Origin of the sequence: Sphingomonas sp. GC_Shp_3 (assembly GCF_026540945.1) — a bacterium.
Classification (GTDB): Bacteria; Pseudomonadota; Alphaproteobacteria; order Sphingomonadales; family Sphingomonadaceae; genus Sphingomonas.
The window spans coordinates 1-56820 of record NZ_JALNUT010000004.1 but is presented as its reverse complement, the minus strand read 5'-3'; the positions used below and the strand labels follow the sequence as shown (position 1 = coordinate 56820).

General features: G+C 63.6%; 54 protein-coding genes, 2 tRNA genes and 1 pseudogene (1 of these 57 only partly in view). 24 read left to right on the top strand and 33 right to left on the bottom strand.

Annotation, left to right across the window (positions count from 1 at the left end):
• From OXR00_RS10890 to OXR00_RS10875, 4 genes are all read left to right on the top strand, one after another.
• On the top strand, positions 1–710 hold the 3' portion of the coding sequence (locus OXR00_RS10890; protein WP_267388255.1) for a glycosyltransferase family 2 protein. Its footprint begins 352 nt before the window's first position; the window shows 710 of its 1062 coding nt (coding positions 353–1062); its start codon lies off the left edge, out of view; it ends in the stop codon at positions 708–710.
• A 72-nt stretch (positions 711–782) separates the two neighbouring features.
• Positions 783–1850, top strand: a complete 1068-nt coding sequence (hppD, locus tag OXR00_RS10885; protein ID WP_267388254.1) for a 4-hydroxyphenylpyruvate dioxygenase — start codon at positions 783–785, stop codon at positions 1848–1850.
• A gap of 44 nt (positions 1851–1894) precedes the next feature.
• A complete protein-coding gene (hmgA, locus tag OXR00_RS10880) occupies positions 1895–3178 on the top strand; it encodes a homogentisate 1,2-dioxygenase (protein WP_267388253.1) in 1284 nt (427 codons plus the stop codon).
• Between the two features lie 31 nt (positions 3179–3209).
• On the top strand, positions 3210–3668 hold the full coding sequence (locus tag OXR00_RS10875) for a MarR family transcriptional regulator (protein WP_242150326.1): 459 nt from the start codon (positions 3210–3212) through the stop codon (positions 3666–3668).
• On the opposite strand, the gene OXR00_RS10870 is transcribed toward OXR00_RS10875, so the two are convergent.
• The 4 genes from OXR00_RS10870 to ykgO form a co-directional block, all read right to left on the bottom strand.
• On the bottom strand, positions 3665–4534 hold the full coding sequence (locus tag OXR00_RS10870) for a Brp/Blh family beta-carotene 15,15'-dioxygenase (RefSeq protein WP_267388252.1): 870 nt from the start codon (positions 4532–4534) through the stop codon (positions 3665–3667). The two genes, OXR00_RS10875 and OXR00_RS10870, sit on opposite strands and share 4 nt — an antisense overlap.
• Positions 4531–5244: a bacteriorhodopsin gene (locus OXR00_RS10865; RefSeq protein WP_267388251.1), complete on the bottom strand. Its 714-nt coding sequence runs from the start codon at positions 5242–5244 to the stop codon at positions 4531–4533. The genes OXR00_RS10870 and OXR00_RS10865 overlap by 4 nt, the downstream gene beginning before the upstream one ends.
• A 146-nt stretch (positions 5245–5390) precedes the next feature.
• On the bottom strand, positions 5391–5996 hold the full coding sequence (locus OXR00_RS10860; protein ID WP_267388250.1) for an HAD family phosphatase: 606 nt from the start codon (positions 5994–5996) through the stop codon (positions 5391–5393).
• 11 nt (positions 5997–6007) lie between these two features.
• Entirely contained in the window at positions 6008–6133 is a 126-nt protein-coding gene (gene ykgO / locus OXR00_RS10855) for a type B 50S ribosomal protein L36 (RefSeq protein ID WP_069205031.1), read from the bottom strand.
• 198 nt (positions 6134–6331) lie between these two features.
• On the opposite strand from ykgO, the gene OXR00_RS10850 reads away from it, so the two are divergent.
• Both OXR00_RS10850 and OXR00_RS10845 read left to right on the top strand, forming a co-directional pair.
• On the top strand, positions 6332–6955 hold the full coding sequence (locus OXR00_RS10850) for a DUF4136 domain-containing protein (RefSeq protein WP_242150314.1): 624 nt from the start codon (positions 6332–6334) through the stop codon (positions 6953–6955).
• Complete coding sequence (locus OXR00_RS10845; RefSeq protein ID WP_267388249.1) at positions 6952–8070, top strand: M14-type cytosolic carboxypeptidase; 1119 nt, start codon at positions 6952–6954, stop codon at positions 8068–8070. Before OXR00_RS10850 ends, OXR00_RS10845 begins: the two co-directional genes overlap by 4 nt.
• 9 nt (positions 8071–8079) lie before the next feature.
• Here the strand turns inward: OXR00_RS10845 and thpR are convergent, their stop codons facing one another.
• On the bottom strand, positions 8080–8619 hold the full coding sequence (gene thpR, locus OXR00_RS10840; protein WP_267388248.1) for an RNA 2',3'-cyclic phosphodiesterase: 540 nt from the start codon (positions 8617–8619) through the stop codon (positions 8080–8082).
• A gap of 125 nt (positions 8620–8744) precedes the next feature.
• Between thpR and OXR00_RS10835 the strand changes: the two genes are divergently transcribed.
• From OXR00_RS10835 to OXR00_RS10820, 4 genes are all read left to right on the top strand, one after another.
• On the top strand, positions 8745–9479 hold the full coding sequence (locus OXR00_RS10835) for a Bax inhibitor-1/YccA family protein (RefSeq protein ID WP_267388247.1): 735 nt from the start codon (positions 8745–8747) through the stop codon (positions 9477–9479).
• A gap of 81 nt (positions 9480–9560) precedes the next feature.
• Positions 9561–10343, top strand: a complete 783-nt coding sequence (locus OXR00_RS10830; protein ID WP_267388246.1) for a transglutaminase family protein — start codon at positions 9561–9563, stop codon at positions 10341–10343.
• 61 nt (positions 10344–10404) lie between these two features.
• Entirely contained in the window at positions 10405–10671 is a 267-nt protein-coding gene (locus tag OXR00_RS10825) for a hypothetical protein (protein ID WP_242150299.1), read from the top strand.
• A gap of 217 nt (positions 10672–10888) precedes the next feature.
• Positions 10889–11440, top strand: a complete 552-nt coding sequence (locus tag OXR00_RS10820) for a hypothetical protein (RefSeq protein WP_267388245.1) — start codon at positions 10889–10891, stop codon at positions 11438–11440.
• Between the two features lie 42 nt (positions 11441–11482).
• Here the strand turns inward: OXR00_RS10820 and OXR00_RS10815 are convergent, their stop codons facing one another.
• The 8 genes from OXR00_RS10815 to OXR00_RS10780 form a co-directional block, all read right to left on the bottom strand.
• Positions 11483–12208: an extensin family protein gene (locus OXR00_RS10815; protein ID WP_267388244.1), complete on the bottom strand. Its 726-nt coding sequence runs from the start codon at positions 12206–12208 to the stop codon at positions 11483–11485.
• Positions 12208–12966, bottom strand: a complete 759-nt coding sequence (locus OXR00_RS10810) for an NUDIX domain-containing protein (RefSeq protein ID WP_267388243.1) — start codon at positions 12964–12966, stop codon at positions 12208–12210. Before OXR00_RS10810 ends, OXR00_RS10815 begins: the two co-directional genes overlap by 1 nt.
• A 59-nt stretch (positions 12967–13025) precedes the next feature.
• Positions 13026–13805 (bottom strand): enoyl-CoA hydratase-related protein, encoded by a 780-nt coding sequence (locus OXR00_RS10805; protein WP_267388242.1) that lies wholly within the window; start codon positions 13803–13805, stop codon positions 13026–13028.
• A gap of 11 nt (positions 13806–13816) precedes the next feature.
• Positions 13817–14845 carry an enoyl-CoA hydratase/isomerase family protein gene (locus tag OXR00_RS10800; protein ID WP_267388241.1) on the bottom strand — a complete coding sequence of 343 codons (1029 nt, stop codon included), beginning with the start codon at positions 14843–14845 and terminating at the stop codon, positions 13817–13819.
• Between the two features lie 20 nt (positions 14846–14865).
• Entirely contained in the window at positions 14866–16005 is a 1140-nt protein-coding gene (locus OXR00_RS10795; protein WP_267388240.1) for an acyl-CoA dehydrogenase family protein, read from the bottom strand.
• Positions 16002–16382, bottom strand: a complete 381-nt coding sequence (locus OXR00_RS10790; protein ID WP_267388239.1) for a RidA family protein — start codon at positions 16380–16382, stop codon at positions 16002–16004. Before OXR00_RS10790 ends, OXR00_RS10795 begins: the two co-directional genes overlap by 4 nt.
• An 11-nt stretch (positions 16383–16393) precedes the next feature.
• Positions 16394–17893: a CoA-acylating methylmalonate-semialdehyde dehydrogenase gene (locus tag OXR00_RS10785; protein WP_267388238.1), complete on the bottom strand. Its 1500-nt coding sequence runs from the start codon at positions 17891–17893 to the stop codon at positions 16394–16396.
• 93 nt (positions 17894–17986) lie between these two features.
• Entirely contained in the window at positions 17987–18454 is a 468-nt protein-coding gene (locus OXR00_RS10780; protein ID WP_267388237.1) for a MarR family transcriptional regulator, read from the bottom strand.
• Positions 18455–18564: 110 nt separating this feature from the next.
• Between OXR00_RS10780 and OXR00_RS10775 the strand changes: the two genes are divergently transcribed.
• Positions 18565–18984, top strand: a complete 420-nt coding sequence (locus tag OXR00_RS10775; RefSeq protein WP_267388236.1) for an Ohr family peroxiredoxin — start codon at positions 18565–18567, stop codon at positions 18982–18984.
• A 12-nt stretch (positions 18985–18996) separates the two neighbouring features.
• On the top strand, positions 18997–19575 hold the full coding sequence (locus OXR00_RS10770) for a DUF308 domain-containing protein (RefSeq protein ID WP_267388235.1): 579 nt from the start codon (positions 18997–18999) through the stop codon (positions 19573–19575).
• Positions 19576–19719: 144 nt separating this feature from the next.
• On the opposite strand, the gene OXR00_RS10765 is transcribed toward OXR00_RS10770, so the two are convergent.
• From OXR00_RS10765 to OXR00_RS10740, 6 genes are all read right to left on the bottom strand, one after another.
• Positions 19720–20343 (bottom strand): histidine kinase, encoded by a 624-nt coding sequence (locus OXR00_RS10765; protein WP_267388234.1) that lies wholly within the window; start codon positions 20341–20343, stop codon positions 19720–19722.
• A 119-nt stretch (positions 20344–20462) separates the two neighbouring features.
• Positions 20463–21086: a TadE/TadG family type IV pilus assembly protein gene (locus OXR00_RS10760; RefSeq protein WP_267388233.1), complete on the bottom strand. Its 624-nt coding sequence runs from the start codon at positions 21084–21086 to the stop codon at positions 20463–20465.
• On the bottom strand, positions 21083–23005 hold the full coding sequence (locus OXR00_RS10755; protein WP_267388232.1) for a TadE/TadG family type IV pilus assembly protein: 1923 nt from the start codon (positions 23003–23005) through the stop codon (positions 21083–21085). Before OXR00_RS10755 ends, OXR00_RS10760 begins: the two co-directional genes overlap by 4 nt.
• 206 nt (positions 23006–23211) lie before the next feature.
• The gene (locus OXR00_RS10750) at positions 23212–24195 is read right to left on the bottom strand and encodes a response regulator (RefSeq protein ID WP_267388231.1); all 984 of its coding nucleotides are present in this window, start codon (positions 24193–24195) and stop codon (positions 23212–23214) included.
• A gap of 365 nt (positions 24196–24560) precedes the next feature.
• A tRNA-Val gene (locus OXR00_RS10745) sits at positions 24561–24635 on the bottom strand.
• A 79-nt stretch (positions 24636–24714) separates the two neighbouring features.
• Positions 24715–25089: a response regulator gene (locus tag OXR00_RS10740; RefSeq protein ID WP_242150250.1), complete on the bottom strand. Its 375-nt coding sequence runs from the start codon at positions 25087–25089 to the stop codon at positions 24715–24717.
• 108 nt (positions 25090–25197) lie between these two features.
• Here OXR00_RS10740 and OXR00_RS10735 point away from each other — a divergent pair, with 108 nt between their 5' ends.
• Together OXR00_RS10735 and OXR00_RS10730 are read left to right on the top strand one after the other, a co-directional pair.
• Positions 25198–26049, top strand: coding sequence for an N-formylglutamate amidohydrolase (locus tag OXR00_RS10735; protein ID WP_267388230.1), 852 nt, complete (start codon positions 25198–25200; stop codon positions 26047–26049).
• Between the two features lie 339 nt (positions 26050–26388).
• Positions 26389–27534, top strand: coding sequence for an aspartyl protease family protein (locus OXR00_RS10730; RefSeq protein WP_267388229.1), 1146 nt, complete (start codon positions 26389–26391; stop codon positions 27532–27534).
• Between the two features lie 17 nt (positions 27535–27551).
• On the opposite strand, the gene phaR is transcribed toward OXR00_RS10730, so the two are convergent.
• Entirely contained in the window at positions 27552–28130 is a 579-nt protein-coding gene (gene phaR, locus OXR00_RS10725; RefSeq protein ID WP_242150240.1) for a polyhydroxyalkanoate synthesis repressor PhaR, read from the bottom strand.
• Between the two features lie 226 nt (positions 28131–28356).
• On the opposite strand from phaR, the gene OXR00_RS10720 reads away from it, so the two are divergent.
• From OXR00_RS10720 to OXR00_RS10705, 4 genes are all read left to right on the top strand, one after another.
• A complete protein-coding gene (locus OXR00_RS10720; protein ID WP_346731995.1) occupies positions 28357–29241 on the top strand; it encodes an alpha/beta fold hydrolase in 885 nt (294 codons plus the stop codon).
• A gap of 34 nt (positions 29242–29275) precedes the next feature.
• Positions 29276–30448 carry an acetyl-CoA C-acetyltransferase gene (locus OXR00_RS10715; protein ID WP_267388228.1) on the top strand — a complete coding sequence of 391 codons (1173 nt, stop codon included), beginning with the start codon at positions 29276–29278 and terminating at the stop codon, positions 30446–30448.
• A gap of 399 nt (positions 30449–30847) precedes the next feature.
• Positions 30848–33970 carry a TonB-dependent receptor gene (locus OXR00_RS10710; RefSeq protein WP_267388227.1) on the top strand — a complete coding sequence of 1041 codons (3123 nt, stop codon included), beginning with the start codon at positions 30848–30850 and terminating at the stop codon, positions 33968–33970.
• Positions 33971–34080: 110 nt separating this feature from the next.
• The gene (locus tag OXR00_RS10705) at positions 34081–35892 is read left to right on the top strand and encodes a tetratricopeptide repeat-containing sulfotransferase family protein (protein WP_267388226.1); all 1812 of its coding nucleotides are present in this window, start codon (positions 34081–34083) and stop codon (positions 35890–35892) included.
• Between the two features lies 1 nt (position 35893).
• Here the strand turns inward: OXR00_RS10705 and OXR00_RS10700 are convergent, their stop codons facing one another.
• Together OXR00_RS10700 and OXR00_RS10695 are read right to left on the bottom strand one after the other, a co-directional pair.
• Positions 35894–36922: an alanine racemase gene (locus OXR00_RS10700; protein WP_267388225.1), complete on the bottom strand. Its 1029-nt coding sequence runs from the start codon at positions 36920–36922 to the stop codon at positions 35894–35896.
• 111 nt (positions 36923–37033) lie between these two features.
• A complete protein-coding gene (locus tag OXR00_RS10695) occupies positions 37034–37921 on the bottom strand; it encodes a peptidylprolyl isomerase (RefSeq protein WP_267388224.1) in 888 nt (295 codons plus the stop codon).
• Between the two features lie 110 nt (positions 37922–38031).
• On the opposite strand from OXR00_RS10695, the gene OXR00_RS10690 reads away from it, so the two are divergent.
• Positions 38032–38122 (top strand) — tRNA-Ser (locus tag OXR00_RS10690).
• 795 nt (positions 38123–38917) lie between these two features.
• Here OXR00_RS10690 and OXR00_RS10685 read toward each other — a convergent pair.
• Positions 38918–39477 (bottom strand): annotated as a pseudogene (locus tag OXR00_RS10685) (tyrosine-type recombinase/integrase); the annotation flags it as partial.
• 265 nt (positions 39478–39742) lie between these two features.
• On the opposite strand from OXR00_RS10685, the gene OXR00_RS10680 reads away from it, so the two are divergent.
• The 4 genes from OXR00_RS10680 (at position 39743) to OXR00_RS10665 (ending at position 43816) form a co-directional block, all read left to right on the top strand.
• On the top strand, positions 39743–40693 hold the full coding sequence (locus OXR00_RS10680) for a hypothetical protein (protein WP_267388223.1): 951 nt from the start codon (positions 39743–39745) through the stop codon (positions 40691–40693).
• A 284-nt stretch (positions 40694–40977) separates the two neighbouring features.
• Positions 40978–41673, top strand: coding sequence for a hypothetical protein (locus OXR00_RS10675; RefSeq protein WP_267388222.1), 696 nt, complete (start codon positions 40978–40980; stop codon positions 41671–41673).
• 447 nt (positions 41674–42120) lie between these two features.
• Positions 42121–42891 (top strand): hypothetical protein, encoded by a 771-nt coding sequence (locus OXR00_RS10670; RefSeq protein WP_267388221.1) that lies wholly within the window; start codon positions 42121–42123, stop codon positions 42889–42891.
• Positions 42892–43321: 430 nt separating this feature from the next.
• Positions 43322–43816, top strand: a complete 495-nt coding sequence (locus OXR00_RS10665; RefSeq protein ID WP_267388220.1) for a hypothetical protein — start codon at positions 43322–43324, stop codon at positions 43814–43816.
• A gap of 136 nt (positions 43817–43952) precedes the next feature.
• On the opposite strand, the gene OXR00_RS10660 is transcribed toward OXR00_RS10665, so the two are convergent.
• From OXR00_RS10660 to OXR00_RS10620, 9 genes are all read right to left on the bottom strand, one after another.
• Entirely contained in the window at positions 43953–44186 is a 234-nt protein-coding gene (locus OXR00_RS10660) for a hypothetical protein (protein ID WP_267388219.1), read from the bottom strand.
• Positions 44187–44409: 223 nt separating this feature from the next.
• Entirely contained in the window at positions 44410–45285 is an 876-nt protein-coding gene (locus tag OXR00_RS10655; RefSeq protein WP_267388218.1) for a hypothetical protein, read from the bottom strand.
• Between the two features lie 1170 nt (positions 45286–46455).
• Positions 46456–47136, bottom strand: coding sequence for a cell wall hydrolase (locus tag OXR00_RS10650; RefSeq protein WP_267388217.1), 681 nt, complete (start codon positions 47134–47136; stop codon positions 46456–46458).
• A gap of 368 nt (positions 47137–47504) precedes the next feature.
• Entirely contained in the window at positions 47505–48869 is a 1365-nt protein-coding gene (locus OXR00_RS10645) for an MFS transporter (protein ID WP_267388216.1), read from the bottom strand.
• A 47-nt stretch (positions 48870–48916) separates the two neighbouring features.
• On the bottom strand, positions 48917–49756 hold the full coding sequence (locus OXR00_RS10640; RefSeq protein ID WP_267388215.1) for a fumarylacetoacetate hydrolase family protein: 840 nt from the start codon (positions 49754–49756) through the stop codon (positions 48917–48919).
• 42 nt (positions 49757–49798) lie between these two features.
• A complete protein-coding gene (locus OXR00_RS10635) occupies positions 49799–50245 on the bottom strand; it encodes a heme-binding protein (RefSeq protein ID WP_267388214.1) in 447 nt (148 codons plus the stop codon).
• Positions 50242–51807: a bifunctional 3-(3-hydroxy-phenyl)propionate/3-hydroxycinnamic acid hydroxylase gene (locus tag OXR00_RS10630; RefSeq protein ID WP_267388213.1), complete on the bottom strand. Its 1566-nt coding sequence runs from the start codon at positions 51805–51807 to the stop codon at positions 50242–50244. The genes OXR00_RS10635 and OXR00_RS10630 overlap by 4 nt, the downstream gene beginning before the upstream one ends.
• Before the next feature lie 136 nt (positions 51808–51943).
• Positions 51944–52852 carry a VOC family protein gene (locus OXR00_RS10625; RefSeq protein ID WP_267388212.1) on the bottom strand — a complete coding sequence of 303 codons (909 nt, stop codon included), beginning with the start codon at positions 52850–52852 and terminating at the stop codon, positions 51944–51946.
• Positions 52852–53862: an ABC transporter substrate-binding protein gene (locus OXR00_RS10620; RefSeq protein WP_267388211.1), complete on the bottom strand. Its 1011-nt coding sequence runs from the start codon at positions 53860–53862 to the stop codon at positions 52852–52854. The genes OXR00_RS10625 and OXR00_RS10620 overlap by 1 nt, the downstream gene beginning before the upstream one ends.
• Positions 53863–53958: 96 nt before the next feature.
• Here OXR00_RS10620 and OXR00_RS10615 point away from each other — a divergent pair, with 96 nt between their 5' ends.
• The gene (locus OXR00_RS10615; protein WP_267388210.1) at positions 53959–54894 is read left to right on the top strand and encodes a LysR family transcriptional regulator; all 936 of its coding nucleotides are present in this window, start codon (positions 53959–53961) and stop codon (positions 54892–54894) included.
• Here the strand turns inward: OXR00_RS10615 and OXR00_RS10610 are convergent.
• Positions 54882–56345 carry an alginate export family protein gene (locus OXR00_RS10610; RefSeq protein ID WP_267388209.1) on the bottom strand — a complete coding sequence of 488 codons (1464 nt, stop codon included), beginning with the start codon at positions 56343–56345 and terminating at the stop codon, positions 54882–54884. The two genes, OXR00_RS10615 and OXR00_RS10610, sit on opposite strands and share 13 nt — an antisense overlap.
• Positions 56346–56820 lie beyond the last annotated feature (475 nt).

The following is a 56820-nucleotide window of genomic DNA, read 5'->3' as shown; positions in this document are numbered from 1 at the left end:
TGCTCGGTACCGCCGCCAACATCCTCGACGAAGGCGCGGTGCTGCCGCCGACGCTTGCCCCCATCACCACGCCGAGCGTGATCGAATGGTTGCTCAAGATCGAGAATCCGCTGGTATGGTCCTCGGTGATGATCCGCGCGGACGCGGCGCGGCGGCTCGATATCTTCATGCGGCCGGAGCTGATCTGCGCGGAGGATTACGACCTCTACCACCGCATCGCCCAGTTCGGCACGATTGCCCGGCTCGATGAGGAACTGATGACCTATCGACGCACGCGCGGCAGCCTGTCGCAGCGCCGGGTGGACGAGTTGCGTGCGTGTTCGGTGTCGGTGCTGGCGGATGCGCATCGCGATCACCTCGGCGAGGAGGCGGAGGACGTGGCGTCTTTGCTGGTCCATTACGTCATGGGGCAGCTGCCGGTGCCCGATCGCGCCACGTTGCGCCGGCTGGGCGATGCGCTGGTGCGGTTGCAGGCGCACTTCATCGAGACGCGCCGGCCGGACGCGGCCAGTCGCAAGCTGCTGCGATGGGAGACGGCGCGACGCTGGGCTCGGGTCGGGCGGACAGGGTTGCGCACCGGTTCGCTGGGGCTGATCGCGACGGCGAGCGTGCGGCCGGATCACCTGGGGCTCGGCTATGCGGGACTGGACGAATTGATCCTGTCGCGCATCGTCGGCGGTGCACGCAATGTCTTGCGACGGACCGGCTGAGCTACGACGGAACGAGACGTACGGCAGATCGTTTCATTTGACACCATCTGCCTGCAACCATATTCTCGCGACATGGAACAGGATGCCGCAAATAACCCGCCCCAGAATTCGCAGCAGAACCCGCTAGGCCTCAATGGCTTCGAGTTCGTCGAGTTCACCTCGCCCGATCCGGTCGGCATGGGGCGGCAGCTCGAGCAGATCGGCTTCACGGCCACGCACCGCCATCCGGCCAAGAACATCACCCGCTACAAGCAGGGCCGGATCAATCTGATGATCAACCGCGACGAGGCTGGTCGCGTCGCCGCCTTCCGTGGCGAACATGGCGCATCCGCCAGTGCGATGGCGTTCCGGGTTGCCGATCCCGCCAAGGCGATGGAGTGGGCGCTGGCCAATGGAGCCAAGCCAACGGAGGAAGACGACACCGTCATTCAGGGGATCGGCGGATCGTATCTGTACTTCGTTCAAGACGGCGTGGACCTCTACGCCGATTGGGCAGAGTTCCCGGGATGGCGCGAGCGGGAAGCGGCGAACAGTGTCGGCCTCGATCTGCTCGATCACCTCACCCACAACGTCCGTCGCGGGCAGATGCGGGTGTGGAGCGCGTTTTACCGCACGCTGTTCGGGTTCGAGGAACAGAAGTTTTTCGACATCAAGGGCCAGGCTACCGGTCTGTTCAGCCAGGCTATGATCGCGCCCGACAAGGCGATCCGCATCCCGCTCAACGAGAGCCAGGACGACAAGAGCCAGATCGAGGAATTCATCCGCGAGTATAACGGCGAGGGTATCCAGCACCTCGCGCTGACCACCGACGACATCTTCGCGACGGTCGAGGCGCTGCGTGCGCGGGGCGTGCGGTTGCAGGACACGATCGAGACCTATTACGAACTGGTCGACAAGCGCGTGCCCGGCCACGGCGAGGATCTTGCGCGGCTGAAGCAGAACCGCATCCTGATCGACGGCGATATCGAGACGGAGGGGCTGCTGCTCCAGATCTTCACCGAGAACATGTTCGGGCCGATATTTTTCGAGATCATCCAGCGCAAGGGCAATCAGGGCTTCGGCAACGGAAACTTCCAGGCTCTGTATGAATCGATCGAGCTGGACCAGATCCGGCGCGGGGTGGTGTCGGTGGAGGGCTGAGACATCGCCCTTCCCCGGCGAAGCAGGCATAGGACGTAGGCGCCATGACGAACTATCTCTCCGGCTTCGGCAATCACTTCGCCACAGAGGCTGTAGCCGGCGCGCTGCCGATCGGCCGCAACTCGCCGCAGCGCCCCGCGTTCGGTTTATATGCCGAGCAACTTTCCGGCACCGCCTTTACCGCGCCACGCCATGAGAACCGGCGCAGTTGGCTCTACCGGCTGCGTCCCTCCGCCGAGCATCCACCCTATACCCGCTACCAAGGCGCAGAGCGGTTCGCGCCAGGCACCAGCCCCGAACCGCTCGCGCCCAACCGGCTGCGCTGGTCGCCCGCCCCAGCCCTGGCCGAGCCGACCGATCTGATCGACGGCATCACCACGATGCTCGCCAACCGCGATCCCGCCGATCTGGAGGGTGTGGCGGTCCACCTTTACGCCGCCAACCGCGACATGACGAACCGCGCCTTCGTGGACGCGGACGGCGAGTTGATCTTCCTGCCTCAATCGGGGCGGCTTACGCTGCTGACCGAACTGGGCCGGATCGACGTGGCGCCCGGCGAAATTGCGCTGATCCCACGCGGGGTGCGGTTCCGCGCGCTGCTGCCTGACGGCGCTGCGCGCGGTTACATCGCGGAGAACCACGGCGCGTTGTTCCGCCTGCCCGATCTCGGCCCGATCGGTGCCAATGGTCTTGCCAACCCACGCGATTTCGAGACGCCGGTGGCGTGGTTCGAGGATGTCGACGCACCATGCGAGCTTGTGCAGAAATCGCTGGGCAGCCTGTGGACGACCACGCTCGACCACAGTCCGCTCGACGTGGTGGCGTGGCACGGCAATCTTAGCCCCTGGCGGTACGATCTGGCGCGGTTCAACACGATTGGCAGCGTCAGCTTCGATCATCCTGATCCGTCGATCTTTACGCTGCTGACCTCACCGTCGGATGTGCCGGGGCGCGCTAATGCCGATCTCGTGATCTTCCCGCCGCGCTGGATGGTGGCGGAGGATACGTTCCGGCCGCCGTGGTTTCACCGCAACGTCATGTCGGAGGCGATGGGGCTCATCACCGGCGCCTATGATGCCAAAGCGGACGGCTTCGCGCCGGGTGGGCTGTCGCTGCACAACCTTATGGCGGGCCACGGCCCGGACGTGGCGAGCTGGCGCGCGGCGAGCGAGGCGGACCTGCAACCGCGCAAGATCGATGGGACGATGGCGTTCATGGTCGAAAGCTGCTGGCCATATCGCCCGACCCCGTACGCGCTGGAGCATGCTCAGCCCGACTATGACGCGGCATGGGCGGGCTTTCCCAAGGCACGCCTGCCCGGCGCTTGAACCGCGCCGCTACGCGCCATAGGCTGGCGCGATGACCGACGCTGCGCTGACGCTCGACGACTTTCTGCCGTTTCGGCTGTCCTTCACCTCCAACCTGGTGAGCGACCGGATCGCGCGGGCGTATCAGGCGCTGTTCGGCCTGACGATCCCGGAGTGGCGGCTGGTCGCGGTCATCGCGGAGAGCGACGGCATCACCCAACAGGCGATCGGCGTGAAGACGCGGATGGACAAGGTGACGGTGAGTCGCGCCGCGATTGCCTTGGTCGAACGCTGTCTGGTCGAGCGCATGCCCAACGCCGGCGATCGCCGCTCGCACCTGCTCAGGCTGACTCCGGCGGGACAGGCGCTGTATGAGCAGGTCGCACCCAAGGCGTTGGAACTGGAACGCCGCATCTTCGGCGGCTTCGATGCGGGGCGAGTGGCGGCGTTCGTCACGATGCTCCGCGAGATCGACACCGTCGCGCAGGCAGCGGAAGACAGCGACCTTTAAGGCTGCGGCACTGATCCGATCCGCGCCGAACGCCTCCCCACGGCTTCCCGCCCGTGTTCGACATCGCGCGCCGGTTCGAACAAGGGCGTCACCAGCAGGTGCGGCATCGCCAAGGCGGCGATTCCGGCGAAAAGCGCGCGCACGCCGCTCGGATCATGGCGCAACACCACCAAGGCGACGACCACCACGAGCAGCAACGCCGCCACAAGGATCGGCGCAGTGGCGCAGAGGTACGCGCCGATGGTCGCGCACCCGAGGCGGCGCTGGCGTTCGCTGGTTTGCGGCAACGCGTGCAGCACCAGGAACCCGACTGCGAAGCCAACCAGCGGCGGCAGCAAAAGCAACGCCGCCGTTCCCGTCAGCAGTCGCGCGTCGCGCCGCACGACGGCGGTGGCGAGCAGACCGATCGCACACAGCGTACCGGCCGAGGCGAGCGCCGCGATCAGCACAACCGAAACCTCGGCACCACCGGCATAGTGCAGCAGGCTCTGCAACGCGGTCCGGTGCAGAGCCGCCGGTATCACGACGAGCCCGGCACCACGCGCGATACGCTCGACAGGGGAACCGTTTGGCGCATCCTCCATGCCGAAATGCAGCGCCGACGCGATCAGGAACACCGGCAACGCGACGGCAGGATAGGCAACCCACCAGATCAGGCAGGCGACCGATGTCGCGCCGTAGGCAGCCAGAAATCCCCTGCGTTGTCTTGGTGCGAGAATGGCGAGGTCGCTCGCACCGTGCGCCATGCCCAGTACACCGATCGCCACCACCGCGAACAGCAGCTGAACCATGAGCGGGCCAAGGGCAGCGGCAAGCGCCGCCCCCAGCAGCACGCCCCAGCCGAGGGCCGGAGCGCGAATGGTCACGCGCGACCGGCGTGTACTTCGGCGTCGCTACCAAGCGCCCGATCGACATTGCCGGCGGCGTAGAAGGCGTAGACCACCTTTGCGACGATATCCATGACGAGGATCGCCCAAACCGATGCGGGGTCGGAAATGATCTTCAGGCCTTCCGGGCCGACCGCGAACACGATCGGGTAGAGGAACCAGATCACCGTCAAGAAGGCGACGTTCTTGGTATATGCCGCCCCCAGCGCAGGTCCGCGTTGTGTGGCGATTGCGCGCAGCGGCGCCCACAGCAGGTAAAGCACGCCGACGAACGCCGCGCACGACCAAGCGAACCAGATCCACTTCACGACGGGAGCGTCGATCACCGACGATATCAGTCCGGCAACGATCATCAGCACGTCGAGCACAATGATAGAGGTGAGGTATCCGCCGACTTCACCGGTTCGGCCGCGTTCATGGAATGCGACGAGCACGAGACCGGACAGCAGGATCGGCGTCGTGACCGACCAGTCGAGATACCGAGCGAAATAGGTGGCGGAACCGTCGAATTTGACGAGCGTACCGATACCGAACGCCATTGCCAGATAGGCGGTTGCGGCGATGAACGGCACGCTTGCGTGCAGCAGGGTATGGTGTCGCAGCGGCGCGGTTTTCTTTCCGGTGGCATAGATCGCCAGTGAAGCGAGCGCCATCACCGAGAAACCGATCAGAAAGGGCGTTTGGTTCATTAGCAGGACTCCCCATTCAGGGACGACCCTGTGCCGGCCCGTCGCATGAACGTAGGTCCGAGGCGGATGTATCCGTGGAACAGCATGACAAATCGGTCATGCAACCATACAGTTTTTGGGCTGATAATGTCGCGGGCAGCCGCCGCTTACAGAAGTTCGAGCCGCGACAGATCTGCGCGCAAGACATCCGCATCGGTGAACAGTACGCCGTGAATGCCGAGCGCGTCGGCGGCGGCGACGTTGTCGGCGCGATCGTCGACGAACACCGCATCATCCGCCGCGATACCGAAGCGGTCTAGCGCGAGATGGTAGATGGCGGGATCGGGCTTGGTCAGGTCTTCGTCGCCGGACACGACGATGTCGCGGAACCGGTCGAACAGCGCCGCTTCACGCGCACGGAACGGCGGCCAGAACTCGGCGGAGAAATTGGTGATCGCATAGAGCGGCACGTCGCGCGCGTCGAGATCGTCGACCAGCGCGCGCATGCCCGGCAGCATATCGCCAAGCTGCTCATTGAAGCGCGGCCCCCAGGCGGCGATCAGATCGGCATGCTGCGGGTGCAACGCGGCAAGCTCCGCCGAGGTATCGGCGAAGGGGCGTCCGGCGTCATGCTGGAAATGCCATTCCTTGGTCGCGACGTCGCGCAGGAACGCATCGAGCGCCCGATCGTCGTCGATCAGGCGCTCGTAGAGGAACCGGGGGTTCCAATCGAACAGGACGTTGCCGATGTCGAAGATAACGACGGACGGCACCGCGCTTGCAATCAGCCCTGGCGGGCCTTGAAGCGACGGTTGGTCTTGTTGATGATATACGTGCGGCCACGGCGGCGGATCACGCGGTTGTCGCGATGCCGGTCCTTGAGCGACTTCAGGGAATTGCGGATCTTCATGATCGATTCGCTTCTTGCTTTAGAGGTGCGGAAAAAGAAGGCGCTCGCCTAGAGTTGCGCCGACGCCAAGTCAAGGCGGCGGACCTCTGAAAAATCTCGGGCTACCGACACAATCCTGCGGGAACCTTTGGGATACGATGGCACGCGACAAGCGTTTCACCTAGGTAACGAGCGTTCGCAAGGTAAGGAAGCGAAGACATGAAAGCGTTGTTTGCAGTGGCAATGGCACTCCCCGGGCTGGCGCTGGCCGGCTGCTCGACGACCGCGGGTGGGCCGGTGCAGGTGACGCGCTTCCACCTTGGCGCGCCGATGGTGACGGGCACGCTCGCGGTCGAGCCGGCACCGGGCGGATCGCCCGCCAGCCTTGAGTTCAAGACCTATGCGGCCGCCGTGCAGACCGAACTGATGCGGTATGGCTATGGCGCGCCGGCAGGTAACGACGCCGGTCAGTTCCTCGCGGTGGTCGGCTTCACCCGCACGACCGAAGAGGACGCCTCCGCACGGCGATCGGGCCTTTCGCTGGGCCTTGGCGGAGGCGGCTTCACCGGTGGCGGGCGGCGCGGCGGAGGCGGCGGGATCGGCCTTGGCGGCGGCATCTCGTTCCCGATCGGCAAGGCCAAGCACCATTACATGATCCTCACCGAGCTATCAGTGCAGATCAAGCGCCGCAGCGACGGCAGCGTGATCTGGGAAGGTCGCGCACGCACCGCGGCGCCGGAAACCGCCGCCGCGTCTCAAGCGGACGCCGCCGCGCACAAACTCGCCAGCGCGCTGTTCCGGGACTATCCGGGCGTATCGGGTCGCACTATCACGGTACGATGAGTATCACCGTCAACGCCGCATTCGACAGCGGCAACATCCGTGTCCTCGGCATCGAGGGCGACACCGTCACGCTGGAAATCGTCACCGACGCGGGCAGCGACTTCTACCAGTGGTTTCACTTCCGGGTTGCGGGCGCGCAGGGTCGCGCCCTCACCTACCGGATCGTCAACGCTGCCGGCTCGGCCTATCCGCCGGGCTGGCCAGGCTACAAGGTGCGGATGAGCACCGACCGCGAGACGTGGCGCCTGGCTGAAACGCGTTACGACGACGGCGTGCTGAAGTTCGGCTCGACCGGCGAGGACGAACTCGTCTGGTTCGCCTATTTCGCGCCGTACACGCTGGATCGGCACGACGCGCTGATCGCGCGCATGGCGCGGGAACCGGGGGTGACGCACCGCGAACTCGGACAAAGCCTCGACGGGCGCGCGATCGATTGCCTCAGCGTGGGCGACGGACCGAAGCCGGTGTGGCTTTATGCGCGCCAGCACCCCGGCGAAACGATGGCGGAATGGTGGATGGAAGGTGCGCTCGAGCGGCTGACCGACACTGCCGACCCGGTGACGGCGGCACTGCGGGCGAAGGCGACGTTCCACCTCGTCCCCAACATGAACCCGGATGGCAGCTTTCGCGGTCACCTGCGCACCAACGCGGCGGGTGTGAACCTCAACCGCGAATGGCACGCACCGACCGCCGAGCGCAGCCCGGAAGTGCTGTGCGTGCGCGATGCGATGGATGCGACCGGCGTCGCCTTCGCGATGGACGTGCACGGCGACGAGTCTATCCCGGCCAACTTCATCGCGGGGTTCGAGGGGATTCCCAACTGGACCGACGCGCAGGGCGAGCATTTCTACGCGTTCCAGCGCCGCCTGTCTGCGCACTCGCCCGATTTCCAGATGGAACTCGGCTACGGCAAGTCGGCGCCGGGCAAGGCAAATCTTACCATGTCAACCAATCAGGTCGCGCACCGCTTCGGCGCGGTCGGGATGACGTTGGAAATGCCGTTCAAGGACCATGACGCCAATGCCGACGCCGAATTCGGCTGGTCGCCGGAACGCTGCAAGCGGCTGGCGGGCGCGTGCCTGGAAGTGCTGGCGGAGATGATCGACGGGATGTGACCCGGGCGGTCAGCCCAGCGGCCAGCGCGCGATGGTGTCGTAGCGCGCGCCGTCGTGGCCGAGCGTGCTTTCGTACAGGATGAGGTGCTCCATCTGAAAGGCGACGCTGGTGAGACCGGCCTGTGCCGCGCGCCAGCGTTCGATCTCGACCGGATCGGCGGTGCGCGGCAGGCGGGCGAGCGTGACGTGCGGTAGGTAGGCGCGACCCTCCGGCGGCAGACCAAGCCGGACCAAGGCGTGATCGACCTTGCGATGCAGCCCGGAAAGCGCCTCGTGCGGCGTCACGCCGGCCCACACGGCGTCGATCCGGCCGCGCCGGTCGAACGCGCCCACGCCGGCGATACGCGCCGCTGGCGTGCCGGCATGGACATGGCCGAGTTCGATCGCGATGTCCTCCGCCATGCGGCGATCGACCTCACCAATGTAACGGACGGTGAGATGGAGCTGGCTGTCATCCTGCCAGCGCGCATCGGCGATACTGTGCATCGTCCCGGCCAGCAGTGACCGGATCGCGCGCGGCGGGCGCAGAGCAACAAAAAGTCGGTGCATGGCAACACCTCATTAACACAAGACAACGACATCGGCTGCAGGCGGATTTGCTTGAAAACACGCACGCAAAGGCCGATATTCGTAGGAGTAGTCCGGCATCTGGCCGGTCAAGGAGATGAATTGCAATGGCCAACTGGTCTGATCCCCGTTCGAGCGCCTCCCCCTTCGGGGCGGATTCGGCGGCGCGTGCAGGCGCGTTCGACGCGGGTCTGCGGCGCTATATGCTGTCTGTTTACAACTATATGATGTCGGCGGTGCTGCTGAGCGGCATCGTGGCGCTGGCGTTCGTCGCCAGCGGCATGGCCGCGCAGGTGTTCCTGGGTGGCGGTATCCTGAAGTGGATCATCAGCTTCGCACCGCTCGGCTTCATCTTCGCGATGAGCTTTGGCGGCGGTCGTATGACGGCCGGTACGATGCAGCTGATGTTCTGGGGCTTTGCGGTGGCGATGGGTCTGTCGCTGTCGACGATCTTCCTGGTGTATTCGCCGATCGCGATCGCGCAGTCGTTCTTCGCGGCGGCAGCGGCGTTCGGTGGCCTTAGCCTGTACGGCTACACCACCAAGCGTAATCTGTCGGCGATGGGCACGTTCCTAATGATGGGCCTGGTCGGCCTGATCGTGGCGAGCCTGCTGAACCTGTTCTTCCATTCGGGTCCGCTCGCGATGGTGATCAGCTTCGTCGGCGTGCTGATCTTCGCCGGCCTCACCGCCTACGACACGCAGCGTACCAAGAGCATGTACGCGCAGGTCGCCGGCACCGGTGCCGAGCAGCACATGATCATCATGTCGGCGCTGAACCTGTACCTCGACTTCATCAACATGTTCCTGTTCATCCTGCGCCTATTCGGCAACCGCAACTAAGCCGCACATCGTTTGGAACGCTTCGAGGCCCGGTGGGGAAACCCACCGGGCCTTTTTGCCTGTTTGCGAAAGACCCGCCGAATGCGCCTGAAGATCGACGTCGAACTCGATTATACGATCGACGGCGCTTACAGCATGCTGCTGCTGGTCGAGGCGGCGGCGATGGCGGACCAGCGCATCGCATCCGACAGCCTGATCGTCACCAGCCGCGAGCCGCTGCGCGCGATCGCCGGCGAAGACGGCATCGGCCAGCGGTGCTGGGCCTTGGCGGAAGGCTGGTTCCAGGCGACGTACCGCGCCGTCGTCGAGCTGGACCGCCAGGATGTTTCGATTGCCACCCTGCCGGAGACGCCCCCGCGCCTCCTGCCGGCGGAGGCGGTGCCGTACCTGCTGCCCAGCCGGTATTGCGAGTCCGATCAGTTCGAGGGGTTCATCAATCAGACCTTCGGATCCCTCGGCGGCGGCGCGCTGGCGGCGAAGTTGGTCGACTGGGTTGCGGATCACCTCAGCTATGAACCGGGCAGCAGCAACGGCGCGACGACCGCGCTCACCACCTTTGCCAACCGCAAGGGCGTGTGCCGCGACTATGCGCACCTGCTCGTCGCGCTGGCGCGGGCGGGCGGTATTCCGGCGCGGTGCGTGTCGGCCTATGCGCCCGATGTGTCCCCGCCCGACTTCCACGCGGTGGCGGAACTGTGGCTCGACGGTGCGTGGCGGCTGGTCGACGCGACGGGCATGGCATCCGCAGCGGATCTGGTGCGGATCGCGGTGGGCCGGGATGCGACCGACATCGCGTTCATGACCGTTTTCGGTGCCGCGATGCTCAACTACCAGCAGGTTTCGGTGGTGCGGCTCGACGATTGAGCCGCCGGAACGCAATTCACGTGTCGTCCGTTCTCGTCACGTAACAGCCTGGAGAGCGGCAATGACAGCGGACACCAACGAAGGCGCAAGCCACAGCGGCGAGCATATCGAACACGCACAGGATGCCGGCCGTGACGAGTCGATCGTGGCGCGGCTGAAAGCCGACCCTGCCAACCCTGAGGCGAAGCTCGATCGCGGACTGGACGAATCGATGGACGCCAGCGACCCGCCCTCGACCTCGCAGCCGAGCACCAACAGCGCGCCTCCGGTATCATCCGGATATGACGCGGATGCGGAACGCAAATTGCAGGACGAAAAGTCCGCCTGAACACCCTAGCCGCCCCCGCGACATCGCTCCCGGGGGCGGAATTGCGTCGGTTCCGCTACCGTATGATTACGGTTCGGCCACGGTTCGTCGCAACCTTTGTTGCATCGCAGCAGCTTCTATGATGCGATGTGAATATCGGGCGACGAAGCGTTAAGCGCGGTGTTAACCATGCAGGCGCATCTTACCTCGGTTCAACACGAGTGAGCGGGGTGGGTTTATGGGTGCGCGCATGAAACCGGCGACTGGTGCCGTCACGCTGGCGGAGATGAAGGAATTTGCGGGGTTCTCGTCCGCGACGCAGCGCTATGTGCGTCGCTCGCTGGATATCGGCCTCGACCGGGACGATGCGATGACGCGCTGGTCACGCGACGTCGTCGAGGCGGCAAGCATCCGGGCGCAGGCGCGGCTGTACGCGAGACTACCCGACATTCGCGAGATGATCCCCGACGATAGCGGGCTCGACGCGATCGAACCGTTCCTTGCCCCCTTGATGACGGTGACGGCTTTTGATCTTGGCCAGGGACGTTTAACGACGTTTTCGGCGTATCGCTTCCTGTACGAGCGGTTAATCGGCGCCGAGGTCCGCCCGTGGTTGCCGGCGGCGTTCTGCTCGGCGGCGGCATTGCCGCACTTGCATCCCGAATTGCGCCGCAAGCTGCTTCAGTCGATCAGCGAGGCAGCCGCGACCGCGTCGGGCTGGTCGAACCGGCAACCGGCCTTTTATCCGAAGTGGGTGGAGAAGGTCGAGGCGAGCGCCCTTCGCAACTGAGCCCTCGGACAGCGTTGACGCGGCGCGACGACGCGGCGGCGTTCATCGGCACGCCCGCCACCCGACCGCGCCGCGTGCGGCCTGATCGAGGTGGAGGTGGTTGTGGTGCAGCGCGTTATATTCGGGTGACAGCACCGTGGCGAACAGCTTGCACGCGCCGTTGCGAACCGTGTGGAGGAAGGTCGCGCGGGGACCGTCGCCGCGCCAGTCGTCCGTGATCGTGATACGGGTGCCATCCGCCAGGCGAAAGGCGGAGACATCGATGGCATCGGCACTGGCATGCTCGCTCAGCGTTCGGGTGCTGCCCCGGATCGGACGACAGTTATAGGTGCCAAGTTGCTCGATCGCGACCACCGGAGCGCCGAGGTAACGTTGCGCGGCAGGTTGCACGATGTCCCATTCCCACATCGCCAATCCGGCCGCCACCGGACATGACATGACCGGAGCGGACGGCGAGAGCGTGATCCGGCGCGCGCCTCCGGCGGCGAAGCGCAGCCCGTCGTCATAGCCGCACGCGCCGTCTTTGATCGATGGCGCGGGGGTGAAGCGCACGCCCGCCTCGGTCAGCAGCGCTTCGCATTTGGCGGCTTTGTCGTGCAACGCCACAATCTTGCGCCCGGTGAACAGCCCGACCGGCTGACTGAGGTGAAGCGGCGACCACGGCAGATCCTCCGGTTTGGTGCGCAGACCGGCCACCGCGGCGAGGATCACCACCAGCAACAAAGCCGCGATCAGCACCGCCAGTGCGGCGCTCCGAACCGTCCGCATCAGCCGCGCAACACGTCCGCCAGCACCTCGGCGGTGATCGGGTAGCCGAGATCGTCAGGGATGCAGAGGTGCGGCACGCCGCCGCGATCCTCCACCCAAGGCGAGACGGTGCGGATCGGGAACGCCGCCGCATCGCTGGCGGCATCGGCGAAGCTGGCGTATCCCGCCAGTCGATCGAGAACCCGCCGCGTCGGGAAGATGACATGGCGGCGGCCAGCGACGGCATCGTCGAGGACGCTGCGCGCGCTTGCCCAGACCGCATCGACAGTCTCGGCCGCGTCGACCACCGGATCGGGCGCAGCTTCGGGCAGCCGCGCGAGGTAGAAGCGCGTGTCGAATACGCGCCGCTCGCGGTGGGTGGGCAGCCAGCGCGCGAGCGGCACCAGCGCGGCAAGATCCAGGGTGAAGCCGCCCGCCTCCAGCACCGCGCCGATCGTGGTGCCGCCGTGTAGCGCGGCCCGCATAGCAGCGAGCTGTTCGACGTCCGGCGGCGGCACGATGCCGATCGGCACACCGGCTTCCTCGATCGTCTCGCGGATCGCGGCGATGCGGGCGGCGGTGTCGTCGGGCTCGCCGCCCAAACGTGCCGCGAGCGCCACGTCGCCTGGATCGATACGGCCGCCGGGAAACACCGTCGCCCCGCCGGCGAACGCCATCGCACGGGCACGCTCGACCATCAGCAGCTCCGGCGCTGCGCCTGTGCGGTCGCGCAGGATCACCAGCGTCGCGGCAGGCACCGGAAGGTATGGCTCATCCATCGCGCGGATCTAGGGCGCGGATCGGCACATCGCAATCCGTCGCATCCGCGCCCGAGCGGCTAGCGGCCCTTCCAGACAGCGGGACGCTTTTCGACAAAGGCGGCCATGCCCTCCGCCTTGTCCTCCGTCGCGGCGAGGATCTGGAACAGACGACGTTCGGAGACGATACCCTGCGCCAGCCCGCTTTCGAAGGCGAGGTTGCACATCTCCTTGTTCACCATCGCGGCGAGCGGCGCCATCCCCGCGACCGCCTCCGCCGCCTTCATCGCCTCGTCGATCAGGTCGGCGGCGGGGACGATGCGCGCGACGAGACCCGCGCGTTCCGCTTCGCCTGCATCGATCATGCGGCCGGTGAGCAGCATATCCATCGCCTTGGCCTTTCCGACCGCCCGCGTCAGCCGCTGCGATCCGCCCATGCCCGGCGCGACGCCGAGCTTGATCTCCGGCTGACCGAAGCGCGCGGTATCGGCGGCGATGATGAAGTCGGCCATCATCGCCAGCTCGCACCCACCGCCGAGTGCGAAACCGGCCACGGCGGCAATCCAAGGCTTGCGTGTCTGCACGACGTGGTTCTGCCAGCCGGCGAAGAAGTCGCGTTGGTACATGTCCGCCCCGGTGAGCGCGACCATCTCCTTGATATCGGCACCCGCGGCGAACGCCTTCTCGCTGCCGGTGATGACGAGGCAGCGCTGGCTTTGGTCCGCATCATAAGCGGCGAAGGCGGTGCTGAGATCGGCCAGCACGAACGTGTTGAGCGCGTTCAGCGCCTGCGGGCGGTTGAGCGTGACGAGCGTGACCGCGCCCCGCTGCTCGACCAGGATGGTGTCGTAATCGGCCATATCGGGTTCCTTTACACTGGCGACCACGCGTCGCTGTCGGGTAGCGGCGCAAAAATCTGGTCGATGACGTGGTCGCTTACCCCGTCGAGCGTAGCCGGCTGCCAGCGCGGGGCATTGTCCTTGTCGACGATCAGCGCGCGCACGCCTTCGGTGAAATCGTGGCGCTGCAGGACGCGGGTGGCAACGGCATATTCCTGACGCATCTCGTCCTCGAAGGTCGGCATGGTCGCGCCTTCCAGCACGAGGCGCAGCGAGACTTTCATCGCCTGCGGGGACTTGGTGGCGAGCACGGCAAGCTGCTGCCGCGCCCAGTCACCACCATCCGTCTCCAGCGCGGCGACGATGCCTTCGACGCTATCGGACGCGAACAGACGGTCGATGTCGTCGCGGTGGGCGAGGATCGCCGCTTCGGGCGCGGGGACGGATAGCGCGTCGAGAGTGGCAGCAATCGCACCCGGATCGGCGGCGATACGCCCCTTGGCGTCGTCCAGCGCGACGGCGGGCAGATAGTGCGTGGCGAGGCCGAGCGCATGGACTTCAGCACCGTCGAGGCGGTGACCAGTCACAGCGAGGAACACGCCGATCCGCCCCGGCAGCCGCGACAGATACCAGCCGCCGCCGACATCGGGGAACAGGCCGATGCCGGTTTCGGGCATGGCGAACCGGGTGTTCTCGGTCGCGACGCGGAACCGCGCCGGCTGCGAGATACCGACGCCGCCGCCCATGGTGATACCGTCCATGAACGCAATGACCGGTTTGGCGAAGATGAACAGCCGGTGATTGAGCTGATACTCGGTGCGGAAGAACGCGCGCGCCTCGACGCCGTCGCCCGCGCCGCTCGCCGCGATCATGCGGATATCGCCGCCCGCGCAGAAGCCGCGCCCCTCCGCATGATCGATCAGGACCGCTTCGATCGCCGGATTGTGCTCCGCACCGACCAGCGCGTCGAGCATTGCCGCGCACATGGTGGAGGTGAGCGCGTGGATCGCCTTGGGCCGATTGAGGCGGATGCGCAGGACGCGGCCTTCGATGCTGGTCAAGATGTCGCCTGTATCGAACGTCACTTCAGCAAATCCCGGCCGATAATCATCCGCATTACCTGGTTGGTGCCCTCCAGAATCGAATGGACGCGCAGGTCCCGCCACAGCCGTTCGATCGGATAGTCCATCAGATAGCCGTAGCCGCCGTGCAGTTGCAGCGCGCGATCTACCACCGCCCAGCCGGCATCGGTGGCGAGTCGCTTGGCCATCGCCGCGAAGCGCGTCTTGTCGGGCGCATCCTCGGTCACTTTCACCGCCGCCATGTAGAGCAGCGCGCGCGCGGCCTCCAGGTCGGTCGCCATGTCGGCGAGCGTAAACTGCGTGTTCTGGAAATCGGCGATCGCCTTGCCGAACTGCTTGCGGTCGCGGGTGTACCCGATCGTCTCGTCGAGCGCGCGCTGTGCGCCGCCGAGCGAGCAGGCGCCGATGTTGATACGGCCACCGTCCAGCCCGCTCATCGCGATGCGGAACCCCTCGCCTTCCTGGCCGATCAGGTTCTCCGCCGGCACGCGCACGCCGTCGAGCACCACCTGCGCGGTCGGCTGCGAGTGCCAGCCGAGCTTGCGCTCCTGCGCGCCGAAGCTGACGCCGGGCATGTCCTTCTCCACCACGAAGGCGGAGATGCCGCGCGGCCCGTCCTCGCCGGTGCGCGCCATCACCACGTACACCTCGTTCTCACCGCCGCCGGAGATGAACTGTTTGGTGCCGGTCAGCACGTAATCGTCGCCGTCACGCACCGCGCGCGTTTTTAGCGCCGCCGCGTCCGAGCCGGAGCCGGGTTCGGTCAGGCAATAGCTCGCCAGCCGCTCCATCGTGACGAGATCGGGGAGGTATTTCGCCTTGACCGCCGCACCGCCGAAGCGATCGATCATCCACGCCGCCATGTTGTGGATGCTGATGAACGCGGAGGTCGAAGGGCAGCCATAGGCCATCGCCTCCATGATCAGCGCCGCCTCGAGCCGGCCGAGCGCGATGCCGCCACCCTCTTCCGAAACGTAGATCGCCGCGAAGCCGAGTTCCGCCGCCGCACGAATCGTGTCGCGTGGAAAGATGTGTTTCTCATCCCATTCGGCGGCGAACGGGGTGATGCGATCGGCGGTGAAGCGACGCGCGAGCTCCTGAATCTCGCGCTGGTCGTCGGTCAGGTCGAACTGGGTCATGCGGACAATACCTCGGCTTCAATTTCTACGCGCCATTCGGGCCGGATGAAGCCGGATACGATCAGCGTGGTCGTGGCCGGGCGCGCCTGCCCGAACCAGCGGCCATGCACGGCCGCGACCGCCGGGAAGTCGGCCCGGTCGGTCAGATAGATGCAGGTACGGACCGTATCGGCGATGTCACCGTCGAGATCGGCGATCGCCTTCGCGACGATCGCACAGCACCGCTCCATCTGTGCGGCGGCGTCGCCGGGTGTGGATGATCCGTCCGGCTCGATCGGCGCGGTACCGGCGACCATGATCTGGTTGCCGGTGCGCACCGCGCGCGAAAAGCCGAGGATCGGTTCGAGCGGCGAACCACTGTTGACGCGACGTTTCATGCCTTCCGCCCTCAACCCATCGTCGGGATGATGAACGCGCTGTCGCCGCTCGCACCGCCGTCGGGCCAGCGCTGCGTCACCAGCTTGGTCTTGGTCCAGAAGCGGATGCCCTCCATGCCGTACTGGTTGTGGTCGCCGAACGACGAGCGCTTCCACCCGCCGAAGCTGTGATACGCGACCGGCACCGGGATCGGCACGTTGATGCCGACCATGCCGACCTGCACCCGCTGCGTGAACTCGCGCGCGGCGTGGCCATTGCGGGTGTAGAGCGCGACGCCATTGCCGTATTGATGCTGGCTGGGCAGCGCGAGCGCCTCCTCGAAATCGCGCGCACGCACGATCTGGAGGACGGGGCCGAAGATCTCCTCCTGATACGCCCGCATGTCCGGCGTCACGCGATCGAACAGGCTCGGGCCGATGAAGAAGCCCTGCTCATGCCCCTGCAGGCTGAAGCCGCGCCCGTCGACGACCAGCTCCGCGCCCTCGTCGACGCCGGTCTGGATCCATTGCTCGACCTTGGCCTTGTGCGCCGCCGTCACCACCGGGCCGTATTGCGCATCGCGATCGGTCGAGACGCCGACCCGCAGCGTGCCGATCGCCGCGACCAGTTTCTCGCGCAGGCGCTCGGCGGTTTCTTCGCCGACCGGCACCACCACCGGCAACGCCATGCAACGCTCGCCCGCGGAGCCGTACGCCGCGCCGACCAGATCGCTCACCGCCGCGTCGAGATCGGCGTCGGGCATGATGATGCCGTGGTTCTTGGCGCCGCCCATCGCCTGCACGCGCTTGCCCGCCGCGACGCCGCGTTTGTAGACATAGTGCGCGATGTCGGACGATCCGACGAAGCTGACCGCCGCAATGTCGGGATGGTCGAGGATCGCGTCGACCATCTCCTTGTCACCATGGACGACCTGGAGGATGCCGTCGGGCAGGCCCGCCTCCAGCATCAGCTCGCACAGCCGGTTCGGCACCGATGGGTCGCGCTCGGAGGGTTTCAGGATGAAGGCATTCCCGGTGGCGATGGCGGGCGCGAACATCCACATCGGGATCATCGCCGGGAAGTTGAACGGGGTGATGCCCGCGCCGATGCCGAGGGGCTGGCGCATCGAATAGACGTCTATCCCCGGCCCCGCGCCTTGCGAATATTCGCCCTTCAGCATGTGCGGGATCGAACAGCAGAACTCGACCACCTCCAGCCCGCGCAGCAGGTCGCCCTTGGAATCGTCGATCACCTTGCCATGCTCAGCGCTGAGCAGCTCGGCGAGTGCCTGCATGTTCTGTTCGAGCAGTTCCTTGAAGCGGAACAGCACGCGCGCGCGGCGTTGCGGGTTGATCGCCGCCCAGCCGGGTTGCGCAGCCTTCGCCGTCGCCACCGCCGCATCGAGCGCCGCCTTGTCGCCGAGCCGCAGCGTCGCCTGCACCTGGCCCGTGTTGGGATCGAACACGTCGCCGGTGCGCCCGGACTCTGCGCCGGCAAAGCCGCCGGCGATCAGATGGTCGATGATACGCATGATACTCTCCTCAGGCTGTCGGCCATCACGACCGATCGTTGCCGGCGTCTATCCCACCGCGCCCGTGCCGCCGCAACCCGCCTTCGCCGCCGTTCAGCCCCGCGCCACCTCGAACGCCGTCAATGAATCGCGCAGCGCCTGCACCTCGCGGGTCAGCGCGATCAGCTTCTCGACCGGTTGGCCGGCGGCGGCGAACAGTTCGGCGCCGAGGCAGTGCGTCCGCTCCTGCATCGCGCGGCCCGCGTCGGTCGGAGAAACGACGACCTGGCGCTCGTCGAACGGATTGCGGCGGCGCTCGACCAGCCCGGCCTGTTCGAGTCGCTTCACCAGTGGCGTGATCGTGCTCGATTCCAGCGCCAGCCGCTCAGCGATACCGCCGACCGTCTCCGTCCCGCGCTCCCACAGCACGTTCAGCACGAGATATTGTGGGTAGGTCAGCCCGAGGCCATCCAGCAGCGGCTTGTAGACGCGGTTAATCGCCATGTTCGCCCCGTACAGCGAGAAGCACAGCAGTTGATCGAGCGACGGCGCGGCGCGGCGTGGTTGCGGGTTCGTGTCCATGCAAGTGCATATCGCGATAAATTATCGCTGGACAAGGACCAAACGCATTCCTAAATATCAATTTATATCGCGATAATGTTTGTTGCGATATCTCATTAAGGGATCACACAATGAAAATTCTGTATCAAGCCGAAGCCACTGCAACCGGGGGGCGCACGGGTTCGGTCGCATCGAATGACGGTCGCGTTTCGTTGACGTTGGACACGCCCAAGGAACTCGGCGGCGGCGGCGGTGCGGGCACCAACCCGGAGCAGTTGTTCGCATCGGGCTATGCCGCATGCTTCCTCGGCGCGTTGAAGTTCGTCGCCGGGCAGCGCAAGGTCGCGATCGGCGAACCACGCGTGACCGCGCAGGTCGGCATCGGCAGCCGTGACGATGGGGCCGGCTTCGGACTAGCCATTACGCTTCGCGTCGCCTTCGACGGGATCGACACCGCCACCGCGCAATCGCTGATCGAAGCTGCAGATGTGGTCTGCCCGTATTCGGCGCTCGCCCGCGATGGCGCCGCCGTCGACCTCGCGCTCGCCTGAGGAGACATGGCGATGACTCGGCAACCGCATCCCGCCGCATCCAGCGCATGGCTGACGCGCTATTACTTTCTTCGCGCGGCGGTCGCCGCCGTCTGGGTGGCGATGGCCTTTCTGCTCGGCAAGGACATGCCGGCTTTGGCGGCTATGCTGCTCGTCGCTTATCCGGCGTGGGACGCGGCGGCGAACTTCACCGATGCGCGGCATAGCGGCGGGTTGGCCCGCAACCCGTCGCAGGCGTTCAACGTGGTGGTGAGCATCCTTACCGCGATCGCCGTCGCCGTGGCGCTCGGCCGTGACCAGGCCCAGGCGATGAGCGGGGTGTTCGTCGTGTTCGGCGTATGGGCCGCGTTCGCCGGCATCCTGCAACTCGCGACGGCGGTTCGGCGCTGGCGCGTCGCAGGCGCGCAGTGGGCGATGATCCTCAGCGGCGCGCAATCGGCGCTGGCGGGGACGTTCTTCGTCCAGCGCGCGTTCGGCACCGCGCCCCTCAACATCACCGGCATCGCGCCCTATGCCGCGTTCGGCGCGTTCTACTTCCTGCTGTCGGCGATCCTGCTCACCGTGTCGGCGCGGCGCCGGGCGAGCACATGAAAAAGGGGCTGTCGATCCGATCTGCGTCGGCAGCCCTTTTCATGGCGGGGTCGCAGAGCGCCCCCTATGATGTCAGCGACGCTACGCTCGCAAAAACACCGGTGTGGCTTTTGTCGGATGGGACTCGGTCGAGGCCGCGCGCGATCAGACCGCATATAGGTTGCAGGTTGACAAGCTCGCCGCGGGCGCAGGGTTGTAGAGCTGCGCGTAATCGCGCCGGTCACGCACCACGAATGACGCGATATAGTGTATCAACTGCGGTTGCGAGAGCCAGGAGCCAAACAGCGGCTTAGTTCGATAATTGATCTCAACGTAAATTACGCCCGCACCGCCCGGCGCTTGTATCGGGGTGGTACCGTTGTCGCTGATGCCGCCGGGCAGATCATAGCCCCGGTTGGGATCGCTGGGGCTCGTCGCCGCGACCGATCCGGCGTTGGCCGGTACGTTCGCCTTGAACTGGCTGTCGAAGTCTTTGCCACTCTGCGCGCCGATGCAGCGCTGCCAGTGGATGCGCTGCACGGGGGCGCCATTGTTGGCGGTATCGTAATTTTGCGCGACGTTCTCCAGGCTGGAAATGGTGATGCGCCCGTTCGCGGTCAGGTTGATACCTTTCCCCTGATAGCGCGCTGCTTGAAGAATGTCGTTGATGTCGACCTCGCGCAGTTGCTGCGTCGTAAGGTTGCTATACGCCCCCACGCGCGACGCGTTGTCGGCCAGGTTCAAAGCAATCTGACTGACCCGCATGTTGACCATCGCGAGGTTCGCCATTTCGGTACCATAGCAGCCGATCGCCAGCACGACCGGAGCGGAAAGGGCGAACTCGATCATCGCGAGCCCCGCCCGGTCGCGGCGGAGCCTGTTGGCGAAGCTGTGCAAGCGGCGCGGCATCATGTGCAAATCGTCACGTTGGCGTTGACCGTCTGTGCGGCATAGGGCTGGTTCTTGATCAGGGTGCTGGCCGTAATCGTCTGCATGGTCGGCAGCTTGAGCAGGCCTGCCACGGGAAACACGCGCGGATAGGTAATGCTCATCGTGTAGAGCGTCACCGCGCTGGCACCGCCCTGCCCGTTCAGCCCGGGATCGGCATCCCACGATCCGTTGCCGTTCTCATCCGTGTAACACTCGCCCGGGTCGCGCACGCCGTTACCGTTCGTGTCCGTGAACGGCTCCGGCGCGACTTCGCTAAAGCTGTCGTACGTCTTGCGCGTCGAACACCAGCTCGCCGTCGTTCCGGTTGGCGCGCAATTGTTGGCGAGGTTCTTGATGAGCGGAACCATCAGTTTGACGACCTTGGCATCGATCGCGTCGGTATTGCTGGCGCCGCCTTCGACCGACGAATCCCGCGCCGCCTTCTGTATCGCGCCGTTGAGGACCGCCTGGGAATACGCCTGGTACAGCAGGTCGCCCAGCCCCATCATCATCAACAGCATGACCGGCGCGATCAGCCCGAATTCGAGTGCGGTCGAGCCGCGCCGATCATCGGCAAGCCGCTGATGAGGCCGCCGGATCATTGGGTGATCCGCAGCATGGCGAGATGCTGGGCGATCGAGGTAAACGCAGCGCTCAGCCCGGTGCCGCTGGTCGTGAAAAGCGCCTGGTTCGTCGTCGTCGCGCAGGTTTGCAGCGGTGTCGACGTGCTGCTCGCGATCGCCACTGTCCAGATGTCTACGTTTCGCGCCTTCGCCGCCGCGCAGGCCGCAAGGAACCGGTAGTTGTGGTAACTCGTCAGATTGCTGGTGTTGCCGTTCGCTACGCGCTTGTCGTAATCCTCATAACCATACATCGAATAGGAGTTGCTGTTCGGCGACATCACGCCGTCGGTCAGGAACACGATTACCCGGTTTGGCGGGTTACGCGACGGCCATGCCGCCGTGTCCGCCGCCCAGGCGCCGGAGGGGGAGATCAGGCGACTGCCCCAGATCATGCCGGTATCGTGATACGTGCCGCCCTGCGGCACGAAATCGGTCGCGTACAGATAGTTGTAGACATCCGCCCGCGCCATGACGCCGAGCCGCTTCACGGGCTTGCCGCAAGGTGCGTAACCGCTCTGTTGCAGTGACGACGAGCCGAGGCTTGGGCGATTGTTGTTGTCGTCACCATTGGTGTAATCAAGTGTTTTGGTCCGCCAGTATTCGATATCCTGCATATGCGGCCACCAGCGGGTACTGCCGCTTGGCTTCGCATCCGGGTCGAGCTCGGACGGCAGATTGGCGGTGCTGAAGCTGGTCTGGCCGGGGTTATCAACCGGCGTTTCCACGCAGCCGAGCCACTGCGTCTTCGACCCGTCGACCGCCGTTGGATCAGTTATCGACACGGCACCGTTCAACAGCGGACTAATGTCCCACTGGAGCTTCGTATATTCCCACCTCGGCCCAAGCGTGTCGGTGCGGGTGTAGCAGAAATAGCTGTTCGAGTTCGAGTTGCCCTGCGTGCGCCATACATCGTAGCTGCTAGTCGCTGTGCTGGTTGACGGATTGTAGGTGAGCGGTGTCGATGGCGAGCGGACAGCAGCAGCGGTACAATCCGCCTGTGCTTTGTTGTTGCGGGAGTCTGATGTGGAGATCGTATAGTCGGCGACCACGTGCCGCGACTGGTACCACGGCTGGTCCGCCGACCCGCTCGAACCGACCATGTAGTTGGGTGACATGTCGAGGATTGCCTGACCGACATTAACCGCAGAACTGTACGTGACGAAGCCATAGCGAACGTTGGTCGCCGGATCGGCATTGGCAGCGAATTCATCGTAGAAGCTCAGCACCGCCTTGCGCAGCGCCTCGATGCGCGAGACGTTGTTGCCGCCCGAGGTCAGTTCGCGCACCGCATAGCCGGTGCTGCCCGCGTAACCCGGCACGCCGCCGCTGGCAGATGGGCGTGTATAGGAATAGGTGCCGGTGCCGCATGTATCCGCGCCACCTGGCAGGCATGCCATCGATCCGGTCGTATCGAGCACGAACATCACATCGGTGTCGGCCACATCGTAACGCGCCTGGCACGTCACGTTGATCGTGCTGGCGGGCACGGCGAAGATCTTCATCACCGTCATCGGCACCGTTACCGCTGCCGTCCCGGCAACCTGGCCATCGGCGGTTTTGACGGGTGTGAACACCGTGCCGGTGGTGCCCAACCAGCCGGTCTTGTAATTGTTGCCGAAAAAGTTCTGCGCCTGTGTGACTGCGGTGGGATCAAGCGTGCTGGCGGTGGTGGTCATGAACTTGCGACCGGCAAGCACGCCCGCATCGCACGCCTGCTGAAGACGCGTTTTGGCCACATAGAGCCGCGCTACATCGACAGCGGACCCAGCCAGCCCCAACAACGGAACGAGGAACGCCGCCATCATCGCCAGCGTGTTGCCGCGTCGATCGCGGGCTAGGCGCGTGAGGAACCCTTTGCCGCCGCAATGATCGCCAGACGTTACCGTAAACTGATACACACGCTCTACCTCAGATGATCCTGTGGCGTGTATCCGCGCAGCTTATAAATACGGCTGAAACGACGTGGTTAACGGTGCAGTACCCTTTGAAGCGTGCAGCTGCCGGCCTATACGTTCGCGATAGACCAAGCAGCGCGCACCGCGCCTTGCCTGTCAGCGAACCCGCCGAGCGGTCTGGCGTCGTTTTCGTGCCATTGCCAACTGCGCTAAGCAGCTCTTGCCGTCTGCTGATCGATCATTTCAGCCACGATGGCCGAAAGGCCTGCGAGTTGATCGATAACCCGGCTGGAAACGGTTCGCGCGCGAATATCGATCACGCATAGCGACGCTATTGCCACGCCGATTGCGTTGAAAACGGGGTACCCCACGTAGCTCCTGATGTTGGGCGCACCTGTAACCCAGTCGTTCGAACAAAAACGCTTGTCCGACATCGCATCTGGCACAACGAAGATTTCGCGCTCCGATATAGTGAAGTTGCAGAATGCTTGATTGCGCGGTGTGCTCTGAATCTCGAGGCCGTATGCGGATTTGATCCACTGGGTATCACGATCGATGACGGTGAGGAGACATGCCGGAAAACGCGTGACGGTCGCAACATGCTTCGTAACGAGATCAAAGCGCCGTTCGCGCCGGGCATCGGCCAGGCCATGTCCGATCACAAAATCCACTCGCGCCGCCTCATCCGCAGGAATCGGAAAAGCGGCAATCGGCTCCTCAACTGCAACGTTTGCAGAGGCGCTCAGCGACTCGCGCGACAAATGGTTCGGACCTGAATGCTGCGCTTTCAGACTTGCGATCTGGTGTGCCGCAGTCTTGATCTTTTTGAAGAAGCTCGCCGGATCGGTGACAAGCTCCTGCTTTGCGATGCATGCCGCCGCGCCGGACGCCATCAGCGTGGACGTGAGCCGGATGTTGGACACCGAACTGTCCGAAACGACGATCTTGCACAGAGCAGGAAGGTCGCTCAGCATCTCGAGCAGCGCGGCACCCTCCAGAGACGCCATACACAGGTCGATCGTGACGATATCAGGCTTGAGACGGCGGATCATTTCAACCGCCGACGTTGCATCGCCCGCGAAGCCGACGACGTGGAAGTCCGGTCGCGTGCTGAACGCGTGGTCAAGCATCGCCTGGACCGTGCGGGAATCGTCGACAACAACAACCCGGTGCTGCGTCGTCGATGACAGCAAGGTTCATCCCTTCCGTTACATGCCCCCGAACACAGCAGTCGATGAGCTTGGAAGTCTGATAAACATCATAGTGCTAACGCTTCGTTACACCCGTTCAAACGGAGTCCCCCTGCCAAATCAATACGAAGCGCGACGAGATTTGGACGGGCGTTGAGCGCCCGCAGCCGCGGGTCTGACGCCGCTTGCCTGACACCGCTAACCCCGAACTCTATGACCGACGCTCAACCTCGCAGGGACTGGCCAAGCGGTGGTGGTTAGCCAATCCTCTGGCTGTCTATGCACCGCGCCTTACCGCGCAGGAACTCTTCCCTAACGCTCAAAAGCAAAAAAGCCCCGCTCGGCCATTGGCCTAGCGGGGCTTTTTATGGTGGGCGTGGCAAGGATTGAACTTGCGACCCCTGCGATGTCAACACAGTGCTCTACCACTGAGCTACACGCCCACGGCGCTTGGCGGTTAAGCCTTGCGAGCGGCGGCCAATAGCGAGGGTTCGTCCCCTGCGCAAGCGCCACTTTGATAAATTATCCGCCGCTTGCGCGTTCCATCTCGAACATGCGGTCCACCTCGAGCACGAGGTCGCGCAGATGGAAGGGTTTGGAGAGCACCCGAGCCTGCGGCATGGTCTTGCCCGCCTTCAGCGTAACCGCGGCAAAGCCGGTGATGAACATCACACGCAGATCGGGTGCGATCTCTCCGGCACGCTGCGCCAGTTCGATTCCGTCCATTTCGGGCATGACGATATCCGTCAGCAGCAGGTCAAAATGCTCGGTCTCGATCAGCGGGATCGCCGCCGTGCCACGATCTACCGCGCTGACCGCATATCCCGACCGCTCCAGCGCCCGCGTGAGATATTCACGCATGACGCGGTCGTCCTCCGCCAACAAGATCCTGATCATTACGTCTCGCCCAAACCGTCGAGCCGCATCTATGCGCAAAGCCCTTAATATTTTCCAGCCGCAATGCGCCGATTGCGGCGACCCGAGGCGCGCTCTACGCGTGTCCGAATGGCATCGCAGCAGTTCCCCTTCGATGTGTTCGACGCGACCGCGCCGGCAAGCCCGGTGGTGCTATCCGTACCACACGCCGGGCGCGATTATCCGACGGCGATGCAAACCGCGCTTCGGGTGCCCCTTCACCTGCTCACCGCGCTGGAGGATCGTCACGTCGACACGCTGGCGCTGGCCGCACGGAGGCACGAAGCGACCATCGTGCAGCGCCGCGCGCGTGCCTGGATCGACCTGAACCGTAGCGAGCAGGAACGCGACCCGGCGATCGACGCGGGTGTCTCGGCGAAGACCGCACCTGCGCCATCAGCCAAGCTACGCGGTGGCCTTGGCCTGATCCCGCGTCGCACCGGCGCGATCGGGGAAATCTGGCGTCGCAAGCTTACCGGGGAGGAGGTGGACGCGCGCATCGCACACGATCACCGGCCGTATCACGCCACGCTTGCCGGGATGTTGGCAGCAGCGCAGGCGCGCTTCGGCGTCGCGGTCCTGCTCGATGTGCATTCGATGCCGTCGCTCGGCGTAGGTGGTGCACAAATGGTGATCGGCGACCGGTTCGGCCGTACCGCGCCGGCGCGGATGACCGCGCGGATCGAGACAGAAGCGGCAGCAGCGGGCGTTTCCGTTACGCTCAACACGCCATATCCAGGCGGCTACATCATCGAGAGGCAGGCCGATCCGGCGCGTGGCATCTTTGCGATCCAGCTTGAATTCGACCGCGCGCTGTATCTCGACGATGCGCTGGACCAGCCCGGCGGCGGCCTCGACGCCACGGTTGCGCTACTAAGACGGATCATCGCAGCCCTCGCTGAAGAGGCAGCACCTCGCCAGAGCGCGGTTGCAGCGGAGTAGCTCCTAAGGGCACCGCCATCATCAGGCGATAAAAAAACCACCGCGTGCGATGCACGCGGTGGCCAAGGTTCAGGGAGGAGATACGCTGAAAGCGTATCGCGGTGGCCTCGCGAAAGGGGGGACACAAGGCCACGCAACCGCAATATAGGCAGGGGGTATGGGGGCTTCAAGACTAAAAAACGTACGTGCGACGAAGTGAAAAAAATGGTGGTAAATCTTACAGTTCGATGACAAATCCGCGCGTGCACCCGTCCCCGCCAACGTCTCGCACTGCAAAAAAGCGGGCACGTTTGCGTACCGAAACTGTTCGCCGCCCCAAAAACTTGTTACGGTGGCGACATGATGCTGATCGCAGGATTTCTGTCTTTGGCAGCGGCGCCGTCAATCACCTTGGCAGCTGACGCCGAGGTGCAATGGGTGTCCTTCACGCTTACCGCCGCCAACCAGATTCGCTTCACGGCACAGGTCAACGGCCGACCTGCCGTCGCCATTCTCGATACTGGTGTGACGACCACGACCCTGTCGCGCCGCTTCGCCGATGCGGCCAAGCTGCAACGGCGCGTCGGCCCGAGCGCATTGACCATCAGCGGACCGATCGCAAGCGCCTGGACACAGCCGTACACGCTGACCTTTGGCGCATTCAGACGAAGCGGCGGCCGTTTGGCCATTATCGATCTTCCTACCACGGCGACCGGCGGCGTGTCGGTGGACCTGCTTGTCGGGACCGACATGACCGCCCCCTATGCACTCGACATTGATTACGAGGCACACCGATTTCGCCTGCTATCCTCCGGCCGGCTGCCGTTTCGCGGCTCCATTGCCCCGCTGCGTCTCGGCACGACATGGCCGTTCTACACAACTGACGTTACGATCGCGGGCATGCCGGTAGGACGCATCGCCATAGACACGGGCGATGGGACATCGCTTAGCCTGTCGCACCGCGTTGTGGATGCGTTGCCGCGGCTGCCCGCCGCTGTAACGACCACCCTCGACCATGCGCTTGGCGGGCCGATGGTGGCCGAGCTTGCGATCCTGCCGGAGATACACAGCGGGACGCTCGCCATCCGGAACATCGAGCTGCGTATCGAGCCTCCAAACGGCTTTACCGATGCCACCGGCATGGCGGGCCGGATCGGGTCCGGGCTGTTGCAGCATTATCACGTGCTGCTCGATCCAACGGCCGGGCGCATGGTTCTCGCTGCCGGACATGACGCTGACCGCATACCGCTGCGATCGACGAGTGGGCTGTTACTGGCTACTCGTCCGAACCGGCTCGACGTGTTGCACGTCATGCGCGGCAGCCCTGCCGCGCGTGCCGGTTGGGCCGGCGGCGACACGATCTGTGCGGTCGACGGCGTGGCGATTACCCCCTCCTATGCGAGCAGCGACCGCGCGCGATGGCCCGTCGGCACGACCGGCCGCACGGTGCACCTGACCAACTGCGCCGGTGTGACGCGGCCGATCACGCTAAGCCACTTCTACTGAGGCACCCTGCGAGCGGCCTAGTCGCCGAGCTTGTCGATCTTTTCGACCAATTTGCCGAGCTCTGCCTTCAACGCGGCGATCTCGTCGTCCTTGCTCATCGCCGTCGGCGTGTCCGATTTGGCCGGCGTCGCAGCCGTGCCCGGCGCAACCGCACCCGGCTTGAACGCCGAGGTTGCCGCCTCGAACATGGCCATGTTCTGCTTGGCGAGTTCGGCGAATGGCGAGTTGGCGAAAGCGCCCTCCACCGCCGACTTGAACTGCAGCTGGTTGCGCCGGAAGCTGTCCATTGACGCCTCCAGGTACCCCGGCACCATCGCCTGCATCGAATCGCCGTACATCGAGATCAACTGGCGCAGGAAGTTGACGGGAAGCATCGTCTCGCCCCGCGCCTCCTCCTCCATAATGATCTGCGTGAGGATATTATGTGTGATGTCCTCGTCACTCTTGGCATCGACGACCTTGAAGTCACGGCCCTCGCGCGTCATCGCGGCAAGGTGTTCGAGCGTGATGTAAGACGAGGTTTCGGTATTATAAAGCCGGCGGTTAGCGTACTTCTTGATAATCGCCGGGCCATCGCCCGCAGTGTGTTTTTTCATGGCGAAAGGCTCCGAGCCCCAAGTGGTTGATCTGCGTCTAACACCTTTCGATGCCGCATCGCAACACGGTCCGCGCCCGCTGCCGCTGTTCCTGGAAATGCTGCAAAGCGAGACTGCGGAATCACCAGATCGTCGCGCCGCAGCACTTGCGGGACTACGCGCTTTTCAAGATGCGCCGCGCGGCCGCGTGCGTCGGCCAAAGCCCGCTCGATTTCGAAAAGGTCGCGTGCGGGTCCGGGACTACGGAGCGAAAGGCGCAAGCGGCAGGCCGGTGATCTTCGTGCCGTCGCTCATCAATCCGGCGCACATCCTGGACCTGTCGGCGGAGGCGTCGCTGCTCGGGTGGCTGGCGGCGCGGGGTGTGCGGCCGTTGCTGGTCGACTGGGGCACCCCGGCGCAGCATGAGCGCAGCATGGACCTGACGCAGCATGTCGAGATGTTGCTGCTACCGCTCATCGCCCGGATCACCGACCATTTCGGCGAGCCGCCGGTGCTGGCTGGCTATTGCCTCGGCGGCACGCTCGCGCTTGCGGCCGCTTGCGCGGTGCCGGTGGCGGGCTTGGCGCTGATTGCGACGCCGTGGCATTTCGCCGGATTCGGCCGGGCACGTAGCGAGATCGCAGCCTTGTGGAACGCGGCCAAGCCCGCCTGCGAAGCAATGGGGCTGGTTCCGATCGAGGTTTTGCAGAGCGGCTTCTGGCGGCTCGATCCGGGTAAAACGGTGGCAAAATACGAGGCGTTCGCCCGGATCGAGCCGGGGAGCGCCAAGCAAACTGCCTTCATTGCGCTGGAGGACTGGGCAAACGGCGGCGCTCCGCTTCCCTACGGGGCCGGGCGCCAGCTGATGGAAGAGTTCATCGCCGCCGACCTGCCGGGCAGCGGAGCATGGCAGATCGCGGGTGTGACCGCCGATCCGGCACGGCTGACCTGCCCCGCGATCGATTTCGTGTCTCGGCACGACCGCATCGTCCCCGCCGCCAGCGCCGCCGATCTGGCCGACCGCCACGACGTTGCGGCGGGTCATGTCGGAATGATCGTCGGCAGTCGCCGTCACGCCGAACTGTGGGAGCCGCTTGCAGACTGGCTAACTACCCTGCCCCGCCCTAAATGACCCGACAAGCCTGTTTCATAGACCGGAGAGCCCAATGACCGATATCGTCATCACTGCCGCCAAGCGTACGCCCGTCGGCAGCTTCCTTGGCGCGTTTGCCGCCGTGCCTGCACACGAGCTCGGTCGGCAGGCGATCGTCGCCGCACTCGAACAGGCGGGTGTGGCCGGCGAGGAGGTGTCGGAGGTGATCCTTGGCCAAGTGCTGACCGCGGCGCAGGGCCAGAATCCCGCCCGGCAGGCGTCGATGGCGGCGGGCGTGCCGAAGGAAGTACCGGCTTGGGGCGTCAATCAGGTGTGCGGCTCGGGCCTGCGCGCGGTGGCGCTCGCGGCGCAGGCGATCGCGACCGGCGACGCCACCATCGTCGTCGCCGGTGGTCAGGAGAGCATGTCGATGTCCGCGCACGCGCAGACGCTGCGCGCGGGTCAGAAGATGGGCGATTTGGCGCTGGTCGACACGATGGTGAAGGACGGCCTGACCGACGCCTTCAACCAGTATCACATGGGCATCACCGCAGAGAACCTTGCCGAGCAATATCAGGTCACGCGCGCGGAGCAGGACACGTTCGCGGTGCGCTCGCAGAACCTCGCCGAGGCAGCGCGATCGAGCGGCCGCTTCAAGGACGAGATCGCCCCCGTCACGATCAAGGGCCGCAAGGGTGACACGGTGGTTGCGGATGACGAATACATCCGCGCCGGCGCGACCATCGAGTCCGTCGCGGGTCTGCGCCCGGCTTTCAAGAAGGACGGGACCGTCACCGCCGCCAACGCTTCCGGCCTCAATGACGGCGCGGCCGCGCTCGTACTGATGAGCCGTGAGGAAGCGGAGAAGCGCGGCAGTCCGATCCTCGCCCGCGTCGCCAGTTGGGCGTCGGCTGGCGTTGACCCCTCGGTGATGGGCATCGGACCGGTCCCCGCCACGCGCCGCGCGCTGGAAAAGGCAGGTTGGACGCTCGCCGATCTCGACCTGATCGAGGCGAACGAGGCGTTCGCGGCGCAGGCGCTGTCGGTCGGCAAGGAACTCGGCTGGGATGCGGACAAGGTCAACGTCAACGGCGGCGCGATCGCGATCGGCCACCCGATCGGCGCGAGCGGCGCGCGCGTGCTGACGACGCTGCTGTACGAAATGCAGAAGCGCGATGCGAAGAAGGGCCTTGCGACGCTCTGCATCGGCGGGGGCATGGGTATCGCGATCTGCGTCGAACGCTGAACCGGTACGGCGGGCGGCTTCGTGTCGCCCGCTACACTGCAGCGGCTTGCTGCTATCGACCGCGCCCGCAGCGGGAGCGCGCAGAGCCTGAACTTCTCGTGAATGCCGGCGACGACCGCCTCGGGTGGAACCTGCGCCTGAGATCCCGGTACTAACGACGTCATGTTGTGGGAAATCCTGCGTTTCCGGCGACTTAGCCACGACGCGCAACGTACGCCCTTGGCCAACCTCCGTGTTACCATAGTAACACAGCCTTGTGTTTCTTTTGCAACACAAACCGGCAAAAGCTTCCCGCCGCCTCGTAAGCATCTTGTGACAATCGTCTGAACAGGCGACCAATAACCATCACAAAAAGGTAGCCAATTCGTCATCTTGGCTGCGCTTACCAGGGGGTTCATCATGCAACAGCCGTCCAGGCTCGCCAAAATCCATTTGTCCGTAGCCGTCTCGGCGCTTGCGCTGATCGGCGCGGGCATGCCGATCGCCGCGCACGCGCAGAACGCCGGCGGCACGCCCGATCAGCGTTGCGCGGACGGCTCGGCCGCAACCACCGACGCGCCCTGCCCGACGACGCCGCTGCCCGCCAGCGCCACCCCCGCGCCGGAAGCGGCCGCAGGGGACGACGTCGTCGTCACCGGCTCGCGCATACGTGGCCCGTTCACGACAGACTCGCCCGTCACGTTCATCACCAAGGCCGAGACCAGCCTGGCGGGCTCGCGCAACATCGCCGAAGTGCTGCAGGATTCGGGCGTTACCTCGGGCACCGCGCAGATCAACAACACCTTCCTCGGCTACGTTTCTCAAGGTGGCGCCGGCGCAAACACCGTCGGCCTGCTCGGCCTGGGTGCCCAGCGCACGCTGGTGCTGCTCAACGGGCGTCGCCTGTCACCGGCCGGCGTCGGCCCGCAGCTTGTCGCGGCGGATCTCAACGTGCTGCCGAACGCGGTGCTCGACCATGTCGAAGTGCTGAAGAACGGCGCGTCATCGGTCTACGGGTCGGACGCGGTCGGCGGCGTCATCAATCTCATCACCGACAGCAAGATCAACGGCGTCACTCTGGACGCATACGGTAACGTGCCCCTCGACAGCAGCGGTGCTGGCAGCAACTATCGCCTGTCTGTGACAGCAGGCAAAACGTTCGATCGCGGGCACATCCTCGCATCGTTCGAGTATCGCGATCAGACCGGCATCGCGCTCGGCAACCGCAAGGACATGAGCTGCCCGACCGACCTGCTGACCAGCCCGACCACGGGCCAGCCGATCGGCCAGCTCAACCCCAACGGCGTGGGCCTGCGCTGCTTCCCGTTCGCCAACGGCGCCATCGGCACTGCGCAGAACTACCTGCTGGGGATCAATTACGGCACCGGCGCGATCAACCGTTACGGGTACGTCAACGGCAACATCAACACGATCGCCAACGTCAACAACACCAACGCGCGCGCATCCGCCAGCCAGCGCCAGCTCGATGAGGAGTTCTACTCGCCGATCCGGACCTACACGGGCTATCTGAACGGGTCGTACGAACTCGGCATCCTCGGGGACGCGGAAATCTACGGCGAAGGGCTGTTCACCCGCCGCGAATCGAGCCAGATCGGCACCACGCAGATCAGCATCGATCCGAACCAGCTCGGCTTCGAAATCTACGGCGGCGCTTACCCGAACGAGCCGAGCTCCAGCCCGTTCTTCCCCAACTCACTGGCGGCGGCCGGTAACAGCGCGGCGCGCGTGTTCATCGTGCCGCGCACCGTGCGGGCGCGCCAGACGGTCAATTACTACCGCGGCAACATCGGCCTGCGCGGCAACGTCGGCATCGGCGATATCCGGTACGACGCAAACTATCAGTACAGCCGCACCGAAGGCACCAGCATCACGCAGAACATCGACACGCGCCGCATCACGGCGTCGCTGCTGCCGGTGCTCGCGCCGAACGGCACTCCCGCGCAATATGTCACCACCGCACTTGCCGGTCAGGCCGGCGCGGGCGCCAGTTATACCTGTGCCAGCAACCTGACCAACGGCGCGTATAACGGCGGCACCTGCGTCGCGGCGGACTTCCTCAACCCGTCTGCACTGGCCGGCAACCTGCCGTCCGGCCTCCTCAACTATCTCTATAGCGATCAGGTCAATCGCACGACCTTCACCGAACAGATCGCGCAGATCGTCTTTGATGGCTCGCTGTTCAACCTGCCGGGCGGTCCAGTCGGCTTCGCGGTGGGTGGCGAATGGCGTTCCGATTCGATCGACGATGTTCCATCGGAAGCCTCGCAGAGCGGCAACCTCTACAACTACTCGTCGTCGGGCCGCACCAAGGGCACTTCTGACGTGTACGAAGCATTCGGCGAGGTGAAGCTGCCGCTGCTGAAGGACCTGCCGTTCGCGCACCGGCTCGATATCAGCGGTTCGGCACGCTATACGCATAGCCAGAATTACGGGAACAGCACGACGTACCATGCCAGCGGCAACTGGGCGCCGGCCAAGTTCCTCACCATTCGCGGCAATTACGGCACGTCGTTCCGCGCGCCGAACCTGTATGAGCAGTTCGTCGCCAACCAGTCGGGCTTCTCGACCTCGAACGATCCGTGCCGGGATTTCACCACGATCTATGCGACCGACAGCAACCGCTACAAGAACTGCCTGTCCGACCTGACGGGCGCGATCGGCGCGACCAAGGCGCTGGCGTACATCCCGAGCAGTTCGCCCGAGGTGTTCACCGGCGGCGGCGGCAGGAACCTGAAGGCGGAGAAATCGACTTCGTGGGGCGCAGGCTTCGTGCTCGATCCCAAGGTGCCGTATGGCCGGCTCCAGTTCACCGCCGACTATCTCAACACCACCGTCAACGGCGAAATCGATCAGCTTGGCGACACGATCTTCACACGCTGCTTCGACTCCGCCGATTTCCGTAACGGCAACCCGTATTGCGCCTTGGTCGGCCCGCGTGAAACCAAACAGGGCAATCTGACGACGCTGCAGAACATCTACCTGAACATTGCGCAGCAAAAGATTTCCGAAGTCGATATGAACCTGCGCTATCAGTTCGAAGCCGGCGGCTTTAACAACGTGCTGAACGTCACCGCCACGCGCATCATCCACCAAAAGTATCAGCCCTATGCGGAGGAGCCGGCGGAGGATTATGTCGGCACGCTCGGCCTCGCCGGTTTCGTGGGCGGCCCGAAGTGGGTCGGCAACGCCCGCTTGCAGGTCCAGAAGAACAACGTGACGGTGTTCTACGGCGTCAAGTACGTTGGCCCGATGAAGAACGAGATCGACACGCCGGCAATCGTCAACGGAGTGCAGGCAATCTCCAAGCTTGCCACGACGAAGTACTTCACGCACGATATCTCGGTGCAGGTCGATATCCAGAAGCTCGGCCAGTTCACCTTCGGCATGAAGAACTTCACCGATCGCAAGCCGGAGACGATCAGCTCGACCGACAACATTTATCGTCAGGCGAACTACTTCAACTACAGCGGCTATGATTTTATCGGTCGATCGCTGTTCATGGAGATCGTTCGGAAGTTCTGATCCGAACTGCGTATCGATAGTGTCTCTGAAGACGGGCGGGGCCTATGCCCTGCCCGTTTTTCATTTCGGCGCGACCTGCTAGGATCGCACGGCAACAGGAGTTTTCCAGCGTGGCGGACACGCACATCGTTCCACCCCTCGAGTTCCGTCGCGCCGCGCAGGCGACCTTGCGCACGTGCGAGCAAAATCCGATCGCCGCGCTGCGCAGCGCCCGCGCGCTCGTCAAGGCGTGTCCCGATGTGCCGGCAGCGGTGCGGCTGCTCGCGTTCGTGCTGCGCAAGGCGAACCGCACGCGGGAGGCGGACGAGGCAGATGAGGCTGCGGTGCAGGCGTCGAGCGCCACTCCGGCGATGCTGGCGGTGCACGATGCGCTCGCTGCCGGGCAGCTCGAACAGGCGGAAGTGTTGGTACGCCAGCACCTGCGCGTCGACCCGGAAGACGCCTATGCGGCCAAGCTGCTCGCCGATATCGCGGTGCGCTGCGGCGCGGTCCCTGAGGGCGAAACCTTTTACAAGCGCGCGCTGCTGCTCGCACCCGGCTATCACGAGGCGCGGCTGGCGCTGGCGCTGCTGTTCAGCCGCTCGAACCGCGAGGCCGATGCGTTCGCCGCCGTCGACCACGTGCTTGCGCGGGCGGCGACCCACGCCAAGGCGCTGTCGGTCAAGGCCGGCCTGCTCAGCCATGGCCGCCGTCTCGACGAAGCAGACCGGCTGTTCCGCAAGCTTGTCGCCGCGCACCCGCGTGACCCGGTGGCATGGATTAACTACGCCTATCTGCTGAAGACGCTTAACCGCACGGCGGAGAGTATCGCCGCGTACCGCAAGGCGATCGCGTTCGACAAGGCGAATGGCCTCGCGTGGTTCGGCCTTGCCAATCTCAAGACGGTGCGCTTCGATGCGGCCGACATCGCCGCGATGGAGGACGCGCTCACCCGCCCCGGCGCCACCGACGAACAGCGGCTCCACCTCCATTTCGCGCTCGGCAAAGCGTACGACGATCAGCGCGACTATGACGCCGCGTTCGGGCAGTATCGCACCGGCAACGCGCTGCGCCGCGCGCGTACCCCGTACGACGCAGAGATCGTGTCGGCCGAGGTCAGCACGGTCGAGCGTGTGTTTACGCAACCGCTGATCGCGGCACGGAACGGCGCCGGTGCGCCGGACCCCGACCCGATCTTCATCGTCAGCCTGCCGCGTTCAGGGTCGACGCTGATCGAACAGATCCTCGCCAGCCATCCGCTCGTCGAGGGGACCGAGGAATTGTACGAGATCGAGGCGATCGCGCGCAGCCTGACCAGGAATGTCGCGCCATCAGCGTGGCTGGAGGAGATCGCCAAGCTGCCGCCCGCGACGCTGCACGCACTTGGCCGGCAGTATATCGAGAACACGCGCAAGCACCGCACCACCGATCGCCCGTATTTCACCGACAAGATGCCGAGCAATTGGCGCTTCACCGGGCTGATCCAGTTGATCCTGCCCAACGCGAAGATCGTCGACATCCGCCGCCACCCGCTCGGCTGCGGGTTCGCCAACTTCGCGCAGCATTTCAATTGGGGGATCGATTTCTCCTACGATCTTGCCGACATCGGTCGGTTCTACAGCGACTATGTTCGTCACATGGCGCATTTCGACGCGGTAACCCCCGGGCGCATCCAACGCGTCTTTTACGAAACCCTGGTCGACCGGTTCGAGCCGGAAGTACGTCGCCTGCTCGACTCTCTGGGCCTGCCGTTCGATCCGGCGTGCCTGGCATTTTACGAAAACACACGCCCGGTTCACACACCAAGCGCGGAACAGGTACGCCAGCCGATCTACCGCGCCGGTGTCGAGCGGTGGCAGCATTACGCCGCTTATCTGGGGCCGCTTCGGGATGCGCTCGGGCCGGTGCTCGATCTTTACCCGGACGTGCCGACGCGTTGGTAGGTCACGCCGTCCACACCCGGTCGTAGCGGGCACCCATGCCGGTCAGCAGTTCGTACTGCGACATGCCCGACAGCGCCGACGCCTGCGGCAGCGCATAGTCGATCGCGACCCAGTCGCCCTCCGCCAGATCCGGCGCGGCATCGACGCAGATAGCGGTAAGGTCCATCGACACGCGGCCGAGCACCGGCAACCGCGCGTCTCCGGCATAAGCGCTCCCGCGCTGCGAAAAGCCACGCCAATAGCCGTCGGCGTAGCCGAGGTTGAGAATCGCGACCTCCGTGGGACGCTCGGCGGTAAATAACGCGTTGTAGCCGATCACGTCGCCAGACTGGAGGCGGCGGCGCTGGAGAATCTGCGCCTCGGGCGTGACGACCTGGCGCAGTACGTCGGAGAGTTCCGCGCGCGGCACGCCGCCATAGAGCGCGAGGCCGGGGCGGGTCAGGTCAAAGGCATATGCGCGTCCGATGCCGATTGCGGCGGAATTGGCGAGGCTCATCCGCTCCGCCGGATGGGTGCCGGCGAGCGCGGCGAAGGCGGCGAGCTGGCGCGTGTTGAGCGGTGAATCCTCGTCTGCGCTGGCAAGGTGGCTCATCAACGTGCCGACCTCCAACCCGTCGAGCGTCCCGTCGGAAACGGCTGCGGGCGTGATGCCGAGCCGGTTCATGCCGGTATCGACCATCACGTCGCAGCGCCCGCCGCCGGCATCGCGCCAGCGCGCGACCTGCTGGTCGGTGTTGAGCACCGGCCATGCAAAGCCGCCACGGGCGCGCGCCATATCCTCCGCGCGGACGCCGTGCAGCACCGCCACCGGCAGACCCAGCGGCGCGAGTGCCTCCGCCTCCGCCCAGGTCGCGACGAAGAAGTCGCGGCAGCCCGCCTCCGCCAGTCGCCGCGCGACCTCGGTTGCGCCGAGCCCGTAGCCGTTCGCCTTGATCGCGGCGCCGCAGGCGGTTCCGCTGAGAGCCGCAAGGGCACGCCAGTTGGCGACGAGCGCGGCGCTGTCGAGCCGCAGACGATGGGGTGCGTTCATGGGCGGCGGATTAGCGCCTTGCGTGCGCGGGCGCCAGCGTCGCGGCGGGTGACGCGGCACGCCCCGTCACCTTCCTCGCGCGACGTGGCCGCGCTCCGTGCGCGCGGGCCTTCACTGCTCCGGCGTTTTACGCACTGGCACCGGCAGGTTGCAGAGGTCCGCTGCCCCGGCGGCCACGGTGAAGAACGGCAGCCCACGATTGGCGCGCGCCTCCAGCGTCCTGCCGAACTCCGGCGCGGTTGGCTTGAGATACTGATATGATGGCCGATCACCCACGGGCAGATCGCTTGCGATCGCGACACGGCGGATCGGGATGTATTGGCGCGCATCCTCATACAGGCCAAGCCCGCCGCCCGTACCGCGCGGTCGCGCCGAGAAGGCCGGCATTCCCTCGATCACACGACCGACGAGCGCGATGTTGCGATCCAGATGACGCGGTGCATGGCCGATCACGGTGTAGAGATCGCCGCCGGTGCCAACATCCGGCGCCAGATCACGCGCGACGCCGACCATGCCGTAACAATGCGGCAGCCACTGTTCGCGCCCGTCGCCCGCGACTGCCCAGCCATCGTTGGTAAATCCGGTCACGGGCGCGTAGGCATCCCGGTACGGATTGGCGACGATCCGGTGCGCGGTCGCCGGCCACTCGTACTCGGCCGGCGGATGGAGCGTGATGCCGGCGGCAGGAGGCTTCTTGCTGGTCGCGTCGCCCCACTGCGTGACATAATCGTCCTGTACGCGGTAGATCGTCGCATCACGCCACCATCCGCTCCGCGCGATCGTACGGATGTTGGCGACGTGCGCAGGCGCAAAGTCGGCGGCCAGCCAGATCACCCCGCGTTGGCCATCGACGAAATCCATGACCAGCAGATCCTCGGGCGCGATCGTAGCCCAGGCAGACGCTGGCGCGGTATCTGCGATCTGCGCGGCGGTCGGTTTGGGCGCCGGCGCCTGCGGAGTGGCCAGCAGCGCGAGCAACAGAGGGAGGATTGTAGGCATAGTCGCCAAGGTGACACGGCGCGGCGTAGTAAGGCAATCCCGCTACATGCGACGGGACGACTTGCGCGGCCCGCGTGAACCCTCTAGGGCCCGCCACTCCCAGGGAATGCGGAGCGGTGGCCGAGTGGTCGAAGGCGCTCGCCTGGAAAGTGAGTATACGTCAAAAGCGTATCGAGGGTTCGAATCCCTCCCGCTCCGCCACCTAGTCCGAGAGACTTGAAACACTTCCGACACGGCGAGAAATTCGGCGCGAACCCGCGCCCTCCTCGCTAGCATGCGCACCATGGACAATACGGTGCGGGCAACGAAAGTGACCGGCCTTGATTGAGGAAGTGATACCTATCAGCCGGCGATCCGATTGTTTGGCTGAGAAGTGCGACATGCTCGATCAGGTGCGTCAGGCCGCGCTCTCCCGGTCGTCGTGCGGCCATAAACCCGCCGTCATTGCGTAACAGCAGCCCGACGCCGGCCTCGCGATATTGCCGCGGAAGAATAGCGTAGCGAACACCATTCTTGAGGCGTCCGATCGTTACCGGCTGCCAGCGGCCACAATAAAGCGGTTCATCAATCCGCTTTGCAGCGAAATCGCTCTCATTTCGGATCGGCTCTCTTGCCCAACTGCGTGAGTCAAGGTGGTGATTTGTTCGGACAAAGCGTTGCATATGAGAGCCCAGATGCAGTGAGACTTTTATTCAGTACTTCTGGCGAAAGTAGGGCTGAGACATTAGCGTTGTCCGCTTTGAAAGAGCCGATGACAAAATGCTCGACCGTAGGTTCAGAGCGGATCGCTTTTAAATGCGCGGGTACCTTGCAGAAGGCGCATATCGCAACCGTGTGACACTTGGAGCTGGCTAACCGAGCTGCCTGAGGGACGACCGGCCGCTTCTATAAGTATCGACGTGATCGGAGCGTCCGGAGTTGGGCGACTGCCGTCCGTCTGCTTTTTCGACGTCACAGCAATCCGGCTCCCCGCGGATGCGAGAAGCCGGTGTTGGATCAGACCTCGACGCCCTCTGCTAAAGTGAGAGCATCTTCCACATCGACACCAAGGTAACGAACGGTGTTTTCAATCTTGCCATGCCCTAACAGAATTTGCACCGCTCGCAGGTTCCCCGATGCCTTGTAGATGATCGACGCCTTGGTTCGCCGAAGTGAATGCGTCCCATACTCTTCTCGACGTAGGCCGATACCATTGACCCACTCATCGACAAGTCGGGCGTGCTGAGTGGGCGAGCATGATCCGTTCGGCTCGGGAAGACATAGTCGGTCAGCGTACCGCCGCGCCGTTCCAGCCAGGCAAGCAAGCTCGCCCGGGCGTCCGCCATCAGCTCGAACTGTACCGGCCTGCCCGTCTTTGCCTGAACGACAATGGCTCGAGTGCGCACATGGCCGCCTAGGACAAGATCGCCAATCCTAATCTTCACCACATCGCAACCGCGCAGCTTGCTGTCGATGGCGAGATCGAACAAGGCTCGATCCCGCAAGCGGCGATGCTGATCGAGGAAGAAGCGAATAGCCCAAACCTGTCGCGGCTTGAGCGCGCGCTTGGCTCCGACCTAGTGCGCAAAATTCCAAGGCCGGCGCTCACCGACCAAGGATCGAACTCTGACGTACCCATAAGCTTTCTCCTCGGCCGAAATGGCCAAGGCGGAAACGGGCTTCACATGCTGTGTGTGTCTCGGAGGCCGTTGTGCCCGTTACCAAAAGCAGACCGGCCGCAGTCGCCCAATAGCGGTCGTTCCCGGTGACAGCCATCAACAGTCGAGAAGCATGTACTAAGCCAGGGAGGAAGGTGTATGGCGCGGCAAGGGAGGGTCTCGAATGAAACACCGCTACCTCTATGTGCTTGCAGCGCCGTTGGCTGTCGCGCTCGCAAGTTGTGGTGGATCTCACAACCCGAGTGTTCCCGTCGTTACAGGCCCGACCCCGACTCCTTCTCCAAGCCCGTCGCCGACACCCACACCTACTCCGAGTGCGCCATCGGCTAGTTATGACAAGTCATCTGACTTTGATCGCGATCGAAGCTTCAATGCGATCGGTCTTCGAGTCGTAACGAGTACGCCACCTTCCGGTTTAGAAGCAGCCTTGGACAGCCGCATTGACGCCGAGAGTGTATCTGTGGGATTCGATTTTGCGGCTACGACGCAAACATACCGCGCGAGGTATATCGGTGAAAATCTTTTGGCTGCCACACAGCGCAAAAGCTATTCACCAAGCAATTATACTTATGATGTCTATTCTCAAGGCCAGACCTCTTTTACTCGGTCGCCGTCGTTTATCGGGGCCAGCTATGTGGGATATGTACTTTGGACGGACAGCATCGCAGCTGTGTCAAATAACCCAAGTAGCCAAATAAATCGCTTAATGATCTTCGGCAGCAGAACACTTGTGAATGATTTACCTACTGCGGGGGTGAGGAGTTTCACAGGATTGTCTTCAACCTTCGGAGGTGTGGCTTCCGAGGGGAGAGCAGCGACTATCAACGTGAATTATTCCAGCCATATGGTGACAGTCACGTCTGCGTATCAGCCTCCGGCAGCTGGCTCGGCAGGGTCCGGCTCGAATCAAATCACAGAACCTTTCACAATGAGCGGCACCTTCGATCCCGCGACCGGGCGGATTAGCGGCACCGTTTCTTACCAATCAACGACAGGAAGCGGCAAATTCGAGGGCGCGCTTTACGGACCGCAGTCGGCTGAGGCGGGCATCCTCTTCAGCGGCGCTCGCCCTGACGGCCGCCCGTTCTATGGGTTTATCATCGCGAAGGGTTGAAAGACGACAGTGGAGCCAAGCGTCGCTCCTACTCAGAGTACTCACGCGTTGGTCTTTCACGCACCGGCGCTCGAACGAAGGCGCCTAAACCCGGACGCTCCGGTGATGTTTCGCGCGTCTCAGTTGCGGACGCTTGATCATGCTAGCGACGTCTCAATAATGTGCAACGTTTAGGTGGTTGTGATCCTCGCTACAGCGGCAAAGGCATCCGGCAGCCTCGCCTAGCAATAGGGTGGAGATTACCTTGCACGCGTTGTTAGCTCTCGGCGCCTACGGAGGGGGAAATGAGACGTGCCGCCATCATCTCCGCGTGCTCCGGTTTAATCGCCTTTGCTGTCGCTTTAACACTCGCGGTCCTAAACCGTAATCCAAAGCAAGCCACACCAGTTCCTCGCCCTGACATAGCGGTCTGGTACAACGTTCGGGTGAATTCAGCCCCTTCGGCCGCGCTTCGACCTAAACTGCCACGACTCAATAACCAGTTGACCGAAGTGGTCCTTCAACCGCCAAATCCCTGGAAGTACGCCTTTCTGGAAGTAGACAATGCCGGGCGTGCGAGGGTGTTGGAGTTTCAGCTTCTCGGCGTCGAGCAGCCGCCGCTAACAGTAATTCCACTGCCGCCGGAATCGCCAGCGCCGCACAGGCTCATCAGCGCCGCTGACATGTTGACGCACACGCGGGCAGTTGCCCGGTATGTCGTGGACAGGCTTGGGCGACCGGTTGACGGCAAAGGTGAGTTCGTCGGCACTGGCTTTGAGTTCCATGCCGATTGGGACGTTCCCGCCGGCCGCGCACGGTACGAATGCCGGGATCGGCGGCCTATTTCCCTGCCACCCACTGCCGCAATCTCGCATGTGAGGCTTGAGGGGTCGGATTCGCGCCTCCTTCTCACGATCATCGGTTCTGATGACGGCAGACCGCAGCCAAATAGTCAAAATGATTGCGCGCAATCGCCGACCGTGACTGTCGAAATGCCGTAAGGTTGTAGTGGCCTCGCGCCGTTTGGCATCTCCGACCCAGGCAAATAATCGTTGTGCATTTTAGGAGCGCTTGACGACACTTTGCCGGTCGCAGGCAAGCTGACCGGCACCGCCGTGTGGCGCCCCCGTCGCCGGGCCATCAGCGGCCGCTATGCGCCGCGTTCGTCAACACTGAGCCGGTAGCTGCCAGTCAACTAACCACCAAACTGATCCCTTGTGACCGACAAAAGCATCAGATTTCTACATCGCGGTCAGCGTCGAGATTTTGCCGTTACCCAACCCGATGCGGAAGTCGCGAATTTCGCATCACGAACGGCAAAAGGTGGTGATAGCGGACGTTGCGGCCTTGGAGCGCGGATGGCAGACCTATGCAAATCAGCTCACCCGCCCGTCGCTAAGTCGTACTGAACCGCGTAACGTGATGCTTTAATCCATGCGGCGGATGCGATGTTTCGATCATTCATACTCGGCCTTGGCGCAATCACGTTCACCGTCCTCATCTTGTACGGCCTACAACTTGGCGTTGCACTGTCAGGCTTGAAGTTTGATCTACCTGCCACGTTAGCTCAGGGGGAAATTGTAAATCCTCGAGCAGACAACGCTGAATTGCAAGACTTCGAATATAAAATGGGCCTCGATCAAATAAAATTGTCAAAAAAAATCGCGCAAAGTGACGCAAATCACACTATCGATACCATTATAGCTACTTATCAAAAAGGAACAGGTTGGGGTGGTGATCTGGAATATCTCGGAGCATCAAGGTATTCTGGTTGGCCTGGACTCTGTGAAAGAAAACGGTTCACGATGAGGCCGCCGCGAGAATGGACAGAGTATTTGGTTATCGGGAGTCTTGTTTCTCCGCATCAAAGTTCAGAATACGAACTTTTGAAAAATAAGATGCAAACTTCCTGTGCATCACGCAAAGCGTCGGCAGCTTGGTTCTCTGTCAACAGTGGGAACCCCGGTGAAGGAAGTATAGCGGTCGATGGCGCGATTCTTTTCGATGCCGTCATCGCTGCTGCCCGATCACGGATGCCTTTGCCATTTACCCTAGACTGCTCAGAATATCGTGGTGCTCAAAGCTCGGCTTGCAAAGATCCCCGAGAGTGGCTTTCACAATTGGACCCTGCCATGATTGTTCATTTAACAAAACAAGAACCGTCGATTGCTATGTTATTACATGATGATACCGTCATAAAAACGCCGGAATGGATCTAGGTTACTATCAGAAGATGTTGTCGGTCGGCATTTATCACTAATGTGACGATCCGGGTTATCAACCAACCGATGGAGTAATCTCATTTTTGCTGGATCTTATAAATATATTCTTGCAATACACGTGGTATTTAGGTGTCGGTAGAGCAATGTTCATTGCTCGCATCCTACGTCTGCTTGCAGATGGCTTGGAAAGCGCACTGGAATGGCCGAGATTGGGCGGGTGCGGAAGGGCCGCTTTCCTGTCCAGCAACAGCCGGTCGGCTTCCGGGCGGAGCCGCTGAGCTTTCATGACCTGAACGCGTAAAACTGGTGGGGAGCGGACGCTCGCCCGGCGCTAAGCGCTGAGGGGCGCTGATACCGGGAATAGATCTGGCCTCCCGAATTATCGACGTTACAGGTCGCGTGGGGACGAATAGACAAAGGGGCGACGATGCGCAGCGGCTATTGGGTGGTGGCGGTCTTTGCGACGGGCTGGGCCAACGCCGGGTTACTCGCGGTGGGGTATTCGCCACTTACATGTTTGCTGCCCGCTTCAATCTCAGGCGCCATTCTTCTCTGGGCATACAGCTTACCTTCAACCGAGGGTGAGCTTGGCTCTCACACGCGCAAGGTGCTTGCGCGATGGAGCCTAGTGGAAGGGCTGGCAATTGTACTTGCGGTCAATCTACTTCACCGGATGCATTATCCGGATGCGACGTTTTCGGTTGTAGCGGCGATCGTCGGTCTTCACTTCCTACCCTTGGCGCGCAGCATCCCAGTGCGGCTATACGACCTCACGGCTGCCGGCTTGGTGCTGATTGGGGCGGTCGGAATGCTCGTTCCGACTGGTGATCGTCCACTTTTTGTGGGCCTGGGGGCGGCTGCTGCGCTCTGGGCAACGGCGGTCTATCGATTGACCGAGGCACATAGGTCAGTCGCGGCCTAATACCCGCTTTGCGAATGCCCAATTTAGGGCGACTGCGGAGCGGCCGCTTTTCGTCTCAATAGCTGCCGGTCAGCTTTCGGGCGCTTTGCACGGGTTGGAGGCTTCGGAACGGCTTGAGGTGGTGGGGAGCGGACGTTCACTCCGCCGCGTAGCGCAGCAGCTCTTCGACCTTTTCCACGCCGCCGATTGTCCCGTCGCTACGGAAAACTTCGACCTCTGGACCCCGGTCCTCAAAAAATTCCATTTCCCAACGCTCTCCCGGCAGCACCACATGGACCATCACCGCGCCCTCGCGGATCGAAGTGAGCGAGTAGCGGGTTCGGCTTGCGTCAAGCTGCTTGAGGAAGGCGTGGATTGTTGATGCAGCCATGCCGCTTGCTTACAGCGACATCGCCACTGTCCGCCAGTGGGCGTTTGAGGAAGGTCCGCTTTTCTTACCCGAAGCAGACGGTCGGCTTACGAGCCGCAGGCCCGCGCCATCGCGTCGGAACGTCTTGAAGTGGTGGTTTGCAGAAGGGCGGCTTTTAGACAAAAACACCTTCGAAGCAGACGAAGGCTCGTTTCAGCCTCAGGGTCCGCCCGTACAAAATCCCCTAGAATGGTGGTGGGATGGCGCGCTGCAAACGCATTCTGACGATCCGTCCATCAACTATCACGAGGCCGGCGATCCAATCACCGCCGAGGAACACTGTCATGCCCCGGGCCACACGACTTTTAGTAGTCTTAAGGTCAGAAGCTTTAAGGATATTAGGAAATGCTGTCTCTGAAGGACCGGCGAACGTCGCTTCACCGATTGGAAGCGATGCCAGAGCTTTCTTGGCGTCGTTTATGATGCGCAGGCCGGGTACTGGGGTTAGTTCGGGATGCTCTCGCTGAAATGCGAGCATCTCGGGACCTTCTTTATCCACGAGCGATAACGAGTAGCCCAACGGTCTGCCCTTTTTAGCAGCCTCGCTAGCCGCTGCTAGCAGGCGGACTGCCTCGAGAGCGCTCTGTTTTTCCTCGAGGCTTGGAATAAAGAACGCATATTTTGGCGCATTGCAGGCCAAAGCTCCGCGCGCCTCCCCAATCCAACGATAGGCTACCTCGGTTGTCAGGTTGATCGGACGTCCACCAGACGCACTCGAATTTTCTGGGCGGCTAACTGGCTGAAGGTAAGTGGTAGCGATAGTCCGTTGGCAGAAGCCTGATTGCTCACTCAACAAGGGCTTGAGGTACAGTTTAACCCGTGTGGGGACGACTCCGCCAGGCGGCGGTGGCGGCTCCATGCCCTGTGCGCCTACAACAACTTCCAAGACAGGCAGGTGTCCGGGAGCGAGTAAAGCGTCGCCTAAGGCCTGTGGCGGAAGCGCTTTCGCTTCTTCCGGGCTTATTGATGGTCCTTCAGGTCGTAGTTGAAGCGTGGTCGTTGTCCGGGGCTCTGCCGCGTACAGGGCGGAAGGCACGAGGATCAAGGCAGCCATCGTCATGTGTCGTCGCCACATTATCTTTGTCGCTCCACGCAGCCACCACCGTCTCCTTTTGGAGTCAGTCGAAGGCTCGCGCAACGACGACATCTGGGCGACTGCCGTCGGTTTGTTTTTCTTCCAGACAGACGCCGGCTTGCTATCGGACGACAAGCCCGCAAAATGGCAGCTTGGAACGGACTGCCGCCGCACATTTCCGCGCACGCGCGCGAGGCGTGTTCAATTTCGAACGCTACCCATCATCGACAGAGTCAAGGTGGTGATTTGTTCGGACAAAGCGTTGCATGTTAAAGCCCAGATGCAGTCAGACTCTTATTCATTACTTCTGGCGAAAATAGGGCTGAGGCATTAGCGTTCTCCGCTTTTAAAGAGCCGATGACAAAATGCTCGACCGTAGGTTTCAGAGCGGATCGCTTTCAAATGCGCGGGTACCTCGCAGAAGGCGCGTATCGCAACCTTGTGACACTTGGAGCTGGCTAATTAGGCTGCCTGAGGGACGACCGGCCGCTTCTATGAGTATCGACGTGATCGGAGCGTCTGGAGTTGGGCGACCGCGGAAGGTCCGGTCCTGGTCGGCGATGGTGGGATCGCTGCCCATCCCTTCCCTTCGGCGCAACGACCTACAAAGCGGCATATGGCTGGGCTTGAGATCCCCATTTTCGGCCATCTGTTCAGCTAAAGATCGGGGCAGCCTAGCCTAGATAGTCGAGTGGCTAGCTGCTTCATCATCTCGCGATGGCGCCGAACGCTCGCGACCATTACGTAAAGCCTGAGGAAGACAACGGTCCGTTTTGCGTAGCTCGCAGGTGCGTTTCTCGTTTTTCCCCGTAGTGAGGCGTTCGGTCTATCAGCCGAAAGATTTCTCATGGACCTCCCAATACCATCGGCGGCGCAACAGCGTCACCTGCTGCTGACCGTGCCATCGTCTTCTAGTGTTTGCCGCAGCGGCACCGGTGGCGTCCATGATCAGCAACCTGCCGATCGCGATTGCGCGCGGAAGCGGTGCCGGCGTCTCCGTCGCCTTCCTGATTGCCGGCGCTATCCTGATCGCCTTCACCACCGGCTAATCGTTCAGTATCAGGCGTTCTAAAGTGACCGCGCAACGGGTTGAGGTCGTGGAATCTGTGTGAGAACACGGGCCGAACGCTACGCCGGATGTTCCAGGCTCATTCTTTAGCCGACTTTGCGTATGTAGAAGAGGTGCGGACCGACTTGGGCGACCTTCGTCATTGAATTGCGCCAGTAGGGAACGATCCAATCAGCATGATAGTGCGTCGCTTTACCAACGTCGACGAACACCGCTCCGGCTAACGCGCGACGCGCAGCTCGCTTGGCCAGCGACCAACCGACATGCACCGGCCGGCGCTGGAGTGAACCATCGCAGGTGAAGGAGAACTGGCACCCGGCCGGGCGGCCAGAGCCTTGATATACGACTCCGCAAATTGTTGCTGGAAAGCCAGGCGCACGCAGCCGATTGAGAATCACTTGCATCACCGCACGCTGTCCACGTCCATCGTCGCCGGCTTCGTAGAGCCCCGCTGTCGCCAGACACTCGGCAGCCTGTTCGCGTGCAGCGCGGCCGCCGCGAAAATAGAAGGCCTCGGCGCTCACGAGTCGATCCGTCTGAATTGACACCGATGCATTTGAGGCCCGGGCCTGCGCCACCGTCATTGGCTCAGCAACATTCAACTCGTGCGGCGTAGGCAGCAGCGTGGCCACTACCAGTAATAGGATGCCAGCCGCAGCGAGCAGCAGCAGCAGCCCGCGTTCGGGCGCACCGTTGCGCTTGGCGCTCCGCTTTCGAGGGCGCTGGCGCCGCGCAGGCAACAAAGACTTTTTTGATCGCTGCGGCACGATCTTTTCCTAGCTGCGGATATGCCGAGAGGCACGCAAACACGGAAGATTGACATACGAGTTGAGACGTGGACCTCCGCAATCGATGCCGAGGCTTGCTTTCACCTACTCGCGCGCTGCACACTCGACCCAGAATTGGACGTTCCAACCGAGCTGTCCGCGATCAAAACTTCGATCATTTGTTCATATCGGGCGGCTGCCTTTTGGAAAGCTAGATCAGCCGCCCTCACGTCCTATTGCTTGTCAGTAACTCTTGGCAAGATCGCCGGTGGCGGGTCGAGAGTCTTTCCAAGGATCAGGAGTTCGTCTGCCACTAAGCATCACCGACCACCTTCAGGATATCTCGCAACTGCCCAGTGGAAGGATGATCAGTGCCCCGTCTGGAGCGGCGTCGGACCAGCACGATGGGGAATATCGTACCCGCTCCGATTACTGCGCCTCCTGAGCGTGGCGATAACCAGCGCGGCGAAAACTTGGGCGCCGGCTAGCATGGCCAACGTCAGCCACAAGGCGTCATGCGATCCTTGCATTCGGCCAATCAGGATCGGACCTGCTACCCCGCCAACGCGGCTGAACGCGACTGCGGTACCGACGCCAGTTCCGCGCAGCCGTGTCTCGTAACTCGCCGCCGTGAAATTGTTCATGACGGCTTGGGTTCCGAATACAAAGAACCCCGCGCCCGCCACTGCCGCGAATGCGAAGCTGCCGTGAATAGTGAATGCAAGCAAGATCAGCGAGGCCGCCGCACCAAGGAACCCGACGGCCATGACCGCAACCCGGTCGACGCGATCGGCCGACCAGCCGGCAACGGCGCCGCCCAGGATCTGCATGGTCATGAGCAACGTGCCATACCCGAAGGCCGTCTGCACCGCAGCGCCCTCGTGAAGCAGAATAGAGGGGAGCCAAGCGGTCAGGCCGTGCAGGCAAAAAAGGCTGAGCGCGCTTGCCAACCAGATGGCGATCGTCGTCGCGCGGTGATCGCGGTCGAACAGCGTGGCGATGCCACCGCCTCGCTCCACTATGCCGGTCTCGAAACCGCTCGCCTGCCGATAGATCGACGCACGATCCGGCCGCGCCCTGGCTAGCACCGTCGCGACTCGGGTCCAGTCGCCTCGCGCGGCGAGAAAACGCACAGATTCCGGCAGCACCGCGTGGCACAGCAGCGCGATCAACAGCGCGGCCGAGCCGACGAAATAAAGCGAATGCCAGCCAAAGTTTGGCGCCAGGGTAAGCCCGGCGATGCCGGCGAAGATGCCGCCAAGCGAAAATGGCAGCACGAACGAGATGGTCGCATAACGGTTCGCGTAGCGCGCCGGCGCCCATTCATTGATGTAGACAAACGCGATTGGCGACAGCATGCCGAGCGCAATCCCCAGGCCGGCGCGTAGAGCGCAGAAGACGACGAAGCTGTGCGCCAGCAGTGCAAGCGCGAGGCTGGCGAGCCCGAGCAGCCAAATCCCGGCGAGCATCACCCGCCGGCGCCCGAAGCGATCGGCAAGCGGACCTTGCAGCAGGGCGCCGATTGCCAGTCCGGCGATGCCAAGCGACAGCATCAGCCCGATCTGCTGGCTGGAAAGGCTCCACTGCGCCTTCACATAGGGAGCAACATACGCGGCGTTAAAAAGATCATAGCCGTCGATGAACAACACGGTCCCGATCAACGCGGCAAAGCGGATATGTGCCCCCGACAAGGGAGCCTCTGCCATCTCTTTCTCTACGTCGATCAGGTTCATGTCGCTCTCCTTGTATTTGTCTCTCGCTCGGTCGATCGGGCCTGTGTTCAGGCTTCGTCGATGACCGGGTTGGTCAGCGTGCCGATGGCGTCGATGGTGATCTCGACGGTATCGCCGGCCTTCATCCACACCGGGGGCTGGCGCTTGGCGCCTACGCCGCCCGGCGTGCCGGTCAGGATCAGGTCTCCCGGCGACAGGTTGGTGAAGGTGGAGCAGTAAGCAACCAATTCGGGGATCGGGAAGACCAACTGGTCAAAGCGCCCCTGCTGCATCACTTCGCCGTTTAGGCGGGTAGTGATCGACAGCATTTCGAGCGGCCCGATCTCGTCGGTTGTCACCATCCAGGGTCCGGAGGCGCAGGTGCCGGGGAAGTTCTTGCCGGGGGTGAACTGGCCGGTGTGCCACTGGAAGTCGCGGACCGAAGCATCGTTGGCGCAGGCGAAGCCGGCGACATGATCCATTGCATCCTCGCGGCTGATCCGGCGACCGCCCTTGCCCACGATCAGCAACAACTCGCCCTCATAGTCGAGCATGGTCGATTCCGGCGGGCGGCGGATCGCCTCGCCTGCGGCGATCTGAGTGTCTGCGAAGCGCGTGAAGATCGACGGATGATCGGTCTTGGCCCGGTTGGTCTCCTTGCGATGATCCTCGTAATTGTGGCCGACGCAGAGGATCTTGCCAGGATTGGGGATAATCGGCAGCAGGCTCACCTCGGCGAGCGCCAGTGTCGGCTCCAGCCCCTTGATTGAGCCGGGCAACCAGCTGGCGGCGATTGCCGCCTTGAGATCGGCCGGTGCATCGGGTCGGCAGCCGAGATCGACGATCTGGTCGTCAATCACCGCGCCATAGCTGGCGCGATCGCCGATGCGATAGCTGATGAACTTCATCGGTTGGTTCCTTCGATAAGCGACAGGGAAAAGTCGGCCGTTTTAGCCATGGTGCGAGCCGCCGGGATCGGGGACGAAGCCGACTGCGACGATCCCGGCGATCGCACACGCCTCGTCAATGTCGGACTGATCGCCGCTGATGCCGACGGCACCGACGATCCCGCCGTCGTCGGCGCGGATCAGGACGCCACCAGGCGCGGGAACGATGCGCCCCCCGGTCACCGCCGACAGTGCGGTAAAGAAACAGGGTGAGGCCGCCGCGCGCTCGGCAAGCGTCCGGCTGCCGCTTCCCATGCCGAGTGCGCCATGCGCCTTGGCGGTGGCGATCTCGGCGCGGAACAGGCTGGCCGCTTCGTTCCGCTTCAGCACAAGCGGATGGGAGCCGGCATCGAGCACCACCACCGCCAGCGGCTTGGCATCGCGCGACGCTGCGTGTTCCAGCGCGGCATCGACGATCCGCGTCGCGACCTCCAAGGTTAGGCGGGTCAAGCTGCCACGCTCTCGATCACGGGCGCACCGACGCCGCGCAGGAACGCATCGAGCAGCGGACCGACTTCGGCCGCGGTGCGGGCGGTGCCGAACACATAGAAATCGGGGCGGACGAGCACGGCAACGGCGTCATGCGCCGCCAGCCAGGCTGCCAAAGTGTCCGATTGCAGCGCCTCGATCGAGACGACGCCCCCGCCAAGGCGCTTGAAGGCATCCGCGCTGGCGGCATCGAGCACCGGATCACCGGCAACGAACAGCCGCAGCCCCGCGCCGGTGACATCGTCGAGCAGGTAGGAAAGACCCTCGGCATCCGTTAGCCGCGGCTGGATGAAGCGCTCCCCTGCCCCGGTGCTGGCGGCGAGCACCAGCCCGGTGATGGGGTTGATCAGATCGGCCGCGGTGTGAACAGTTCGCGTCGCCTCACGCTCGCGTATGATTCGGTCGCGAGCCGCGGCAGCGAAGGGGTCGAGTTCGCATATATACTTTCCGGCTTCGATCGCCGCAGAAATGACCGCGCGCACCTGCGGCTCGCGTTCGCCTTGATAGCCGTCGAGCAACGGTGCGCCAGCCAGGTCACGATGCACCAATGCCAGCTTCCAGGCTAAGCTGGCGACGTCGCGCATCCCATGGCACATCCCCTGCCCGAAGAAGGGCGGGGTCTGATGCGCGGCATCGCCCGCGAGGAATACACGGCCGACCTGCCAGCGATCCGCGACCAGTCCGTGGAAGCGATAGGTCGCCGCCCGGACCACCGTATGCGGCAAATCGCCTACCCATGGCGCGATCAACGCGGCGACGCGCTCGGGCGCGCGCATCGCCTCGTCCTGCTCGCCCGGCAGCAGCATGAATTCCCAACGGCGATGATTGCCACGCCCCGGCACGATCGTCGTCGGTCGACGTGGGTCGCACATCATCACCGAGAGCTGCTGGAGATCGGCCCCGATCGGCAAGCCGGCGTAAGGCGGGAAGGTGACCGGCCCGTCCATCTCGACGTCCACCACCAGCCATGGCTCCTCGAACCCGAGGTCAACTAACGACACGCCCAGCATTGCCCGGGTCGGGCTCGACGCGCCGTCGCAGGCGATAACGTGCCCTGCCCGCACCTGAACACCGCCATCGGCACGCTCTAGCGCGATCGTCACGCCATCGGCGTCCTGGTTGAGGCCGATTGCGCTGGCGCCCGTCCAAAAAGTGACGTTGGGCATCGCCGCAAGCCGCTCGCGCAGTAGCGCCTCGAGTTCGGGCTGGTAGAAGAAATAGTCGTTCGACCAACCGAAGCGGCGCGCCTGGCCTGCGGTGCCGAGATAACGCAGGACGCCGCCGTCGGCGCCGATGTGGAGGTGACCCTGGGTGTCGCGCGCCAGCGGCTCGAAACCATCAACCACCCCGGCCGACTGGAAGATCCGCATGACCTCATGGTCGATGTGGACGGCGCGCGGCAGCGGATAAGGATCGGCCTGCTTCTCGACCACCAGCACGTTAAGACCAGCGCGCCCGAGCAGGTTGGCGGCTGCACCACCCACCGGGCCGCAGCCGATGATCACGATGTCGAAGTCCTGCACGTTGATCCTCTCCGCACTGCGTGCTCGCTCGGAAGTTGAGCCTTGAGTGCACCCCGGCTTAACTACGGTCAAATGATGGAAAATGAGATGGTGCCCACGATTGGTGATGGCTAATTGGGGCCACCGGCGGGGTCGCTCAGATCGCCAGCGTGAAAGGGATGGCGAGTTGCGCAGCCTTGCACGCGTCTGACTTGGGGGGCGCGATGCCCCATTGATCGGTGCGGCCTGGCGCCCACGTCCAGTCTTGCGGACCGCCGACCCGGTAATCGTCGTCGACCTGCAGCACCTCGGCGGTATGCTCGACGACGAAGCCGAACGGATCGACGAAATAGGCGAACACGTTGTCGCCCGGCCCGTGGCGCCCCACCCCCCAGGCGATCGGGAAGCCGTTGTCGACCAGCCGGCCGGAAGCGACCATCACCCCTTCCCAACTGGGGAGGAGGAAGGCGACGTGGTTGAGCGTGTCGACCGGCGCCTGCGCGATCACCACGCTGTGGTGATCGCTGTTGGTGCGCACGAAACCCATCATCTTCGATCGATCGGTAAGGCGGAAGCCGAGCTGCTCCTCGAAAAAGGCGACATCGGCGTTGACGTCGGTGCTGTTGATGTTGACGTGCGCCAGCCGCTCGGGCCGGTCACGCTGCAGCGGCGCCGCGTCCGGCCGATGATCACCGTGGACGATTCTGATGGTGCGCCCGCGCGGATCGGCAAAGGCGAAGCCAGTGCCTCCCGCAGACTCGTTGGTTATAAGGCCGAGCGGCGTGACCATGGCGAGGCCCGCCTCCCTGATCCGTGCTGCCAGTCGCTCAAGCGCCTCCGCAGATGCGGCGCGAAACGTCATGTCGCGGATTGCCGCGACGCCACCGGCTCGCAAGCCGAGCAGATAGGGATCGTCACCCGTGCCGCGCAGCCACAGCCGATCATCGTCACGCTCCGCGACGGAGAGCCCCCAGACTTCGGTGTAGAAGGCCTCGGCCCGCGCCAAATCAGGTACCTGGAACTGGACGCTGCGCAGGCTCTCGATCAAAAAGTTGTTAGAAGTCATTATTGTGGTCCGCTGCTCGGGGGAAGATCGTCGGCGCCAGCGAGATCGGCAAACAAGGCCTCGGGCGCGAGCCGATGCTTGGTAAGTCCATCGGCTTCGGCGTAGCGCAGGATTGCCTCCAGCGCGGCGCGATTGGCGGGAACGCCATAGCTCCACGGATCGCCGCCGAGTTCGGCGAGCGTTCGTGTGCGATCGGCCATTAGCCAGGGTGAGGCTATCTTGGGATAATCGCGATCTGTGAGATCGCTGCTCGCGAGCTGCCGTGCCCGATCGAACGCGTCGAACAGCGCCTTTGCAAGCCGCGGTGCTGTCTCGACACAGCGCCGCCTCAGCACCAGCAGGTGCATGATTGGAAAGATGCCGGTGTCGCCGAACCAGGCGCGCTCAGCCGCGCGATGATCGGGCCAGAGTCGCGCCACGCGCGGGTCGCCACGGGTGAACAGCGCCGGGGCGGTCGGGCTGATCACGCCATCAATCGCGCCTTCCTCGAGCAGGGCATTGAGCGTTTGCGTCGACCGCCGTACGGAGATTGACGGCGGCAGATCGAGCGTGGCGCGATCCTCGAGCACTGGGGTCGACAGGCCGCCGGTGATCCATTCAATGCTGGAGCGTTCGACGCCATAGCCATCGGCAAGGATCCCGCGAACCCACAAGGCGGCAGTCTGGTGAAAGTCGATCACCCCAATCCGACGACCGGCCAAATCCTGAGGCGAAGCGATGCCGCGATCAGTGCGTACATAGACATTCCCGTGGCGGAACGCGCGCGACACGAAGATCGGCAAGCCGACATACGCGCCATTGCCAGCCGCAACCGCGGCGATATGGCTGCCAAGCGAGAACTCGCACACGTCGAACGTTTGGTCGCGCAGCACCGAACGGAACAGCGCCTGCGGTTGTCGGCAGCTGATCGCCAGCGTCGCACCGTCGACATCGACACGGCCATCGAGCAGCGCCTCGATCCGGTCGGAGAAGGCGAGTCCTGCGCTCAGTGACAACGTTGAGACAGTCATATTGAGGGGCTTCCGTGTTCCGACATGGCGCGGCGTTGACACAACCTTTGATACACGGTCAAATGATCGAAATACTGTGAGTACAAAGGTTTCCCTATGGCTGTCGATGCCACGCAAATCGCAAACCTGCTCGCGATCGCGCGCACTGGCTCCTTCACCCGCGCGGCTGCCGAAAAGGGCATGTCGCAGCCGGCGCTTTCGAACAGCATCGCACTGCTGGAACGCCGGCTCGGCGTGCCAGTTTTGACGCGAAGCCGACGCGGCTCCGAACTTACGCCCTATGGCGAGATCCTCGTGCGCCGCGCCGAGGGACTGCAGGCCTTGCTTACGGACGCGGAGACGGAAGTCCGCCGACGGGTCGACGGTGTTGCCGGACCGTTGCGGATCGGCGCCACACCGAGCGTCATTCCAACCTTGCTCGCTGACACGCTGATCGAACTGATCCGTGACGGCGACCCAGTTGATATCGAGATTCTCGACGGCCTTGATCAGACGCTGGTGCCGATGCTGCGATCCGGCGCGATTGACGTGATCATCGGGCCCGTGGGTGAGATGTTCATGTCAAGCGACGACGTGGTCGAGCGTGTGCTGATGCAAGATCCGTTCGCAGTCGCGGTGGGGTTACTTAGCCCCTTCCGCCAGCATACCGCGGTGACGCTGGCCGAACTCGCCGATGCGCCATGGATCCTACCACGGCCGGGCAGCACCTATCGCAGCCATGTCGAGGCACTGTTCATGACCGCTGGTTTGCCATGGCCGCGCAACTGCATTCTCGCCAACTCGCTCCAGTTGCTGGAAACGGTGGTCGCATCGAGTGACCGGGTCACGATCGTCTCCCCAATTCAGCGTAAGCAGGCCGATGGCGCGCTGACCGTGATCCCGCTCGCCGACGCCGGCAGCCGGACGATTGGCTACAAGGTTCGTGCTTCGGGCCGGCTGTCGGCGCTAGGCGAGCGTCTCGTCAGCCTGCTGTCGGACAACGCGGCCGCCCGTATGCCGACCGACCGCGCCTCAACAGATCAGAAGCGGTAGTCGGCGAGCACTCCGAAATAATTACCATTACGGCCGCCATGCGCCTGAAAGGAGTCAGTCGCCGCGAAGTAGGTTTCGAACAATCGGAACTGCATTCGCTTGGAGAACTGCCACGAGGCATCGAGGTTGAGGTCGGTGCCGATCGCCCGGCTCGATGCGTAAGGCGCGAACGACCCTGACGGGCCGAGGTATACGCCGTCAGCCTTGCTGTTGCGCCACAGGAAGTCGGGGCCGACCAGTACCGTAATGTTGTCGCGCGGCTTGAGCGTCAATGAGGGGTAAAGGTCCATCAGGTTGGACAGGCCGAAGAATGCACCTTCTGTGATCAGCGACGATCGGCCGAAAGCTGCAACGAAGGTCCCGGCTTTGCCGTCAGCCAGATTGTTGTCGCCGCTGAACAGATTGGCGCGCAGGCCCAGCCGTGGCTTGAGCGGCTTGGCTACAAGCGTATAGCCGCCTTCGAACAGGATGGCGTAAGCATCGATATTACCGCCGTTGAAGCTGCCGCTCTGGTGATTGCCCTCGAGATCGAAGTCCCACGCGGGTCCGCGACGCCACAGCCGGCCACCCCAATTATCACGGTGATCGCGGCCAACGCCTTCACGCAAGGTCGCACTGTCGCGATTGACCTCATACCAGTAACCATCGACTCCGAACCCGGCGACGCGATTGGGGGCGCTGACGTAGACGCCGGTGAAGGTGGACGCGTGATTGGGGTTGTCGTCAAACGTGCCTGGTTGGATCGCCACAGGCCGCAAGCCGAATACATCCACCGACACCTTGCCCGGCAGGATGTAGGTGGCGCGAACTCCCTGAAAGGTGAAGCGGGTATTCAATCCCTCGCGCGTGTCGACGAGCTTGCCGTTGCCGAGCGGCATCTCGAACCGGCCGGGTCGTAGCGTAATCTTGCCTGCGGAGCCCAGCGGAAGCGTCACATCGACAAACGCCTGAGCTATGTCGAGTTTGTCGCTGTTGGGAGGAGTAACAAACGAGGCGCCGAGATCGCGGTTGTCGCCAAGTTCGACAAACGCGCGAACGTAAGGCCCAACGTGAAGGTCGGCGAGCAGCCGCAGGCGCGACTGCACCGGGTCCTCGCCATCCTTTGCCCGCGCGCCAAGCACGGTGTGGTTCCAATTGGTATAATAGAGCCGCGCCTCACCGCCGAGCGACAGATACACATCGCCTCCCGCGATCGGGATATGACGGATCTTCTCTACCAGCGGCGCGTCTGCTTTGGGTGTCGCCGACCAATCCTCGGTCCAGCGATAGAACTGCGGAAGACCTTGAGGCCCTGGCCGCCCACCCGGCAGGACCTCGGCAGGACGCGGCTGCGATTTTGGCGGCCGCAACCCGGTCATCGACTGCGACGCCAGCGGTCCGCCTGACTCGGTCGTCTGCGGCGAATTAGGGGGAACGCTCTGCGCTTGCGCGACCTGGGCGGCGAAAACCAACGCTGACAAACCTACCGGGGTCATGAGCACACGTAGTGTGGAACGCCCATATCTTCTTACCACAGTCAAAGCTCTCCGTGCCGGGCGTTCGCCGGTCTTCTTGTGGTGTCGTCATGCATGCCGGCGGGCCAAGAACGATTGCTCTCGGCCGGTCCACTAACCGGTAGTTACCGGCCGGCAGCCCGTTGCAGCCGTTGCTGCCAAGTGGAGACTTGATGTCACCGGCGCCGCTCGTACGTCCAATGATCGATTGGCGATTGGTGCCGAGATTTACTTATGGCTCACTCGTGGCCGGAGCGAATCAGCTCGCCGGGCCTGCGCGACGATTTCATCGTTCAGAACCTATGCCCTGATGTACTCTTTCGCGTTCTCGAGAAATCCTGCCGTTGAGGCTATCACCCGCCCCATCAATTCCACGGCTTCGTTTAAGTTGCTCAACGACCGCACTGGAATAGGTCGGAGCTAGAGACATGAC

Bases quoted from the DNA above. Each gene is read 5' to 3' on its own strand.
- OXR00_RS10850 (WP_242150314.1), top strand. From the start codon at position 6,332: ATGAAAGCGTTGTTTGCAGTGGCAATGGCACTCCCCGGGCTGGCGCTG.
- OXR00_RS10655 (WP_267388218.1), bottom strand. From the start codon at position 45,285: ATGACGATGGCTGCCTTGATCCTCGTGCCTTCCGCCCTGTACGCGGCA.
- hmgA (WP_267388253.1), top strand. From the start codon at position 1,895: ATGACGAACTATCTCTCCGGCTTCGGCAATCACTTCGCCACAGAGGCT.
- OXR00_RS10735 (WP_267388230.1), top strand. From the start codon at position 25,198: ATGGCATCGCAGCAGTTCCCCTTCGATGTGTTCGACGCGACCGCGCCG.
- OXR00_RS10715 (WP_267388228.1), top strand. From the start codon at position 29,276: ATGACCGATATCGTCATCACTGCCGCCAAGCGTACGCCCGTCGGCAGC.
- OXR00_RS10665 (WP_267388220.1), top strand. From the start codon at position 43,322: ATGCGCAGCGGCTATTGGGTGGTGGCGGTCTTTGCGACGGGCTGGGCC.
- OXR00_RS10710 (WP_267388227.1), top strand. From the start codon at position 30,848: ATGCAACAGCCGTCCAGGCTCGCCAAAATCCATTTGTCCGTAGCCGTC.
- OXR00_RS10780 (WP_267388237.1), bottom strand. From the start codon at position 18,454: ATGGACACGAACCCGCAACCACGCCGCGCCGCGCCGTCGCTCGATCAA.
- hppD (WP_267388254.1), top strand. From the start codon at position 783: ATGGAACAGGATGCCGCAAATAACCCGCCCCAGAATTCGCAGCAGAAC.
- OXR00_RS10790 (WP_267388239.1), bottom strand. From the start codon at position 16,382: ATGAAACGTCGCGTCAACAGTGGTTCGCCGCTCGAACCGATCCTCGGC.
- OXR00_RS10645 (WP_267388216.1), bottom strand. From the start codon at position 48,869: ATGAACCTGATCGACGTAGAGAAAGAGATGGCAGAGGCTCCCTTGTCG.
- OXR00_RS10765 (WP_267388234.1), bottom strand. From the start codon at position 20,343: ATGGCGAACCTCGCGATGGTCAACATGCGGGTCAGTCAGATTGCTTTG.
- OXR00_RS10835 (WP_267388247.1), top strand. From the start codon at position 8,745: ATGGCCAACTGGTCTGATCCCCGTTCGAGCGCCTCCCCCTTCGGGGCG.
- phaR (WP_242150240.1), bottom strand. From the start codon at position 28,130: ATGAAAAAACACACTGCGGGCGATGGCCCGGCGATTATCAAGAAGTAC.
- OXR00_RS10660 (WP_267388219.1), bottom strand. From the start codon at position 44,186: ATGGCTGCATCAACAATCCACGCCTTCCTCAAGCAGCTTGACGCAAGC.
- OXR00_RS10810 (WP_267388243.1), bottom strand. From the start codon at position 12,966: ATGGATGAGCCATACCTTCCGGTGCCTGCCGCGACGCTGGTGATCCTG.
- OXR00_RS10785 (WP_267388238.1), bottom strand. From the start codon at position 17,893: ATGCGTATCATCGACCATCTGATCGCCGGCGGCTTTGCCGGCGCAGAG.
- OXR00_RS10805 (WP_267388242.1), bottom strand. From the start codon at position 13,805: ATGGCCGATTACGACACCATCCTGGTCGAGCAGCGGGGCGCGGTCACG.
- OXR00_RS10625 (WP_267388212.1), bottom strand. From the start codon at position 52,852: ATGACTTCTAACAACTTTTTGATCGAGAGCCTGCGCAGCGTCCAGTTC.
- OXR00_RS10740 (WP_242150250.1), bottom strand. From the start codon at position 25,089: ATGATCAGGATCTTGTTGGCGGAGGACGACCGCGTCATGCGTGAATAT.
- ykgO (WP_069205031.1), bottom strand. From the start codon at position 6,133: ATGAAGATCCGCAATTCCCTGAAGTCGCTCAAGGACCGGCATCGCGAC.
- OXR00_RS10775 (WP_267388236.1), top strand. From the start codon at position 18,565: ATGAAAATTCTGTATCAAGCCGAAGCCACTGCAACCGGGGGGCGCACG.
- OXR00_RS10670 (WP_267388221.1), top strand. From the start codon at position 42,121: ATGTTTCGATCATTCATACTCGGCCTTGGCGCAATCACGTTCACCGTC.
- OXR00_RS10830 (WP_267388246.1), top strand. From the start codon at position 9,561: ATGCGCCTGAAGATCGACGTCGAACTCGATTATACGATCGACGGCGCT.
- OXR00_RS10760 (WP_267388233.1), bottom strand. From the start codon at position 21,086: ATGATCCGGCGGCCTCATCAGCGGCTTGCCGATGATCGGCGCGGCTCG.
- OXR00_RS10680 (WP_267388223.1), top strand. From the start codon at position 39,743: ATGAAACACCGCTACCTCTATGTGCTTGCAGCGCCGTTGGCTGTCGCG.
- OXR00_RS10770 (WP_267388235.1), top strand. From the start codon at position 18,997: ATGACTCGGCAACCGCATCCCGCCGCATCCAGCGCATGGCTGACGCGC.
- OXR00_RS10620 (WP_267388211.1), bottom strand. From the start codon at position 53,862: ATGACTGTCTCAACGTTGTCACTGAGCGCAGGACTCGCCTTCTCCGAC.
- thpR (WP_267388248.1), bottom strand. From the start codon at position 8,619: ATGCACCGACTTTTTGTTGCTCTGCGCCCGCCGCGCGCGATCCGGTCA.
- OXR00_RS10815 (WP_267388244.1), bottom strand. From the start codon at position 12,208: ATGCGGACGGTTCGGAGCGCCGCACTGGCGGTGCTGATCGCGGCTTTG.
- OXR00_RS10730 (WP_267388229.1), top strand. From the start codon at position 26,389: ATGATGCTGATCGCAGGATTTCTGTCTTTGGCAGCGGCGCCGTCAATC.
- OXR00_RS10700 (WP_267388225.1), bottom strand. From the start codon at position 36,922: ATGAACGCACCCCATCGTCTGCGGCTCGACAGCGCCGCGCTCGTCGCC.
- OXR00_RS10820 (WP_267388245.1), top strand. From the start codon at position 10,889: ATGGGTGCGCGCATGAAACCGGCGACTGGTGCCGTCACGCTGGCGGAG.
- OXR00_RS10825 (WP_242150299.1), top strand. From the start codon at position 10,405: ATGACAGCGGACACCAACGAAGGCGCAAGCCACAGCGGCGAGCATATC.
- OXR00_RS10615 (WP_267388210.1), top strand. From the start codon at position 53,959: ATGGCTGTCGATGCCACGCAAATCGCAAACCTGCTCGCGATCGCGCGC.
- OXR00_RS10640 (WP_267388215.1), bottom strand. From the start codon at position 49,756: ATGAAGTTCATCAGCTATCGCATCGGCGATCGCGCCAGCTATGGCGCG.
- OXR00_RS10695 (WP_267388224.1), bottom strand. From the start codon at position 37,921: ATGCCTACAATCCTCCCTCTGTTGCTCGCGCTGCTGGCCACTCCGCAG.
- OXR00_RS10865 (WP_267388251.1), bottom strand. From the start codon at position 5,244: ATGAACCAAACGCCCTTTCTGATCGGTTTCTCGGTGATGGCGCTCGCT.
- OXR00_RS10845 (WP_267388249.1), top strand. From the start codon at position 6,952: ATGAGTATCACCGTCAACGCCGCATTCGACAGCGGCAACATCCGTGTC.
- OXR00_RS10875 (WP_242150326.1), top strand. From the start codon at position 3,210: ATGACCGACGCTGCGCTGACGCTCGACGACTTTCTGCCGTTTCGGCTG.
- OXR00_RS10675 (WP_267388222.1), top strand. From the start codon at position 40,978: ATGAGACGTGCCGCCATCATCTCCGCGTGCTCCGGTTTAATCGCCTTT.
- OXR00_RS10795 (WP_267388240.1), bottom strand. From the start codon at position 16,005: ATGACCCAGTTCGACCTGACCGACGACCAGCGCGAGATTCAGGAGCTC.